Below are 57,671 nucleotides of genomic sequence, written 5' to 3'. Positions count from 1 at the left end.
AGTCATAGCGGAATATGTAGAAGATCGTCATTTAGGAGTAACATTCTCTGCTCCTCTGGACGTCGTCCTCTCCGACATTGACGTCGTTCAGCCGGATATCCTTTTCGTCTCCAACGAGAATGCCGGAATCATTACGGATAAAAATATTCAGGGAGCGCCGGACATGGTTATTGAAATTCTCTCTCCCTCTTCCGATTACAAAGATAAAGTACTAAAAAGCAAGCTATACGCCAAATTCGGCGTCAAGGAATATTGGCTTGTCGATCCCGGCGCCAAGCAGATTCAGGTTTTTACGCGCAAAGACGCCGCTCTGGCGCTATGGAACGCTTATCGCTTGGACGAAACTATGCATTCCGCGCTTTGGCCGGAGTTAATACTCGAATTGAAATCGATTTTTAGGTAGGTAAGATCATGGCTGGACCAACTCCCATTGCATCGTCTATTCAATTTACTTATGAAGACTATCTCCATTTCTCCGACGACAAGCGTTATGAAATCATCGAGGGAGAGGTATACATGGTTCCATCGCCCCTTACTTATCACCAAAGAATTGCTTTGAATTTATCGATGGCGACAAACGATTATGTTGTAAGAAATTGTTTTGGCGAGGTATTCATTTCCCCTCTCGATGTCGTCCTCTCCGATATCGACGTTGTCCAGCCGGATATATTTTTCATCTCCAACGAAAATTTAAGGATTATTACAGAGAAAAACATTCAGGGCGCGCCGGACTTAGTTGTCGAAATTCTCTCTCCCTCTTCGGATTACAAAGATAAAGTACTAAAAAGCAAGCTCTACGCCAAATACGGCGTCAAGGAATATTGGCTTGTCGATCCCGGCGCCAAGCAGATTCAGGTTTTTGCGCTCAAAGACGCCGCGTTGGCGCTATGGAACGCTTATCGTTTGGACGAAACCATGCATTCCGCGCTTTGGCCGGAGTTAAAACTCGAATTGAAATCGATTTTTAGGTAAGAAAGATCATGGCTGGATCTACTCCCATTGCATCGTCTATTCAATTTACTTATGAAGACTATCTCCATTTCTCCGACGACAAGCGTTATGAAATCATCGAGGGAGAGGTATACATGGTTCCATCGCCCCTTACTTATCACCAGAAAGTATCCATCCGACTTGAACGTTTCGTCGAGGATTATGTTATAGAGAGAGATTTAGGAGAAATTTACCATGCTCCTCTCGATGTCGTCCTCTCCGATATCGATGTCGTCCAGCCGGATATTCTTTTTATCTCTAATGACAACGACGGGATCATCACGGAAAAGAATATTCAGGGCGCGCCGGATTTGGTTATCGAAATTCTTTCTCCTTCCTCCGACCATAAGGATAAAGTGCTTAAAAAGAAACTCTACGCCAAATACGGCGTCAAGGAATATTGGCTTGTCGATCCCGGCGCAAAGGAGATTCAGGTTTTTACTCTGAAAGACGCCGCGCTGACGCTGTGGAACGCTTATCGCTTGGACGAGATTATGCAATCCGCGCTTTGGCCGGAGTTGAAACTCGAATTGAAATCGATTTTCAGATAGAGGCTCATGCAAAATTTAAAATGTATGTTACGCGCTATACGAAATTAAAGAAATCTTATGCTATCGTCGTTTGAATCACGAAGACGCGAAAGGAAAAAGAAAAGCACGAAAAAAGAAAAGAAAAACCGTTGATGTAAGGAATCGCGCTGAGCGGAAGAATTTTCCGTGAAATCCAAATGAATTCACAATATCCGTGATCCAAAAATTTCGTGGAATTCAAGTTATTTCGTGTTTTCGCGATACAAATACGCAACAGAAATATTGCCAATGCGCCGTTCTGGGACGGTTTCTCCAACTTATGGGCGAGACGCCCGCTCTCCCAGGCTCGTAACGTGGGTTATAAAGTTATAGTAACGAAAAGAAAGTTATCTCACAACAAAAACGTCAATAAATTCCGGCTCGTCTATTCCACAGAGCGGCGTAATTTCGTCTCCCTTCCCCGCAAAAAAAATTGAGCGAAAATAAAACGTGGATTAAATTTTTAAAAACCGGCGATACTCCCATTTTTCCGCCTACTCACCCTCAGCCGATAGATGGAGGTTTGAATCCAGAATGAATTCTTTACCTGAGCGATTGCAGCGGCTCGTGGAAGCGACTGGTCTTGGACTGAATGCGATCAAGACGAAATTGAAGGCGCAAAAAATCGAGACGCCTTCCTGGGGTTACGGCGATTCGGGAACCCGCTTCGGCGTTTTCAAACAGGCGGCCGCCGCGAAGACCTTGGAACATAAATTGGAAGACGCCGCGACGGTTCACCGCTATACTGGCATTGCTCCTTCCGTCGCTCTGCACATTCCTTGGGATAAAGTGGACGATTGGAACGCCTTAAGGCAAAAGGCTGATAGTTTGGGTATTAAGATCGGCGCCATCAATCCCAACGTTTTTCAAGACCAACAATATAAACTCGGCAGCATAACCAACGCCGATCCCGCCATTCGCCGCCAGGCCGTCGATCGCATGTTGGAATGCGTGGAGATTATGCGCCAGACCGGCTCGAATATCCTGAGCCTTTGGTTCGCCGATGGAACCAACTACCCCGGCCAGGGGCACTTCCGCCGGCGCAAGCAATGGGTGCAGGAATGCCTTCAAGAAGTCTATGCCGCTATGGAAGCGCCCATGCGGATGCTGCTGGAATACAAACTCTTCGAACCCGGCTTCTATCACACCGACATAGCGGATTGGGGCATGTCCTGCGCCATCTGCGATAAGCTGGGCGAGCGGGCGCAAGTGCTTGTCGATCTCGGCCACCATGCCCAAGGCGTCAACATCGAACACATCGTCGCCTTCCTATTGGATGAAGGCAAACTTGGCGGCTTCCATTTCAACAACCGCAAATCCGCCGACGACGATCTCACTGTTGGCTCCATCAATCCCTACGAACTCTTCCTTATCTACAATGAATTGACGGACGTCGAACTCGATCCTTCGATGAAATCCGATATTGCTTTCATGATCGATCAAAGCCACAATCTCAAGCCGAAAGTGGAGGCGATGATCCAATCGGTTCTCGCTTGCCAAAAAGCGTACGCCAAAGCCTTGCTGGTGGATCGCAAGGCATTGCGCGAGGCGCAAATGGCGGGAGATATCGTCGGGGCGGAAGAAATCCTCGTCGCCGCCTATGAAGCTGACGTGGAGCCGCTTTTGCAGGAAGTTCGCCAAGAAATGGGCGTCGACCCGCAACCACTGGCCGCCTATCGCCGCAGCGGTTACGAGCGCAAAGCCGCCGAAATCCGTTCCCGCATGGAGGGCGCGAAGACGCTTGGATAAACCGCATCGATCCATTCCAGCGCAGAAACTTTAACGAATCCGGATATTTCATATCCGAAATCGTAATTATTTTTTCATTGGACATTCTAGGAGAAAAATTCTCCACAACTATAGAATGAGGAACAAACTCGAAAGGAGAATAGCAAGACGATGGAAGTTATCATCAAGAGCAACTACGAGGAAATGAGCAAAGAGGGCGCGAAGATTATCGCGGAATTGGTCCGAAACAAACCGAATTGCGTTCTCGGCCTCGCCACCGGCAGCACTCCGATTGGCTTGTATAAAGAGCTGATTCGCATGCACAAGAACGAAGGATTGGATTTTTCTAAAGTAACCACCTTCAATCTGGACGAATATTACGGACTGCCTACGTCCCACGATCAGTCTTATCATTATTTCATGCACGACAATCTTTTCAATCATATCAATGTGCGCCCCGAAGCGATTCACGTGCCCAGCGGCACCGCTTCCGACATTGCGGCCTTCTGCGAATGGTATGAAGACGAAATCGAAGCGGCGGGCGGAATCGACATTCAGGTTCTGGGTATCGGCGGCGACGGCCATATCGCTTTCAACGAGCCGGGTTCTTCCCTCGCCTCCCGCACGCGCTTAACCACGCTTACTGAGGAGACCATCGTGGACAACGCCCGTTTCTTCGCCAAGAAGGAAGACGTTCCCCGTTACGCCGTGACGATGGGCGTCGGCACCATCATGGATGCGGGCCAATGCCTCTTGCTATGCAACGGCGAAAAGAAAGCGGGCGTCATCGCCGAAGCCATCGAAGGTCCCATCACCGCCAGCATCACGGCTTCCGCCTTGCAAATGCATCCCCATCCGACATTCATTTTGGACGAGCCGGCCGCCAAAAAACTGAAACGGTACGACTACTACAAATGGATATACAACAATAAACCGTGCGCGTAATCGCCGACGGGTAGAACGAGAATCTAGCGAGGGGGGCCGAATCCGTTGCGGTTTAGCCTCCCTCATCTACGGTAAGGAGATCGACTATGGCTCAGTTCATCATCTTGTTTGAAGACGAAGGGTTTGTTAATCTTCGTCCATTGACCTACAACCGGCCGGTTTACGATTTACGCTGCGGCGTGCGGCTGCTTCACGAAAAAGTCAAAGCGGCCTACCCGAAAGCGGAATTCGGCTATCATGTCCAAGAATGCCTTACGGAACTCGTCAAACAACAAAAAGGAACTAACAAAGTCAACGGCGGCTTCGGCGACAAAGCCTTGATGCTGAACGGCCGCGTTATCTGGGACAGCACGCTAACCAAATTGATCTCTCCGGAAGGGGAAGATCATGTATTTTACGAAGGCGACGCCGTCGTCGCCGCCCGCCTTTCCGGCGAGAATTTCGCCAATATCGACTGGTCGAAGCCTATCTCCGTAACTTCCTTCTTAGGCATCGCTTCCAGTAAGGTTAAAGCGAATATCGTTACGTATCCCTGGGATATGGTGCATCACAATCCCAAGCAGCTTGAGATCGATATGGCGTCGATGGGATGCAACGGCGCTAAAGACGGAAAAATTTATGATGGCGTTCATCTCTTGGCGCCGGAACGCATTACGGTGGCGCAAGGCGCTTCCATCAAACCCGGCGTTGTTCTTGACGCCGAAGGCGGCCCCATCTTCATCGACGAAGGGGCGAAAATATTCCCGCAAGCCGTCATTGAAGGCCCTTGCTACGTGGGCAAAAAATCCGCTATTAAGATTGCGGCCAAGATTTACGAAGGAACCAGCATCGGCGAAGTGTGCAAAGTCGGGGGCGAAGTGGAAGAGAGCATCATCCATTCCTACAGCAACAAGCAGCACGAAGGCTTTCTGGGACACGCCTATTTGGGAATGTGGGTGAACCTAGGCGCCGACACCAACAACAGCGATCTCAAAAACGACTATGGAACGGTAACCTGCTTCATCAACGGCGAACCGGTATCTACCGGCAGCCAGTTCGTTGGCTCCACCATCGGCGATCATTCGAAAACCGGCATCAATACCATGTTGAACACCGGCACCATCGTTGGCGTTTGTTGCAATATCTTCGGTTCCGATTTTCCTCCCAAATTCATTCCCTGTTTTTCGTGGGGAGGAGCAAACCGCATGGTGGAATACCAATTCGACAAGTGCATGCAGGTCGCCCGACGCGTGATGAAGCGGCGCAATATGGACCTGACCGACGTGGAAGAGAGCGTCTTCCGTAAAATTTACGAAGAAACTGCCCGCAAACGCAAGGATTTCTTCGTCCTTCACCAATAAGCCTAAAAGCAGCGATTCGTAACGAGTGACAAGTGATTAGTAAAAGAAATTCAGCGACTTACGTAATACGTTCCACACGCCTTTTGGGTGATTAGGAGGCTATTACGCATCATTATTAAAAATTAAGATTATTATTCTCAAACAAATTGCCAACTGCCGTTTTTAGGATAAACCAAGCCAATCCTTTCGCGTTCTAAAACCTTATTGGAACGTCCATCCAACTCAGTTATTCCACCTCGAAGGAAGGACGGATTTCCCCCGTCTTTCCTTCGAGAAATGGATTTCGGCCGACTAAAAAAATTTAACCAACGCTTAACTAAAGCCGCTCGCCAATAAAGATGAAGCATTGTTTTTTTTACTCGGATCTGTCAAAATGAATTACAATAAATAGAGACGGAAAGACAAGAATCGATGGTTGAATCTTAACTTATTGATATGAACGATTCATCCTTCTATCTCCATAAACGGCGGAAGCATATCCGGCCCATTCATCATTGGTGGGGATGGCTGGTCTTTCGTTATGCGGGCAGGAATATGTCATCGAAAAATTCCGCCCGATCGAGATTTTTTTACAATGTAATCGCGTGTCTCTACGATCGTCTTTACGCGGACCAGATATTCGCTTACCGGCGCGTAGTTCGGATGGTGGTCGACAGTTCGATTCGAACGGGCGACCGCGTCTTGGATTTAGGTTGCGGAACCGGCCTGCTAATGGATATGGCGGCGGAAAAAGCCAGATCCGTCTACGGTTTGGATATTTCCTTCAGTATGATTCGTGGAGCGCGGAAAAAAATGAAAAAACGCGCCCATACTCATCTCATCAACGGCGATTGCCGCCAACTTCCATTGGGCGGGAAATTCGATAAAATCCTATCCAGTTTCATGCTGGTCATTCTCGATCGCCCGGCGAGACGGGAAGTCATCCGCAGCCTTTATCCCCTTCTCGAAGAGGACGGCGAGTTGATTTTCATCACCTCGCGCGAGGAATTTTCTCCGCAATGGTTATCGCAGCGGGAATGGACGCAATATTGCTGCGACGCGGGCTTCCGTTTCGTGGAATTTGAAGAATGCTATGGCTATTACCGGGTTGTGAGGGCGCGAAAGAATCCCAAGGCGAAGGAAATATAGTTTTATCCTTTCAACGCCAGTATGGATTGGTTTGGATGTTCATCCAGGAATGGCGAGTAAAATTTCGCCGGTTCATCGGCGTGTATATAATTTTTTTTGAAACAGGGTTGAGGATGTTGCTCTCGCGTCAGGAGAATCGTAATCTTTTTATAAGCGAATCAACGTCCTATCGAGTTTGGGTAAAAGAGATCCGATATCCTGAAGGTGAGGTTATACGATGATGAAAGGGTTGATGGCATTAATTTTCGGAGTTGCGGGAATCGTCTTGATGCAGGGTTGCGCTTCGGCGCCCTGGCAAGCGAAACGCGATGTAGCCGTCATGGACGGGGTTGTCCACACAGCGCGCCAAGGAGAAACGCTTGACGCAATCGCCGAAGCCTATGAAATCTCTCCCCAATTACTCAGCCGGGTAAACGGAATATACGATCCCAATACGATCAAGCCGGGGACTCGTCTTTTCATCCCCGGCGCTACGGAACTGCGCTCCGTCGAACCGAAGGCGGTTAAGGAAGCCAAGAGGGATGGACTTTACCATTTGGTAGGGCCGGGGGAGACGCTTGCGGCCATCGCTCACGCTTATGACATCTCCACGGAAGAATTGCAGAGGGTTAATAATATCAAGGATATCTCTCTCATCAAAACCGGCGACCGGCTTTGGGTTCCTCGCGCCAAGGAAGTGCAAGACATCGAAGTACCCAAAGTTACTATTGTGACGGAAAAACCCGTCAAAAAAGAGGCGCAAGACCCCCGCATTACAGAAAAAATCGTTCCACCTCCCGCCGTTTCGCGTCTGGAGAAGACAGAAAGCGATAAACCTGTAGGCAAAACGGTGGAATTTCCCCGCGAAGTGACAACCATCGGCCCGGAGAAATTCCAATGGCCTATAAAAATTAACTTCCGCATCCTTCGCCCCTTCAGCGAATCCCCCGCCAATTTCAACTCTGGCGTCGATTTGGGCGTAGATAGTGGGACGCCTGTTTACGCTGCAGCGGACGGCGAGGTTCAGCTGGCGGGGGGCGTGACGGACGAACTCGGCAGCGGCTACGGCAACCACATCATCCTGTATCACGGCGAACGCAACAACAAAGGCATCCGCACGATTTATGCTCATAACAGCGAAAATCTCGTTAAAACCGGCCAAAAAGTCAAACGCGGGGACATGATCGCCCGCGCTGGAAATACGGGACAACCAGCAGTAGCGGATGGAGGCATTCTCCATTTCGAAATCCGAGAAGTAGGAAAAGCGCTCGATCCCATGAAGGTTCTTCCGCCCCTTAATTAATTAGCGAGAGAAACGATTTCGCTTTTATTCGAAACTTTTTTTTGAGGATAGGGATAGTTAAAAAAAAACTGAATCGTTTCTTTATTCCCTTCCCCTTCCGGGGATGGATTTGATACAATGGCTTAAAATTTTTAGCGCCGCCCATAGTGGAACGCACCGAAACCGTATTAAATAAGATGGTTTGCAACGTGAAATTACTGATGGTCTCATCTTTGAAATTCGTTAGAACGAGTGGTGATAAAAATGAGTGACGAACGGCGGATTTTCGAACGCGAGAATGTTCGCATCCCTTTCATTTACAGTTTGGACGAAGGCGCCTCTTTCAATGAAGGGGAATGGAAAGAAGCCGTGACGGTGGATATCGGCCCCGTCCTTGTCGGCGGCCTTGCCTTTTATACCGAGGACGATGTTGCGATCGACGATCCTATCCGAATTGCTCTTTTTATGGATCTTTCGCTAAAAAAAGTATGGCAAGAAGAATCAGACGAGTTTCCCGCCATTTACCACGGCAACATTTGCCGAATCGAAAAAGACGAAACGGGGAAAAAAGCCGCCGTCATCTTTCGAGGATTCGAGAAGCAATTTAACGAAACGCCGGAATAAATAGGTTGTGGAATATGTTGGACGCGGCTAAATCGGTTCGAGAATTCGCCGTGGGCCAAACAAATCCGGAAATATTGACCGAAAATAAATCTTTTTCCATGCTTCTTTTTGGGGTTCGTTTTCGAAAACATCAAGAGTCAAAAACAAAACCGGGGCGCGAAGTTTCGCGCCCCGGTTTTCGTTAGTCATGAATCCGTTTACCGTTTCAGGTTCACCACTTCCTGCAAGATTTGATCGCCAGTTGTAATCACCCGCGTATCGGCTTGGTAGGCCCGTTGCGCCACGATGAGATCGGTAAATTCGCGCGCCAGATCTACGTTGGAGAGTTCCAACGTCCCGGAATTGATGGTTCCTCCCGTTATGCCCGCCTGAAGGTTGGTATCGATGGGGCCGGAGTTGGGACCGGCGCTGAAATAGGAGGAGCCTTCTTGAATTAAGCCGCCCTCGTTGATAACGTCGCCCAACGCGATCTGCCCCATCGTCTGGACGTCGCCGTTGGTGAACGATCCCCAGATTTTTCCATCCACCCCAATGCTGACATTATCCAAGGTTCCCATGGCGCGTCCGTCCTGGCTGCTCAATTCAGCCGTACTGGAGCCGCTGTTCTGAGTAATATTGCTCATATCCAGAGTAAACATAATCTTATTGACTCCATAAAACTGCGGATCGCTGTTATCTGGATCGAAGGCGACGGTCGGCGTCGCTCCCGAATCGTAATGGGAAAAATCTCCCAAAGAATCGAAGATCAAACTTCCTGTCGTTCCTGTTGGCTCCGAACGGTAATCGTTGGGCGTTACGATTTGGTAATTCACCGTATTTTGCATTTGCTTTTCGATCTTGACGGCGTTGGTTTCAAAGGCGGGGGCGTCTTTCAGCGCAACGATGCCGTTTGGAATGGAACCGATCCGGTCCAAGCTATTGTCTCCGTCGGCGTCGGCGGCGATTCCATACCCTTTCTGATTGAATAGGGCGCGGAACGCGGTCGATTGGGCGGTGAAGGCTTCTTTGCCGCTGAATTTTTCTGTTGTCAATGTCGTCGTCGTGCCGAACTTCCCGGAGCTGAGCGCGATCAAACGAACGCCGGAATCGTCTACGCCTGTCGGCGTGGCGAGAGTGGGATCGCCCGTAACGGCCGTCGTACTATCAAAGTCCGTATTGCCGACGGTGAAGGCGATGCTATTGGCCGCGAAGAGGTCGGTTGCGAAAGGATCGGCGGTTTTCACGAAGCCGGATACCCCTCCGCCGTCCGTTACGTCGTCATCTACCTCGCCGTCTTTGAAAAGCGTGGTTCCGCCTCCGGCGGCCGTTTGCCTATCCACCGTGCTGATGCGAACGGAGCGCGTCTTTGCTGCGAGATCGAACATCAATCCCAATTTATCCGCTCCGCCTGCGTTGGTCGCCAAGTTGCTATTAATCGTCGCATCGGTGGAAGCGCTCGCTCCCAAACTGCCGCCGATCGCTTTGAAACTGATGCTGCCATCCTCGGCTATTTTGACTTCGATTTTGGGCGTTGTTGCGGGTACGGTAAAGCCAGTAGCGCTTGTGCCGATCGGCAGGGTTGTCGATCCGGCGTTGATTTTGTCGATATTATTGGCGACTTGGCTGATCGTTTTGTTTAATCTTTCTTCGATATTTTTCCGAATGTCTTCCAGCGTCGTCGTTTCTGAAAATCCCGAATTCCCCATCAAGCCGCCCAGGTTGGTTTCGCTGGGGACGTTCAGGTAACTGCTGTCCGTTACATCCAATCCGGCCTGCGTGACTTCAGCGCTAGCCGTCCCTTTGGGATCGACGAATTCATTCCCATTGATGGAAAGGAAGCCGTCGGACAACCGGATGGCGATCAAATTGGGATTCGTCTCTCCATCCAAGAAAGTAAAAACTCCTTGCGTGGCCACGATATTGCTGACCTGCGTGGCGGTATAAACGGCCGTATTCGTCTTGGGATCAAGGACGGGATCGCTGTATTCGATCTGCGCCGGAACGATGCCGCCGGGAATCAAAAATCTACCTTCGTTGTCTTTCAACTCGCTCAACAACGAATCGCCGTCCGCGCCGGGCTTTTCCGTATCGGCGGTTAATCCAACGGAGACGGTATGGGAATCGCCTTGCGAATCGTATACTTCGATGCTGGTGGTTACGTCCGCCTGGCGCAGGGTGTTCGTCGATACGCTTTCGTTCGCTTTGATATCCAACGTCTTGGTGAAATTGGGATCGCCCTGGTTGATGAAGAGTTCGCCCATGCGTTGGTTCGTCGTCTTTGGCGGTTCGGAGTCGTTGCCTCTCGCAGCCAGCCCCACTCTCATTCCCATAATCTCGTTGCTCCCCCGGTTGCTAAAGAGAAAATTTCCCGTATCGGCGTCGTAAGTGACTTCGATATCGCTTTCGGCGCCCGTTTTTCTATCGGCGACGGCCTGATCGAGATAGTTTTGAATGGCGCTCTTCAAATCGTCGATCGTCGTCGTCGACGTGACGGTCATAATGACGCCTTTTTTCCCTGAAAAGATTTCCGCTTGGGTCAAATCGATCGGGTCCGTATTGGTCGTCGGCGGATCGGCGAGTTTCAGAAAGCCGGTCTCGATTTTGATCTCATCCCCGTTAACGAGTCCGAAAGAATTTCCATCGGCGTCGAATAGACCCAACAGATTCGTCGTCTTAGAGGCTTTTAGAACATCGACGCCGCTGTCGGTTTCTCCGATGCGCGCGTCGAAGTTGCCTCCCGCCGTCACGTTTTCCGTCGCCTTCGCCTTGGACTCTTTGGCGTAATCGATAGAGAGATCGCTAGGACTCCCGCCCGTATTGAGAACGCCTTGACTGTTCGACGTCCATCCCTGCAGCCTGTAACCCGTTCCGGCATCGACGATCCGCCCTGTATTATCTAAGGAAAAATTTCCCGCCCGCGTCAAATATTGTTGATTCGAAGCGCTTTTAACAACGAAAAAGCCTTTTCCTTCGATGGCCAGATCCAGCAGGCGTCCGGTGGTCTGGGTAGAGCCTTGGGTGAAAATCGTATCCACGCTGCCTAATTTCACGCCTTTTCCGATTTGGCGGGGATTGATGCCGCCGCGGGTTCCCGTGTTCCCGGTTCCGTAAAACAGCGATTGGTAAAAAATATCGTCGAACGTCGCCCGCGACGCCCGGAATCCGGTAGTATTAACGTTGGCGATATTGTTGCCGATTACGTCGATGTCGTGCGACATGGCGTTGAGTCCGGACAATCCCACGTATAACGAATTTACCGTCATGATGAAATGACCTCCCTGTCCTTTCAATAATCTTGTTTTCTAGTTATAGATGGTTTCGACGGAAGCCAGAGAGATTGGCTGTCCATCGACGATCAACAACGGCGATCCGTCTTGGAACGTGACGCCTTCCACGGCGCCGAGTCTTACGATCGGCAATTCGCTGACGGTCCCGTCTTCTGCTGGAATTCCCGCTGCGATGGTATAACTTCCGGAAGCCAAGGAAGCGCTTCCGTCCAACGTATATGAGTATCGGCCCGCTTCCGCCGCCGTTACCGTATCGGTATAAACTGTTTCCCCCGCTTCGTTCGTCACTTTCACCGCCACCGTTCCCGCTCGATCGACGGCGATTTCGAAATTGACGTCGTTTCCTTTCTCGAATTGGAAATCGCTCTCCGCCATCGTCACGGTCTTTCCGATCAGAGAGAGAGCCTGCGTCGTGGAGTTAGAACTCTGTCCATCGACCAATTCTTGCAGCAAATCGGTATGATTAGTGAGTTGCTCCAGCGAGCTGAAAGTCGCCAATTCCGCCACGAATTCCTGATTCTCCATGGGATTGAGCGGATCCTGATTTTGCAATTGGGCTACGAGCAACTTCAAGAAGTCCTCGCGATTGACGATATCCGAACCCAACTTCGTCGTCGTCGAGGAATTCGTTGACGATGGCTGCGCACTGTTAATGGCTGATGCGACCATAGGTTTTATCTCCGCAATCTCGATTGAGTCGGACGCCTTCGAACCGGCGCCGATTTTCCGGTTTGTTTTCCCGCTATACGAAATACTCTTGGGAGGAATAGCGTCCGCCGCTCCAGGAAGACGTTCCTCGCCGCTGTTGCTTGGCTCCGCCGTTCCGTCCGCTGGTTTCGCCGCGCGGCCGGGAATGCGCTTCCTCCCGGTCGTTCTCTTGGCGTCCGTTGGCATCTTCTTTCGCCACGACTAAGCGCTCTACCTTAATACCCTGATCGTCGAAAGCGGAACGCAAGAAGGAAATATTTTGTTCCAGCATGGCCCGCGTTTCCGGCTTCATCGCCATGATATGAGCGGTCAACGCTCCACTTTCCATTTTCAATTGAATATGCACTCGCCCTAAAGATTCCGGTTCGAGCTGCATACGGATATGGCTTCGCTCCGATCCCAGCGATCCTTGCACGGCGCGTACGATCTGCTGCGCGGCGTTCTCCTGCATCTTGGCGATTTGTTCGGCGTATTCTTTCGCCATGCTCGGCGCGGCAGCTTCCGGCGATGAACTAGCGGCGTTCGCCGATGGAGTGGAGTGAGACGGTGCGGACTGCGCTGGCGGCGCATTGTTAGCGGCAGGCGCTTCCGGCGCCGAGGCGGATTTCGGAGGAGCGGCGGCCGTTTGGCTGTCGTTCCAGTTTTCCAGAATCACCCGTTCGAAATGCTGTTTGATCTGTTCTCGGGAGGTTTCCGCTTTCCGTTCGATAGGCTTTTCAGCGGCGTTTTCCGGATCGGCTTTTTTAATCGATTCGAAAAATCTCTCTTCCTTCTTTTCCGTTTCTTGACCCTTGCCGAGAATTTCCACCGCTTCCTCGATCTTTACCGAACCCATATCGGTTTCCATATCCCGTTTCAGGCTGATGGTTGCGGTTTGGTTGGAATCGTTCTCCGCTTGCCCGAATGAGTCTTCGCTATTGCTCGTCTCCGCGGCTAGCGTCACTTTTTCGCTCTTCCCGCCCGTCAGCGCCGACGCATCTTCCGCATCCACGGTAAAGAGAACGGCGCGGGGGCGTCCCAAATCCTCTTTGACGGGCGCGGCGTCTTGATGCAACGGCGCGGCATATGCGATGGCGTCTCTCTCCGCCGAAGTTTCCTGGGCGGGCGCCGCCGCCGTTTCGCGTTGGATTTCCACATCTTTCTTTATTTTATAGGGCGATTCCGTATTCTCCGATTCTTTAACGGCGCTCAGGGGCTCGGAATTGCGGTGAGATTTTACGGATTCTCTCGTTCCAATTTTCTCGACGGCCGCATCGTCCTTATCGTCTTCGGTGCGATTCGTTTTATCGCTGGCAGGGACGGAATCTTGGACGAGAAGACCGGCGGAGAGACTCTCTTTCGGGGAAGATGGCTTGGTTTTCTCTTCCGCCTTGCCTTCTGGCGCGGCGTTCTCGGTCTTGGCTTTCGAATCGGTCTGGGAAACAAGCCAATCTTTCCCCTTTATCTTTTTCGTTTCGATCTCATCCGCCGGGACTTCATCGTTCCGTTGGGATATTAAATTTTTCAGGAAGGAGGAATTCGATTCGGCGTTAATAGCGTTTGTCTTCTCGAAGAGATTGCCGGCAGGCTTCTCTTTATGGATTGATGTCGCCGTTTCTTCGGCATTAGCCGCTTCTTTATCTTCGATGTCATTCGGCTCGACGGCGTTCTTTGTCTTATTCGCACTAGTTTCTGCTAGATTGTTTTTATGATTCGCGCCGGATTCCACCGTCAATTTGGATTGAAACGCCGTTTTATGTTCCTTGGTTTCGGCGGCGATCTTATTTTCCCGTTTATCTTTCATCGGCTCGATTGCAGCTTCCTTTTTCCCACCTATTTCTTTCGATAACTCGAGGATAGCATCCTTTTTCCCCCCTATTTCTTTCGATAACTCGAGGACAGCTTCCTTTTTCCCCCCATTCTTTTTCGACAATTCGATGACAGTTTCCTTTTTTCCGGAATTCCCATTCAACCAATCGATAACGACTTCATCTTTTCCTGAATTTTCAGTTAACGGCGTTTCGCCGGATTCGTTTTTACGAAAATCTAAAATTTTATTTTCTAAAGCCGTTTTCTTGTTTTCGATAGGAAGATATTGGGGAACATGATCTTGAGATAATGGAATCGAGGGATTATCGGAATCGGTATTTTCTCGAATTTCGCCATTCGAAGAGGGGGCGGCCGTTATCTCTTCTTTTTCTTTCTTTGCTTGTTTTGTATTAACGCCGACGGTTGAGTCGTCTTTTTTATGCGTTTTTTCTCCGCCGACCTTTTCTAAAACCAACGCCTGTTGCGATTCGGAAGGTTCTTTTAAAGAACGAAGCGTTTCCGTGGAGGCGGAAATCAAGCCTTTTTCGATTTTCTGCGCGGGAGCCGCCGTATGATCTTCGATGGGGTGCAGGTTTTCTTCAGTGATATCCAGGCTTTTGAGTTGTTCTTTGATGGAATCCGGCAACTGGTCGAACGAAACTTTGATTTTTCCTTCCTCATCGAGTTGAACGCTGCCTTTGGGCAATTGAATGACGCGGACGAAAATCGGTTCTTCGTTCTCTTTTACGCTCTTCTCCATCCCCAACGCTTCGGCGATTTTCCCCTTAATCGCGCGTACGCCGCCCAGCGGATCCTTTATGGAAGCCGTCTCTTTCCTGGAAGCCGTGTCCTTCCTGGAAGTCGAATCGATCTTGGAAATTGATTCGATCTTGGAGATCGTTTCCCCTTCGTTGGTTTCTTCGGCGTTTTCTTTTTGGGGGAAAAGCAAGGCTTTTTGCAGGTGTTTTTCAAAAGAGACGGCGTTGGTTTTTGCGTTGGTTTTTCCGTTCTTAACGGCAAACTTGTCCGTTTTCTCGACGGAGAGAGAGAGGCGGTTGAGTAAAGTCAGCCCTTTTTCCATCATGCCATCCGTGGTCTCTATTATTGGCAGCTCCGGCCAATTGGGGCAATGCGTCAGGTTTGTTTTTCGCAAACCGGGCGCCAATCGTTCATTCATCTGCAGAGGAAAAAAAATTTCAAACAAAAACGAATGATTTTACTAAAGTAATCTATTTTCCCGCCGATAACCTCCGCCGTTTCTCTCACCCAACAGGAATTTCTTGCCGCCCTCTCTCCCGGCAAAAATGAACCTGTGCTTTCCGTCTTTTCCTTCTGATGCTATAAATAGAAAACGATAATTGGCAAGATAATCCTTGCCGATTTTTGTGATTATTCGCATAATATCTTTAATTTTATCGGTTGAGGCTCTTGCAAAATTAATGAAATCCGTCTTAAAATTCTCCCCCCAAGATTGGGGGGAGTTGGAGGGGGGTTGATTTTAATGGACTTACGTCAACCCCCTCCTAACCTCCCCCAAGCTTGGGGGAGGAATAAAGGAATTTTGCAAGAGGCTCGGTTTATATTCCAATCAATGACTGATAAGAAAACATCCGCATCCCAAAAAGCGCCAAAGAAATCCCCATCCGGCGATGGATTGGATACGCCTATTCAATTTTGTCCCGGCGTTGGACCGATGCGGGCGTCGATATTGGGAAGGCTGGGAGTTGAAACCGTAAGAGACCTGTTCTGGCATATTCCCCGCTATTATGAAGATTTTCATAACCTTTCCAAAATAAGCCAATTGCGTCCAGGACAGGTCGTTACCGTCCTCGGAAATGCCGTTTCCGTGCAAGAGCGAATCCCGCAAAATAGAAATAAAGTGCGCCATATTCTCCAAACCGTAATAGAGGATGAAACAGGGGCTATGCTGGCGGTTTGGTTCAATCAATCTTACCTAGCGGATAAGATTCGCGTTGGAACGCGCTTGCTTCTGCATGGCCGGACCGATTTATATGACCGCATGATGCAAATGTCTTCTCCCAAGCATCGCATCGTTGACGATGACGATGATTCAACTCAAGGCGTAGAGCCGATTTATCCTTTATCCGAAGGATTGACTCAAGGAGCGTTGCGTAAAATTTTGCGCAGCGCCCTTGATCGTTTTGGCGGCGCATGTCAGGAATTTCTCCCCGTTGGAATCCTTGAATTTCATCAATTTCCTCTCCGCCTGGAGGCTTTCCGCATCCTGCATTTTCCCAAACATGGCGAGGGAGCGCCCACGGATCGTTGCGAACAGGAAATGGAATTGCTTAAGGACGGGGAAGCTGGTTTTGCGCAGACGCTGGCGGCGGGAGACCCTCATTCCCTTTGGGAAAAAGCGCGCAAGAGGCTGGTTTTCGAAGAATTTTTCATCCACCAATTTCTTCTACGGCGCTATCACGGCCAGGTAAAAAAGCAAATCGGCGTTTCCCATCCTCACCCAGCCCCGGATCCTTGGGCGCAACGCATTGAAATTATTGAAGATGGACCGAGCGCATGGCCTGCGCTGTTTATCGAAAGTCTGCCCTTTCAACTCACGGCGGATCAAAAGAAAGTCTGCCGTGAAATCGAAGAGGATTTATTCTCCCCTGCCCCAATGAATCGTCTTTTGCAGGGCGACGTCGGATCGGGAAAGACGGTGGTTTCGCTCTATGCGATGACCATCGCCGCCGCGGGCGGCCGCCAGGCGGCGCTTATGGTTCCCACGGAAATACTTGCTCAGCAACATGCCGATACCATCCGCCGCCTGACCCATTGCCTGCCGGGCGTTCGCACGGTTCAATTAGCGGGATGCGCCGCCGCCGAAAGGCGCCAGGCGTTGGAGTCTATCGCCAACGGCTCGGCTCAGTTCGTCGTTGGAACCCACGCGCTTTTTCAGGAAAAAGTCGAATTCGCCCGTTTGGGTTTGGCCGTTGTCGACGAACAACATAAATTCGGCGTCGAACAACGGCAACGATTGATCGAAAAAGGGATACATCCAGACCTGTTAGTCGCCACCGCTACCCCCATTCCCCGCACTCTTTCCCTTACGCTCTTCGGCGACATGGATATATCCACTATCGTCTCCCTTCCTCCCAACCGCCCTTCATTGATTACCCGCTGGACTCAATGGGATAAAGAAGAAAAAGTTTGGGGGTTCGTCGATGGCGAGATCGCTAAAGGGCATCAAGTCTACGTCGTTTGCCCCATTATCGAACCCTCGGAAAATGCTCCGCATCTCCCGTCCACGGAAGAGGCGTTCGAACGTCTTTCCCAAACCTTTCTCCCCCATCGCCGGGTGGAGATTCTGCATGGACGGCATTCCGCCCAGGTCAAAGGCGATTTGATGGAGAGAATGCGGGCGGGCGCAGTGGATGTCGTCGTGGCCACCACCGTTATCGAAGTCGGAGTGGATCTGCCCAATGCGACCGTCATGGTCATCCTAGGCGCGGAACGCTTTGGACTGGCCCAATTGCACCAGCTTCGGGGCCGCGTCGGACGCGGATGCAGCAAATCCTATTGCGTTCTCGTTACTCCCTCCCGCATCCCTCCCTATGCCCAACAACGCATGAAAATCATGGAGAAAACCCGCGACGGCTTCGTCATCGCCGAAGAAGACCTGAAACTGCGCGGTCCCGGCGAACAATTCGGAATCCGCCAAAGCGGACATCTTAAGTTTCATCTCGCCGATCCTCTCCGCGATATCCACCTTTTGCGTGAGGCGCACGAAGCAGCGGCGAAACTCTATCAAGACGATCCTGGTCTCGATCGGCCGGGAAGCGAACGTTTAAAAGAAGAGATGCTAAACGTTCCTAGCCGCCTCGAATTTCGGCGTCCATCTTGATGGAGAATTCCTTCCCATATCTGCGGCTAGGATTTTTATTTTAATACTATTAAAATTGTGATAAGAACGGATGTTGGAAATCGTCGATCGCAGCTTTATATAAAAGTATATGCGAATTAATGCGGTTGGAAAACTAGGTTTTTTTCTGAAAACCGGTTTATGCAAAGCAAAATCGTTAATCCCTTTTACCTGAGCGTAAACCGAGAATTTAATATGGGGAAACTGGGCTGGCGCGATGAATACGCCGGATTTTTTGCTGGACAACCTTTCATTTCGCAAATCCATTGATGCAAAAGCGCGAATCCCAATCTTTACTTACCGATGGACTTATAAAGGATCGATTTTGCATAGTGAGGAAATGATTGTCCTTATGGCGTTCCAAATAAAATTTTTGTTTCGGTTCCAAGTCTTGATATACTGAATACAGAAACCTCCCGGATGCCGCGATGGAAGAAATCAAATTGTTCAACCAATTAAAAGAGGCCATACATTCGGGCGATCTGGCGGCGGCGCAATCGATTGTCGCCGCGATCGATTGCGAGGCGGTTCTTTCTCAGGCCGAAAACCGCGCCCAGGAACTAAAATCTCAGTACGATCAGTTGAAAGAAGCGGAGCAAATGCGAGTCGATTTTTTGGCCACAATATCCCACGAACTCCGCACTCCTCTTAATTCCATCATTGGCTATAACTCGCTGCTGGAAGAAGGCGTTTACGGCGAATTGAATGAAAAGCAAATCAAGGCGGTCGCCCGCATCGACCGCAACGCCACCCGGTTGCTGACTTTAATCAATCAACTATTAGAACTCTCCCGTCTGGAAGCGGGCGTGATTTCCGTATTCGAAGAGGAAGCGGATATCGTTAGTCTTATTAAAGACGTTCTGGAAGATTACCAGGCGGTAGCGGAGGAAAAGGGCTTGGAGTTGGATTTATCCCATCCCTACAAAGGCGTCCTTATCCGCACCGATGCTGGCAAGATGCGCGAAATCCTGCGGCAATTGATCTCCAACGCCGTCAAGTTCACCCAGCAAGGAACCGTAAAAATCGATGTCCGCAAGGAAATCGGCGCCGCCATCGTAACCGTATCGGACACGGGACCGGGCATCGAAGCGAGTAAACGCGAAATAATCTTCGAACTCTTCAAGCAAGGCGAGGAATACCTCACCCGCCGCCGCGACGGCTCCGGTTTAGGGCTGGCCATTGTCCGCAAGTTGGCCGAACTTCTCCATGTCAATATCCAACTGGAAAGCGAAGTCGGCAAAGGTTCCATTTTTAAGTTGACCTTTCCCATCGATTCATCCTCCTTCACGCCAACCGTATTGGAAGCGGAAAAACAATTCGTTCCGCGCGGCAACGGCGAATCCCTTCCGCCTCTTCAGGAATCCGCCGAAGCCGCTCCCTCGGTTTTAATTGTCGATGACGATCCCTTTATGGTGGAAATCCTCAGCCAATACCTGGAAAAACGAGGACAATTCCGCGTAACGAAAGCCTACAGCGGCATGCACGCCATGATCCATCTCGCCCAGAGCCGCCCCGATTATCTGTTAGTGGATTTGATTATGCCTCAAATCAACGGAGAGCGCGTCATTCAATACTGCCGCGAACTTTGGCGCGACGCCGTCCGCATCGTCGTCATCACGGGCAAGGACCTCAGCCCTAAGGAAATCCGCGAGTTCGAAAGCAAAGGCGCTACGGTCATTCTCAAAGGCGACGAACGGAATCAAGGCATCATCAAATCCCTCGACGCCGTCCTTTCTCTCCCCGCATCCCAAAAATCATAGAATCTTTTTCCTCTCTTGATCCCGCCGCGTCTCATGATAGGGTAGTCGCAGGGCTGGCATATTGCTAAGCAAGCTCTATCTTTTCGATTCATAACTCACATTACTCACGAGAAATAGTTAATAGGACGATTCAAAATGACGTTTGCATCGGGAAGAAGCGAAAGGAAAAAGAAACATCACCGATTTTCCTGAGACTTTTATCCCCAAATCATTTTCAAGGCTTCATGGGGCTGTTGATAAATAACTCCAATAAATCGAGGATGTTAAGCAAAATAGTAGTGAAAGAATTTTGGATTGACTTTTGGGTTAATACTTCCAGGTATCGTATTTTATTCCTCATTTAATTCATCCCCCCTTACTCGATAATCCTTTATATACCCCTATTTTAAGGGTTTTCATCATTTTATTATTCGGACTTGACTTATTTAGTGAAATACATATAATTGTTTCATGGTAATATTATACCAAAAATAATATCCCGTTGAGGCGCCCGATGGACGGATTCGACTATTTTTCCACCCCTTCCACGATCGCTCAAAAACACTACGAAGCCCTTCGCGCCTTTTACTACGAGAAACGGAGCGCTTTGTGGGCGCTTCGTCCACCTGAATTTTGGGCTAATTCATTCCCATGAAGATCGGTGCTTAATTGATGCAGGCGGCGGTTGCTATGTTTCTTCCTTTTTGTTTGGATTGATACAAGGCCTGATCCGCCGCCTGGATCAACCGATCAGGCGACTCTTCCGGTCTGGGAATCATAGAAGCGACTCCCAGGCTGATCGTAACGATGGGCGCCGCATTCGATTGATGATGGGGCATTGTCAATGATTCGACCTGAAGCCGAAGTTGCTCGGCGATTTGGTAGGCGATGGCGGGTTCCGCATCCGTCAAAACCATCATGAATTCCTCTCCGCCGTAACGCGCAACCAGATCGCCGGGACGATTCACAAAGCCGCGAATTGCCTCCGCAATTCTTTGCAAGCATTCGTCCCCGGCTTGATGTCCGTAAAAGTCGTTATAGGGTTTGAAAAAATCGACATCGATAAAGATCAAAGATATTGGCGTCCGGTTGCGCAAAGAACGCCTCCACTCCATCTCGATGTGCTCGTCGAAGCAGCGGCGGTTGGCGAGCTTCGTCAATCCATCCTGCTTCGAAAGCCGTTCCAACGCTCGGTTGGCTTCATTCAGCTCGCGAGTTCGCTTTTCAACTTCCATTTCCAAGAATATTCTCTGTTTCTCCAAAAAACGGACTCGATAGCGGTATCCCAGAAAGAGGGTCGCAAGGATGAATGCGGCGCTTCCAGTTTTAAACCACCAGGTTCTCCAATAGGGAGATTTTATGGAAATGGATAGGGAAATTCCTTTCTCGTTCCATTCGCCGTCGTTGTTGGAGCCTTTAGCTTGGAAAATGTAATCGCCCGGTTCCAGCGCCGTATATTGCGCGTAACGCCGGACGCCGGAAACGTTCCAGTCGGTTTCGAGCGGCGTTAAACGATACGCATATTGGTTTTTATGCGAGTGGGTATAATTCAGGGCGGCGAATTCGAATGACAAATAATTTTGGCGGTAATCGAGCCGAATGGGTTGTCCTGCGGAGAGAAACGGTTCGAAGGGATGAGATTTGCCCAGCACATTAAAGGCAATAAGCGCGATGGGAGGGATGTTCGCATTCTGAGTGATTCGATCGGGCCAGATGCAATTTACGCCGCCGATTCCTCCGAAATAAAACTCGCCGTTCAATCCTTTGGCGAAACAATTGGAGTTAAACGCCAATCCTTGCAAACCGTCGCTGCGGTCGAAATTCCGGATTTGCCGGGTTTCGGGATGGAAGCGGGACATTTTTCCGTTATCCATGCTGATCCAAAGAAATCCATAGTCGTCTTCCAGGATTCCTTTTACCACGCTGTCCGCCAAACCGTCGCTCATGGAAAAATTCGTAGATTGGGTGCGATCGGGGCTAAGACGGACGATGCCGTTTTCCGTACCCAGCCATAGAGCGTTTTGTCGATCCTCATAAATCGTCATTATATTGGCCGTGGATAAGCGGTTGAGATTGAGGGAAGCGTCGCGATATTCGACGAATCGATCCTGGCTGCGATCGTAGCGCAGCAAACCTGCGCTTTCGGTTCCCACCCACATGGTTTGGGAATGATCTTCATAAAAACAACGAATATTTCTATCGCGCAATCCTCTGGCTGAAGAGGTATCCTTTACGCAACGTTGAAAGGTTTCATTATTCGGATCGAAGATGCATATTCCGCTGCCGTCGCCGCCAATCCATATTTTCCCGAAGGAATCCCCCCGAAGAGCGCGGGCGGTGATGCAGTGCAATCCATCCGGATGCCCCGGATTGTGGGGATACCGGCGAAAGGTTTTTGTTTCCGGGAGAAAACGGCTGAACGCTCCTTCTTGAGTTTGCCAACAACCCACGTAGAGGGTTCCCTTGGAGTCCTCATACAATGAGATCACCGTATTACTGGCGAGACTATCGGCGCGAGAAGGATCGTTGACATAATGCGCAACCATCGAATTGGTTTTGGGATCGTATTGGTTCAGCCCGCCGCCGTCGGTTCCGATCCAGATGGTTCCATCCCGGCTGGCGCATATAGCGTATACGCGATTTTCGCTCAAACTGGTTGGATTTTTGGGATTGTTTTTAATACAGAGAAACTGCTCCCGATTGCTGTCGTAGCGGCAGACTCCGTCATTCATGGTTCCAAGCCATAAAATGCCGGCATTGTCTTGATAGATGCAGAAGATTGTCTCGATGACGGCGTTCGGATCGGTTTTCCATACGACTTTTATACGCTGGAATCGTCCGGTCTGGGGATCGAATCGGCAAAGCCCGCCTCCCCGCGTTCCGATCCAATACCTGCCTTTCCCGTCGGGAATAATACTATGCACGATATCGCCGGAGAGGCTGCGAGGATCGGAAGGATTGCAGCGGAAATTTTTGAAAGAGCCGTCGGCGGGATTCACCTGGAATAGTCCCCAGGCCCAAGAACCGAATAACACAGAACCGGAAGGATCGACGGCAAACGTTATAACGTCGGGATAGTTAGCAGGCTCAATGAGTAAGTTTTTATATCGTTGGATAACAAAGGAATCCGGATCGAATCGTTCTATGGATGCATTGCCTAGAGGGCCGAGCCAGAGTTTTCCCGACAGGTCTTCGGCGAGACGGTTGATATGCTCCATTCCCAACGAATCGGGATTGTTGGGATCGCGATGGAAAGATCGGAAAGTTTCGCGAACGGGATCGAATAGGTTGAGTCCGCAATGGGTCGCGATCCAATATCTTCCTTTTTTATCTTTCAGAATATGGGTAACAAAATTATCGTTAATGCTGGCCGGTTTGTTGGGATCATGGAAATAACGTTTGAATAGTCCGGTCTTGGGATCGAAGCGGTTAAATCCTTCCTTAGAGCCGATCCAAAGGATTCCATCGCCGTCTTCCAATATGGAAGTTAATTCATTATTGGATAGAGAGTTGTTGTCATTTGGATTGTACTGATAATTGATGGCTTCATATCCATCATATCTTATTAAACCCCTATCCGTAAGAAACCACATGAATCCGGATTGACTGCGATGAATGACTCGAATTTGGTTGCTGGCGAGGCCGTCGTCGGTCGTGAGCCTTTCCACGGACAAGAAGGAGGGAAAAGAATCGGCGGGCTGGGATTCGGAACGATTCGCCGAACTCCATATAAGTAAACATAGAACGATCGTTCCCTGATAGGGAAAAAAACGGATTCGATTTTTTGAGCGAGATGTTGTATTCGACAAAACCGTTTCCTCCCTTTCTCGAATAGGGTGAAATGCTTAAGTTGGAGTTTTCGTCTTCAAAATTTCTTGTTCCCGCATAAAAATTTCATTTCGTTTTTTCCAATATTCTACCTTCTCCTGTAAATTCAGATTCTTCAAACGTTCATAAATCTGTAGAGACGCCTTTCGTTTCATCTTAATGCAATCAAAGGGATTCATCTTCATAGCCGATTGCCTCGTCGTACACTCTTCCAAAATCAGATGAAACGAAATATTCGCGAATGCTCTTCCTCGGTTTCTTTCGTTTGCATCGTTCATGCTCCTCGATATAAGCGTACCACTAACAAGTCAGGATGAGTAGCTATTATGGTGGTGCTCGCTTCGCTCGACCCACCCTACTGTCCGACAAACTTTATCACTTCAACTCGATCGTCTTGCGGATCAGGCCGCCTTTTACGGAATCGGCGGTTATGGCGACCTCGCCTTTGCCTTTGACGACGAATTGCGCCCGTTCCGAATCGAGGCCGCCGATGGCGGGGATTTCTACGCGGTGGGGGCGCACTTCCACGGGATCGACGCGCTTGAAGTAGCGGTCGGTTACTCGTCCCCCGCTGAGAACGCGGACGTTTTTCCCTTCCAGGGAAATGACATCCGGCGTGGAGATCGAATGGTTGACGTCCTGGCCGGAGCGGGTGGGGATCATGCCTTCGTTGCGCACTTCCACCCATACTTTATAGAGATCGCCGCCGAGGGATTCGACGGAGACGTCTCCGAATTGAATCTTGGGCATCATCTCGGCATTATATAAAGTAAACGCCATGTTGCGGTGGCATTCCTCTTCCAGCAGGAAGGAGGGAGGCGTGCGGCTGAATTCCTTCGCGGTTCCGCCGATTTCGATTTTGCCATAGGTGGGATGATCGCAGGCTTGCCATTTCACAATGCCCTGCTCCATTGTCAAATAACGCAGGAAATCGGCGTCGTCCTCGTCCCGGCCGCCTCCATCCCGAAACATGTTTCGCGGCGTCCATAGTTCGTTGGTATAGCAATAAATGCCGCGAGCGCCATAGAACCAATCGAATTCGCCGCCCCACACGGGATACAATCCGCTCCAGCAGACCAGCGAGCGATAGAAGGGCAGCATCCTCTCGCCCTTGCGGCCGATTTCGGCCATGACGCGGTCGTCTTGCGGCGTCATGGCGCCGCCCTCGCGGCCGGGACTGCGCAGGATCATTCCCGCCGCGTTGTGGTAGGATTGGCCGCTGGCGATGTTGGGATGCGCGATGACGAAGCGAGCGACGGCTTGGGTGTTGGGCAGGGAGAAGGGAAATTCGATGGAACCGTATTGGACATAAGGCGGTTGCCAGTCGTAGGCCCAGTTGCGGTTGGAATCGTAGCCGCCGGGGCCGTCTTCGTTGACGCGGCCGTCGCCGTCGTTGTCGATTCCCTCATCGCCGAGCAGATCATATTCGCCCCGCTCGTCGGGCTTGGCGCGGATCATGAGAAATTCGGGATAATCGGGATGGGGCTTCCAACGTCCGTTGGAATCGCGGATGCGCATCATGGTGATGACGCCGTCGCCGTTGAGATCGTCATACCCATCTTCGTCGACAAGGCCGTCTCGGTCGTTGTCGAGGGGTTTCAAGCCGCTGCGGGAAGAATGTGCCGTATTGGCGTTGTGAAACCAATTGTCGCGCCCGTCGGGATTGATGGTGGGGATAAGATAGAAGACGCGATCGTCGAGGAGCTGGGTTACTTTTTCGACTTTGCCGTAACTCTCGCAGAGATACCAAGCGGTGTACATGACCACCTCGCCCGCCTGGACTTCGTTGCCGTGGATGTTGCCGTCGATATACATGCCCGCCTTGCGCGCGGGATCGCCTTTCTCTCGGTTGGTCAATTCAAGACACCAGATGGTTCGTCCTTCGTAAGACTCGCCGATGGAATAGAGTTTCGTCAATTGGGGATAGGCTTTTTGGATGCGCTTAAGAATATCTTCCAAGCCTTTCGTATCGTAAAAGCGGTTCCAAGCGACTTCCACCTTGCGTTCGGCGGGCGCGCCGAGAGCGGGAAAATAATTCTTGGTTGCTTCCGCTGAAAAGGAATTTTGCGTCGCCGCAAAAAGAATGGCGGCGAGGATGATAGGGCGAAGGGATTTGACGATCATTATTTTCCACCTCCAGTCAGTACAACAGTTCGCGCATCGCGTCCCGCTTGGGCGGAGATTAGGGTAAATTCCACCTTGGTTCCCGCAGGGGCTTTGACGATATAGCGGATTTCCTCTATCCCGCCGCTGCCATGCAGAGCGCCGACGCGGGCGCGGGGACTGCCAGCTAGAAATGCGCCGGCGGGAAGATTTGTTTCCAACCGCGTGGGAAAGATTTCGCCCGTCCGTTCGCCATGCGCGAGAATCGTAGGCAGGAATCCGGCGTTTTCCACTTTGACTTCGATCTCGAAAACATTTTGTTCCAAGGCCTTGATTTCGATATCCTGGATGCGGATGCGGGGTAACTTTTTTAGAAGTTGCATAAGAAATTCCGCATGTTTTTCCGCGAGTTGGGGCAGAAATTCCGCGGGAGGCAGCGTCTTGGCGTAAGGCGCGAAGCCGCCGATTTCCGCCTTTTGGTTGGGATAATCGGGATGCTTGACGGATTTCCAAGGAATGAAATAATCGGGAGCGTTTTCATCCAGCCATTTTAAATACTCTAATTCCGTCTTTCCCCGCTCGTCTTCTTTTTCCTTCTTCTTTTCTTCTTTTTTCTCTTCCTTTTTTTCTTGATCCTTCGGTTTTTCGCCGTTTGCTTCTTCTTTTTTTTCTTCCTTCTTCTCAGGCTCTTCTTTCTTCAAGGCTAACGCAAGGTCAGGACTCCAAGCGCTGGCGCAGAGGGAGAGAATTCCGCGATGGAAGTAAATCCAATCGGAGAAAGCGCCGGAAACGCTGGGCGAATCAATGGTTTTTTCGATTCCCAACTGCTCACGATAGAGTTCGCCTAATTTTTCGTAATATTTACTGTCTTCCGTCCGGATTTTTTCTTGCGGATCGCGGCCGAAGGAACGGTCGGCTGAGGGCGGCGTCTTTAACAGATTATCATTGCTCGCATAGGTGAAGACGGCGGCAATGTTGGGATGACCGAGAATGAATTCGGCGAGAGCGCGAGTTTCGTTTTCGCAGATTTGATAGACGCCCGCGTCCGGCGCGAACCAGGGATAATGGAAGGGAAAGTTGCGGTTGAAATTCACTTCGCCGAGTGGGTCTTCATTGATCTTCTTGTCGGCGTCATTGTCCTTGCCTTCCAAAAAGAGAAGGAAGCGCCCGCGTTCGTTTTTCGCGGGATCGGCTTCGATCAAGAGGCGTTCGTCGCCGGGATGGGGGATCAGCGTCCCTTTTGGGTCTTCTACGCGCAGCCAGGAAATCATACCGTCGCCGTCAAGATCGTCGGGGACGTCTTCGTCTACTAAGCCGTCATGATCGGCGTCGAAGGGCGCTGCATCGCCCGCCATCTCCATGCGCGGCTTCATAAAATAGCGTTCGGCGGCGTCGGGATTGAGGCGGGGAATGACGTAAACCACAACCGACTCCAGCAGCGATTGGATTTCCTTGGATTCTTTTTCTTTCTCGCAGAGACGGTTGAGAAAAGCCATCGCCATTTCGGTTCCCGCGAGATCGTTTCCCTCCACCCCCGCTACAACTAGCAAAGCGGGACGCAGGCGGCGATCTTTTTCATCGCCCCGGCCTAGTTCGGCCAACCATACTTCGCGGCCTTCCTTGGATTTTGCCAAAGCGTCCAAGCGGAAAAAGGAAGCGTGATCCCGCCGTAGCGCTTTCAAATCGGCGGCGAGGTTTTTTTCGTCGCGGCAAGAAGGCCAATGGTTGGAGGGCGCATCCGCCGCAACGGCGGCAGCAGCAAATCCCAGGTAGAAAAGAAGGCTCGCCGCCCATGATCGAAAAGGTTGGAGTTTCGTTTTTTTCGGCATAATTTTTTCCCAATGGATAAAGATTATCAAGTATGAAAATCGCGATTTCATAGAGTGAACCATCTATCGCTAATCGTAAAGGCGTAACGGGTGGGTGGGTGGCAAGGACAAGGTTTTTTCTGCCCTTGACTCCGCTTTTTTGTCAGAATCGGGATGGCCAGGATTTGCAGGATAAAAAAATCCTGGTCATCCTTTCATCCTGGAATTCCTGATTCTGACAAATATGAGGCGCGGGGGGATGTTGTCAGTTGCGTAGGGTAGGCTCAAAGCGAAGCGCAGTCCGCCAAATACGATAATCGATGGCTTCCATCGCCATCTTTCGAACCAACGTTATCATTTTGATGTAGAATTTTTGCTTGCTCAACCGATATTTTCTAGGTAACATTATTTTCGATATCGATCAAGGAAGAAAATCTCATGAACGAATTGACCGTCCATTTTACCGCTCATAACCATCCCATTGATCCCGAGTTCCTGGCCCGCCTCGGAACCGTGGCCGAGGAATACGGAGTATCCATCGATCCCCAAACCCGCCAGGCTATCGAAGAAGCCGCTCGCAAGCGAAAACGAAGCGTGAAAGAATTTATTCGTAAAGCCGATTGGAAACATCGCTTGGAAGATTTCCGCGAACAAGTTGGCCCTATTCAAAGCGATAGCGCTCTCGATATTCGCGAACTGCGGGACAGCCGATGAGCCTTTACGTGATCGATGCCAGCGTGGCGGTCAAATGGATTATTAAAGAAACCTAATACTATACGGCGGGCGTCAAGAACAAGGATTTTATTTTGCCCTTGTCGGCGCTTCCTCTTACGCCGCATCGATGTGGGTTTGCGAATCCATAGCCGATACGTCCAACTGAAACGCGCCGGATTTTCCTTCTTTGAAGGAAGGGAGGAAGATCGAGTCGTTATGGAAATAATAAAAAAAAGTGGAGGAGGATTCGAGGCCGGAGGTCAAATGCAGGCGCGTTTGCAGTTGCTCGTGGGCGTACGTGATTTCGCGCATTTTCACCCGGAATATTCGATCTTGGGGAAGCTGAGGCATGTCGTCGGCGCGAAAGCGGACGGTATCGCCGGGAGCGATCTTTTCGCCGTATCCGATGAGATCGACGTAATGTTCGTAGTTCGGCCTTCGCATTTGCTGTAGAATCGCGCGCCGCAAGGCGGCTACGGCGTCGAAACTGGCGAGGGGGCGCACATAAACGCGGGCGATTTCGGCTTCGGATGAATATAAGCGTCCGGGAAGAGCGATCCAATTCTCGTAAACCTCCCCATCGGCGAAGCCGCCATTCAAGCGGACATAGGCAAACGCGTCGTTTACGGTTTCCCACAGATTGACGACATAGGCGCCGGGAGCGAGAAAGAGGGGATGATCGGGGATGGACTGGCGCGGACGAAAGCGGAGCGCGGCGTCTTCTCCCACATCCCAAAGCCAGTTGCCCGCCAGTTTGGCGAGAAGATCGACGGCGGAAAAAAAGGGGTAATCGGAGAACTCGATCGCGCCGAACGCGTAAGCGTGACCATAAGCGCCGGCCCGTTTCAGCGGCGAATTCGCCATAAGAAGATCGAGAATGGCGTCCGTTGTCAGGTTTTCGAATCGGCCGTTCGCCGCTTGGTTGAATTCGCGTTCCGGGTCCCAGACGGCGTAAAGCGACAAACGATCGTCGATGGAATCGATGCGCCGTTCCGCCACTCGTCCCCGAAAGCAGCGGACGCCGTTGATCCAAACCTCCAGAACGCATCCCAGAGCGGCGGGAAAGCTTGCATCTTCGTTGAACAACTCGATCCAGCAACGCCTTTTCCCGGCGCCGAAAGCGGATTTGATGGTGATTTTTCGGGGAGATACGACGGAAGCGAGGGGAGTGAAGCCGTTGATGCGAAAAAGCTGGATGGATAGTTCTGGTTTTGGCGGCATGATTTTTCCCGAATATCGATTTGACGAAATCGCGATCCAACGATTCTATCAATGAGGGAAATGCCGCAGTTCGCGCCGATTAACAGGTATTAAGGATAGAAGAAACAAAAAAGGGATGCGAACGCATCCCGGGTTGGAACGATCCGTTATCGGCTTGAGCATGGAGCCTTGCCGTGATTGGCTTTTTTCTTACGCCAACGGAGTTTATGTGCTTTTTTGTTTTTACCTTTCGCCATTTTGCGCCTCCTGTCGAATGTGAAAATGTATGCTAGCCGATTTATTACTAAAGCCAAGCCCTGTGAATGATGAATGATGAATGATGAATGATGAAAAAGATTGACGGGGTGGCAAAGGCAAGACGAAGTCTGCCTTTGATCGATCCCTCAAGGGCAGGCTGACGCTTTCCCCTTGCCACCCCGTCGATTTATCGCTAAAGCCAAGCCTAGTGAATTAAGAAAGGCGGTGGGCTACGTTTTGCTTTGAGCCCACCCTACGCAATTACGCCGTCTCTTCGTCGGATGGGATTAAGCCGAGTTCTTCGGAGGCTTTTTGAAAGATATCCCAAATTTGCGAAAAAGTTTGCGGCCAGGCGATGCGCCGGTAATGCTGTTCGGCGTAAGCCCACATTTGTGTCGGTTGGGGAAAGAAGCGTTTAAATATTTCCTCATCGCTGCATTTGCGCCGCGATTGCACGAAGGCGTGTTTTTCTTTCCAATGGGGAAGCAGGCGGAAAAAATCCGCCAACGCCTCGCGCATGGCGAGGCCGTCGGAAGAATAACGGAAGGGTGAACCGGCGCCGCCGAGGGCGTGGGCGCGCAGTTCCGCCTCCCGCAGCGCCAACGGCATGGCGATGCAGAGGGATGCGTCCGATAGATTTTTGTATATTGTAGCCAGGCTGTTGCGCTCGTAAAAAACGGCTTTGCGGGAATAGGGTTCGTTCTTCAACGAGGCGTGTCCGCGATGCATCACCCACGCATCCGGCGCCAAATAAATTTTGTGGCCGAAAAGGCGCAGGCGCCAGCCGAGATCGACGTCTTCGTAAAGCATAAAATACTCGTCGTCGAATCCGCCCGCTTCCAGAAAAACGTCTCTCCGAATCAGCATGGCGCCGCCGCAGGGAAAGAAAATTTCGTAAGGTTCGCGCGAGAGGATATCGCTGCTTTCGAATCCCTTGCCGAAGAGATTGATCCATCCGCCCGCAAATTGGGTTTTCTTACCCGTCCAATCGAGAATATGGGAAGCGGCGCAGGGAGATTTCGTCTTCTCGGCGGCGAAGAGCAGATTGGGCAGCCAATCGGGATCCACCCAAACGTCGTTGTTGAGAAAGCATGCCCATTCCGAATCGTACGCCCGTACGGCTTGATTCAATGCCGGAGCGAATCCCTGATTGCGTTCGAAGCGATGTATCTTAACGAGGGGAAATTTTCGGCGAACCAGGTCCACCGATCCATCCGCCGAACCATTATCCACCAGAATGAATTCCGCCTGATCGCTGGATAATCCCATATTCAAAAGAGAAGAAAAAAGGGGGATCAGGTGTTTCCGATTGGAATGATGGGGGATGAAGACGTTGATTTGCGGCATGATATTTAAAATCCCCAAAGCCGCCGCCACCAGCTTTTGCCTTGGGGGCGAGTGCGTATCACGGCCTTAGGCGCGCGGGGAATGGTTAAATCCAACTCGTTCCCATGTTCGGGAAAAGCCCAGGAATGCCAAAGAACATCGACCTGGTTGAAGAGTTGGCCGTTGCGCACGTCCCGTTCGGCGTTGTCGGAGGCTTTCACGGGATGCTCCGCCCATCGCAGCAAGGGCTGAACGCTTTCTTCGAAAGAAAAATAGGAATAAGCGAAACGTTTGGCTCGCAAGGCTATCGATTTAATCTCGCTGGGATTTTGCGCCGCCTCCAAAATTTTCGCGGAGAGCTGCTTCGATTCGCGAGGGGGAACCACCAGGCCGATTCGATTGTCCGAAACGACGCGGGAGAGTTCCGTCGTTACAGTGGTTAGTATCGGAAGGCCGCACTGCATCCAGAAAAGCAACCGGTTGCGGCTGCCCAGCAGGGATTCGTAAATGGGAAGGTCGACGTTCAATCCCAAATCGCATTCCAAGGTGATTTGCGCCATTTTTTCCGTAGGAACCCATCCCAGAAGGTGGAAACGGGTTTCGTAAGGGCTTTTGGAAATAAGACTGCGAAAACGGTTATAACCGCTCTCGTGGTGTCCCGTAATCGCGCCGCCCGTCACGACGCAATGGATGCGGCGGTTCTTTTCCATCGCTCCTTCGATGCCCTCGAAAAGGGTTTCCACATCCGTCCAAGTGTTAAAGCCGCCGCTGCATAAAAGAATAAAATCCGACGAACCGGTTTCTACGCCGCGAAAGATGGAATCGCGCTTGACGGGGGAAATTTCGCCGTCCATCGCGCAGGGAATCGTCCATACCAATTCTTCTCCCAGCGTGTAGCGGTTCAACCGTCCCATCAAGCCCAGTTGGCCGATAGCGGCGCCCCGCTGCATCTCCGAAACCGTCGAAAAGCGGTCGCCGCGCAATAATACCCGCGAGAGCGTTTGATGGAAGAATTTCAATTCCTCCCCTTCGTTAGTGAAGGGACTCTTCGCCTGCACTTCCGCGAAGAGGTCGCCGAACATATCCAGCCAGAGGGGCAGTTCGGATCTGAGCGAAGCAGCCAGGTTGGTGGAAATGGTGGAACCCGCCGCGATGATGGCGTTAGGGCGGTGCGTTTTGATGATGTCCTCGATGCGCGTTAACAATACGTTGACGTTGCGGGGATTCGGTTCCGGCAGCGCCGTATGTTCGAGATGGCCGAAAATTGCGGGATCGTTGTGATACTTGATATGGATAGCGCTTTCTCTGGACGCGCCGAATTCGCAGGTTACTAGAGTAATGCGATGCCCGGCGGCCAATAGCGGCCTTGCGAATTGCCAAGTGCGAATGCCGAATCCATACAGATGATTCGATTCGTAAAAGGGGAGGGGACCCACGCCCAAAAGAAGAAAGTGCTTCACAGCGGCCTCAACATTCAAATCAAATAGAGATGATCCAGTTTACTTATGGTTGCGAAATCGCCCAAGGGTGGATCGTGAAAATGAATTCGATTCCGCGCAATTGCTCTCGCTGGCTGCGAGCCATGAAAGGGATAGCGATTCTTTTGCAATCGTCGTTTGAATCGCGAAAACACGAAATAAAAAAATGAAAACACGAAAAAAAAGAAAATTACGTTGACGCAAAGGATAGCGCTGTGAGAATAATTTCTCAGTGGAATCCAAAAAAATCCGCGTTATCCGCAATTCATAAAACTCGTGGTATTCACCGTTTTTTCGCGATTTCGCAATTAAAAAACAAAAAAAATGATCCTCCCTCGGTCGCCCACAGGAGGCGCCCCAGCGTACTTGAATCGAGAAAACCTGAGAATACTCGCTATCTATGAATTTTTCGAATCGCGGAATTCAAGGTCGATTTTGGTTGAATTCGCCTTTAAAACTTTTGCCATTCGCGCACTTCGACGGGCTTGCTGTCTCCGGTAACCTCGACATTATCGATGGCCCAGAAGGATAAGGTATCGTTAATTCGAATAACAAAACGAAATTGTACTTCTGGTTTGCCGATTGCGGCGGGAATGGGAACGATATGCTGCGTATAGCATGGCATATTGTCGCTTCTTCGGCCAATCCCTTGATACGTCCAGACTTCCGACCAGGTTTGTCCGCCGTCCAACGTCATATCCACGACTTTTTTGTCATTGGGCCGACGGGAGATGGTATCGATTCGCGCTTCCGAATCGAAATGCAGATACGCCATTTCTTTCGCGCGCGAACAATCGATCTTAGGAGTGAGCAGGTAATCTTCTTTTTCGTCGAAGTATTTAATATTCTCTTGGGGATACGTACCGTTGCACACGAAATGTTCGTCCAAACGGTTCACGTACAGAGGATCGACCTCGCCGACGTCATTGGCTGAGGTGCGGTGAAAGAGCGGTTCGGCTTCCCAGGGATGAAGTTTGTTGTTATCGACAGCGCTCCAACCGATAGGCAGAGTACTGCCGGAAGCGGAATCGAACGTTTCTTTGGGAAATAGCACCACATCGCCTTTTCCGTATTCCACGTCATCGATCAATATTTCGTCAATAATCACATTATAGTCATAGATGGAGCCGCGGTGCATGAAGCGAAGACCGACGTTCTTCTTCCCCTGCAAACCGAGTTTGGAAATATCCAAATCAACGACGCCGAAAAGGCCGGTGGCGTTGTCGGGAGTGGCGAACGGTTCGGTTCGATTGCGGGAAGCCAGACGGGCGGTGGCGATGCGTTGCATGGCCAGCGTCCACGTCGCCGGATTCGAGTTGTCGGGATTGATCCAGAGTTCGTAAAGAGCGGTGCCGTTATCGTCGTTGAGAACGATCTGGGCTTGAAAATGAAGCCAAAGAGGGCTTCCGGGCGCGACGCTGGAGAGATCAATGGCTTTATCGGGGGAGTTGATATAGTATCCTTCTTCGTATTTGCCCGCCCCTCTTGGCTTATCGGGCGGACGCGTTGGATCGTGCGCATCCGACCAGTCCGAATCGCTGTTGATATACCTATCGTCGCCTGCGCCGGCAACGCCCGCTAATTTGCGCAGATAATGCGTCAGCCCGTTGCGATCGGGCGCTCCTTTGCGAAATCGCTCCGTAGGGCTGCTGGCCCAATTGCCGAGATTCAAATCTCCAATAGGCGCAGCCCCCGGCTCGTTATACACCTCTCCGTCCTCCGCCCATAACATCCAATAAGCCGCTTCCAGTTGAGGTTCGCCCGGATGGGCGTTGGGATCCCCCGCTGGAAGTTGCGAAAGATCGCCGGATTTCCAGGCCGCCCATAGCGCTTGCGTATCCGCATAGCTGTTGAAATCTTCGTGGTAGTACACGGTCGCCTGCGCAGAGATTCCTCCCATGATCGTTACAAAAAGGAATAACCCCAATACTCTCATTCTAGTCGCGGTTTTCATGGATATTCTCCTATAAAAGATAGAATAAATTAACTGGTATTTTTGTTGTTCTCCAATTGATCAACTCCCTTTTTATTAGCAATGAAGTGAGTTTATCGTATATATATACATCATTTGAAGGGAAGATGATGGAAAAATGCCGGTAATTTCTAGGCTCGAAATGCTGATGAGATTAAACTCATACGAATGTCGAGGGAATTCGGCGCCGCTTATATTTGCTGGAAAATCCCCCAAACGCTGATGGGGCGTAAAATCTGCGCAGCCGCTTCTAGGAAAAATAAACAAATTTAGATATTATTGAAACGGAAGTTCAATAACAAATCGAAAGATTGGAATCCAACGTTCTATGGAAAAAGATTACGCCTATCCCCCCGTCATCGAAACGGAAGAGGAACTGGAAGAGATTCTTTCCCGTCCCGATGCGGGCGTCATCGATGCGCTGAGCCGTTTGGACGGCGATTTGATCTTGCTTGGCGCCGGTGGGAAAATGGGGCCGACGCTGGCGCTCATGGCCAGGCGGGCGTTCGTTGCAGCGGGAACGGATAAGCGCGTCATCGGCGTTTCCCGCTTTTCCGAGCCGGGCTTAAGAGAGCGCTTGGAACGGAACGGCGTCGAAACTATCGCCGGAGATTTGCTGGACCGGGAATTTCTCGGCCAATTGCCCGAAGCGAGAAACGTTATCTTCATGGCGGGAAGAAAATTCGGCTCAACGGGCCAGGAATGGCTCACATGGGCTATGAACGTTTATCTTCCCGGTCTCGCCGCCGAACGCTTCCGCCATTCGCGCATCGCGGCTTTTTCCACGGGAAACGTCTATCCTCTGGTCGCTCCGGCTTCCGGCGGATCGGTGGAAACGGATGTTCCCGCTCCCATCGGCGAATACGCCCAATCCTGCCTGGGGCGCGAGAGAATCTTTCAGCATTTTTCCCAACTTCACAAAACGCCGGGCGTTTTGCTGCGCCTCAATTACGCCGTCGAAATGCGTTACGGCGCGCTTATGGACATCGCCAAAAAAGTCTATGAGCAAACGCCGATTCCGCTGGCGATGGGTTATGTCAACGTCATCTGGCAAGGAGACGCCAATCGCTGGGCGTTGCGCTCGCTGAGCCTTTGCGAAACGCCTTTCCGCATTTTGAATATCGCCGGTCCGGAAATTGTCTCCATCCGCTGGCTCGCCCAGCGTTTTGGTGATAAATTCGCCAAGAATCCCATTTTTCATGGCGAAGAAGCGGAAACCGCTCTGCTCAATAATCCCGCTCAAGCCGTGAATCTCTTCGGGACGCCTTCAGTTTCTATCGAAAGAATAATCGGCTGGGCGGCGCATTGGATTCTCTCGAACGGACCCATGTACGATAAACCGACCCATTATGAACAACGGGATGGGAAGTTTTAAAGCGGCATTATCTCTTCGTTCCAATTGACCGGCGCCAAAGGAGTTTATATAATTCTCTTCTTGCAATAAGTTGAGATTTAAGAGAAAAGACCTTTTCCTTTCATTTATTTGGATGAATCGGTCTTAACGTTCTTATCGAACATTTGCACAGAGGATTTGGTATCTACCGATGAAAAAAGGCATCCATCCCAATTATTACCTAGCTACCGTCAGCTGCGCCTGCGGAAACACATTTCAAACCGGTTCCACCGTGGAAACAATCAAGGTTGAAATCTGCTCCGCCTGCCATCCGTTCTTTACGGGGAAACAAAAATTCATCGATACGGCGGGGCGCGTCGAACGCTTTAAACGGAAATATAAACTGAAATAATATCGCCGCCGTATCCCAGCCATTCGCATCGGCGGATGGATTTATTTCGCGCATTAATTTACGACGATGGAATAACCAGATGAATCGCGCGGGTAAACGCAATTGTTTACCCGCCGTTTGCTGTTTATCCATTGGAAAGTTGTCGATAAGCAGGAATCGGTTAGCCGCAAATTGTCTTTGTGGGAGATTGGGGCATGGATTTTTCCAAACTCAAGCGCTATTCTATCTTTTCGCGGAAAAGTTTGGTCAAAGCCCGAACGATCCCATCCCCTCCCCCTACGCCTGCCTATTTTCTTGATTTTTGGAATGCTCTGCCGGATTATCTCAAAGCCCGCGATTTGAAAATCCTCGTTCAAGCCATCGTGGAAGCGAAAAAACGAAATAAACCCATTCTGCTCATGATGGGCGCTCATTCCATCAAGGTCGGGCTGAACCGGTGGATCGTCCGCGCCCTGGAAAAGGATTTCGTCACCGCTATCGCCATGAACGGCGCGGGAGTGATTCACGATTTCGAATTAGCGCTGGCGGGCAGCACTTCCGAAGATGTAGCCGAAGCATTAGTAGATGGGAGTTTCGGTATGACCGAGGAGACTGGCGTCATCCTCAATCGATGGATCGGCGAAGCGGCCGCCGCCGGGCGCGGGCTTGGCGAAACCATCGGCGAGCGCATCGCCGAATCGGATTTTGCTTACAAAGACTTAAGCCTGCTCGCCGCCGCGCATCGCCTTTCCGCGCCTCTTACTGTTCATATCGCCATCGGAACCGACGTCATTCACCATCACCCGGAAGCGTCCGGCGAAGCGTTAGGTAAAACCAGCCTTTTGGATTTTCGTCGCTTATGCGAGATCGTAGCGCAAATCGGCGACGGCGGCGTAATCATGAATGTGGGGTCTAATGTTATTCTTCCTGAAGTCTTTCTCAAAGCTCTCACGACCGCTCGCAATCTGACCGGTCCCATCCATAACTTCACCGCCGCCAATTTCGATATGATCCAACATTACCGGCCCAATCAAAACGTCGTCTTGAGGCCCATGATCGGCGGCGGGACCGGCTTATCCTTCACCGGTCATCACGAGATCATGCTTCCCCTCCTCTTCATGGCGTTGTTCGAATCGAAGTAATTCCATACGCTCATCCAGAAATAACAATTTTTTTTAAAAAATTCCCTTTTCTATTTTGATTTATAAACTTTATTATTTATAATATATATAAATACGATAGTCCATAAAAAAAGGAGAAGAAGAATGCCGCACGTTTTACCACCCTTGCCTTACGAATACAACGCTTTAGAACCGCATATCGACGAACAAACCATGAAGCTGCATCATGACATCCATCATCAAGCGTACGTGAATGGTCTTAATACAGCGGAAAACAAATTGGAAGAAGCGCGAAAAAACGGCGATTTCGCCGCCGTGAAGCATTGGAGCCGCGAATTGGCGTTTCATGGATCGGGACATTTTCTGCATTCCATCTTTTGGGAGAATATGAGTCCCAAAGGCGGAGGAAAACCTTCTGGAGAACTGGCCGCCGCAATCGACAAATCCTTCGGAAGTTACGAATCCTTCGCCGCGCAATTCAAAGCTGCCGCCAACGCCGTGGAAGGATCCGGCTGGGGCATTTTGGCTTACCAGCCGCAATCGGATAACCTGGTCATTCTGCAAGCAGAAAAACATCAAAACCTTACGCAATGGGGAGTCGTTCCCTTGCTGGTTCTCGATGTTTGGGAACATGCTTATTACCTGAAATACCAGAATAAGCGTCCCGCCTATACGGATGCGTTTTTCCAGGTAATCAATTGGAGCGATGCGGCGAAACGTTATGCCGCCGCCAAGAAATAATCGTTACAAGGCATCGGCTGGATATATCGAGCCAAGGCCCGGAATTCAAAAAAGGAGTCTGGGCCTTGGCCTTTGATGAGAATATTTTTTATTTTATCGTATTCCAGTAGGAATATATAAATTGTGGATTTCAAAAATAATTCAATTTTGTTAAATCTCAATTTGTTTACTTCGCATTTTCATGATAGAATCTTATTTCAAGATTTTAGTAAAGGAGAGAAACTTTTATTTTTGGTTACCATTATGGCTATCTGGCACGAGCAGAAAAACAATTGCCTTGTTATTCATATCGATGAAAGCGAATTGACCGAAGAAATCCTCGATCGAATGCGGCAAGTTCTTACGGTAGCTTTTCTCAATCGTCTTTATAACCTCGTATTCGATTTAAGCGCCTGCACCATGATCGACTCTTATTTCATTGGTCTGGTGATCAGCACCTTTCGCGAGGTAAAGGAATTGGGAGGGAATTTGAAATGCGCCGGCGTGACGGGGCAGGTTGCTCATGCTTTTGAAGTGATCCGGCTCAATAAAGTCGTCGATCTTCATGAAACCGTCGATGACGCCATCCGGCAATTCGAATGGGAAGCCTTGAATAAGGCAAAATAAAGGCATCTTCATTTCGCAGAATGCCGTCCCGCCGATTCTTCCGCCGTATTCAAAACGCGATAGAGAGCGATTTTGGGGCGCGTTCCCTCCAGAACATGCAATAGTTCAAGCCCTTCCCGTTTTTCCCCGGCGTTGAGCAAAGGGGCGTACTGGGGCATGAACGCCTTAGTCATCCTTTCGTCCACCACCAGATATTCGATATCCAACTCGCGGCATTTTCGAATCAACTCATCGGGCGTGGAGAGATATGGCGTCCGCTTATGGCACCCCTCCGCATAAAAACTGATCCAGGGATTGCGATGGGAGATTTTCGTCGCCGGGGTAATGGAAAGGTTCTCTTTCATCCAAAGTCCCATTTGTTTATGTTCGAGAGGCAGGCTGCTTTGGGGCGAAAAAACCTTATTTATCTTGGCGAAAACTCGTTGGCCATACGGCGGTCCTAGAGCTGCGCCGGCAAGAAAAACCAACGCCATGGCGCATATCAGTAAAAGACGCGATCTTTTTTCGTTCCACGCCGAATGTCCCCAAATCCAAACCTGCTCCAGGGCGCGGGCGGCGCCGAATCCGATAAAAGGAAGGAACGCCAACAAAAAACGCGCATCGATATAAAGCAATAAAAACAAGAAAATCGGAACCAGATGTAATACAACAAACAACGATTTATAACTGGCGATACTCCGCCCCAATCCCACCCAGAGAATCAACAAAAGGGGAATATCCATCCAGCCGAAGGCGATGCCATTTTGTTTGAGTAAATACTTCGTCCAATGCCCAACTCGTCGAACCGCTTCTCCCGGATGGCCGAAAAGAAAGGATGAAAACGTTTCCTGGGATCGGTCGATGGCGAACGTCTTGCCGTCCTCGGAAAGAGTGGAAGTGCGTTTTGTCTCCTCCAAACCGCCGGTTCCTTTCATCGCTCCCAGCGAATATTCCAAAAGGATCGAGGTTTTCACGGAGAGCATCCATTGCCCCTTTTCCTGCCGCATCAACAATAAATACGGTCCCATGACGAAAAGAAGAACCGCCGCCGCCAACAGAAATCTCCCTGGAAGGTTCCGCCATGCGTTTCGTTGCCGAACGAAAATAAATATGCCCTGCAATGGCGCATAAAGAAGGCCGTCGGCGCGGATCAAATAAGCGTATCCAAGCCATCCTCCCCACAAAGCCCATAAACCCCAAGAGGCGTTTCTACGCTCGGCTAATATCCAACAGCACAGGGAACTAGCCAATATGGCGCAGACAAATAACGATTCGCTGAGAACGGAACTGGCGTGAAGAACGAGTTGCGGATGAAAAACCGCCATCGCCGCCGCCAGGCAAACGTAAACAGGAGAGGGACGAATTCGCCAGGCCAGGGCAGCTGTCAATGCGATCGACGCGAGATAAGCGGTATAGGAAACCAGATGCCCCGCCAATTCCGCATCGCGCAGCGCCAGATAGTAAAGAGAGATCGCCAATGGATAGCCTGGAGGATAGAAAAGATGCGTCCCGCCGCAATAAGTTAATCCTTTTCCATCGGCCAGATTCTTGCCTGCGGCGGCGTAAATGGCGCCGTCCGTAAAAATGAAATATCGGCTCCATAAGGACAATCCGCCCAGGATCATGCCAAGAAAGAACAAAACTCCTATAGCCTTTTTCAAGGAATCCGGCACTGGCCTGAAGCGGTCTGATTCGGGGGGCGTCAGCGGCTCCATATCATTTGGATTCGACTTCCTGATGCTGCACGTCGGATAGATTGTATATGGGGGCGAAATGCACCCACCATTTGCCTCTCGGCAGTCTCAGCCGAACTTGTCTATTTACCATAATGGGAGAATCGGGCGTTGGACTACCCTCCGGCGTCTCGTTGACGGAAAAATAAAATAGCTCTTCATTCCGCGGCACTTTCGCCGCCGCCTGCTTGCCGTACCAATAGCAGGTCCATTCGTAATTCACCATATCGATCGTCGCGACATTGGAATATTGAAAAGGACATCCCACTTCCTCCACCAGCATCAAGGAAGTCTGGAAAGGAATATAGTCGAGCAGATGGAAGCGAAAGCAGTTCGTTGAGCTTTGTTTCTCTGCAAATTGCTTGGAGAGGCATCCGTGCGTGGGCGTAAAGAAGTAGTTGACGTTTGCGAAGTGCTGGCTGCTGTTGAAATAATTGTCCAGGCCTGTTCCGCTCCAGGCGGGTTCGTTTTCTCCATCTACGTAGAAATACTCGTCGCCCTCCAAATAAAAGTAGGGAGGATCGGTGGGCGACGAAAGCGCTTGGATGTTCATGCCGACGAAGTTGCCAACGCCTTCGACTTCAAGAAAGGGATACAAATATCCCATTATCAAATCGCGGCGATGGGTGCGAACGAAAAGATAAAGAGGGTCGTCCGGCGTCTTTTCGGGATCGATATGATAGGAAAACGAGACGGTAGCTTCCTGCTCCGTATTATTCTCTAAAAAAAACTGCGCCTTTTGTTTGAATGGCATATAAAACTGGCAGAAGCATTTGCCCTCGCTTTTGAAAATGCCCAAGAAGAGAGAATTCCATCCATCCAGATTCAGACCGCCATGACAAAAGAAATCGTAAAGGCTGCATTCGATGGCAGGCTCCAAAATATCGTCCCAATAAACTTTCATTTGCAGTCCCCGCAGCATCTCATCCGTAAAGGGAGACAAATGCAGAAGAAAATAATCCAAGGCCGCCGGTCCCGGTAAATTAATGAGCATCTTTCTATTCTTTGGAGGAATCTTTAGGGATGGCATTTCACTGAGGGGCTTGCCAGCGAAATGGCTGAAAGCGAATTGCTCCATGAATTTGTCGAGATTGGCTAAAGCATTCCGGGCGGATGAATCGAGTTCGTTCGTAAAAGTAACCGTTTTTACACTACTGTCCAACTTGAGAACGTTGATTTGATAACGAAAATTGGAATCTTGGCTGTCCGTAAAAATCGCGCATTGTTTTTCGAAAGGCAGGGGAAAATACGAAATATAGCCGTACGGAGTAACTTCCGGATCGAAGACCAGCATTTTTTTGAAATGCTCTTTATATTTGCCCGCAAAGAAATCCGAAATCGGCGCTTCGATGCTCGGTTTGGCTTCGTTGTCGAAATAGATGCGCAAGCGTCCTTTCACATGGCTCGGCAGCCATAAGCGGGTGATGCATCCCGGACCTTTTTCGTCCAGGAGCGCTTTCCATTCCACGCCGTCGCCATCCAATTTATACGCGCCCAGAAAAACATCGGCGTCATCGGGGCCGTTTTGCGAGTTATGGCTGGAACGCAGAATCATTTTTTCATTAGGATGAGGACGGGCGAACTCGCGTAAATCGCCCATGCGTTTCAAAAAATAAGCGGTATCGTATTGCTTCGATGCGGCGATCTTGGGCGTAGGAGTATTCGAAGGCGCCGAGGAAACGGAGGATTGGGGGGGAGGAGGAGGGCCGCAAGAGATGGCGGCGAAAAAGAGAATAGCAAAAAATTTCCCTTTTCCCATCGATCTAAGGGCGGATTTCGAGAGTAACATAATTGGTTGGATCTTGAACATTGGCTTCCTGGAATCCTTTTCTTCGCAGTAAACAACTATCGCACGCCCCGCAATGCCGTCCCCGATCGTCCGGATCGTAACAACTCAACGTCAGCGAATAATCCACGCCCAATGCAACGCCGCGCTGGATGATTTCCGCTTTGGTCATGGAGATCAATGGCGTATGTATATAAAAAGAACCGCCTTCCGCGCCCGCCTTGGTTCCCGCTTTCGCCATCTCCTGGAACTTTTCTATAAACGAAGGGCGGCAATCAGGGTAACCGCTGTAATCCAAAGCGTTCACTCCGATGAAGATATCCCGGCAATCGGAAACTTCTGCCAGCGCCAGCGCAAAAGACAAAAAGATAGTATTACGCGCCGGAACATAGGTGACGGGTATTTCGCTGCACATCTTCTCCAGCGGGCGGTTTTTGGGAACGTCGATATTATCCGTGAGCGCCGATCGCCCGAATTGGCGCAGATCGAACTTTACGATCCGGTGTTCGCTTGCTCCCAAGGCGGCGGCGACGCGCCGGGCCGACTGCAATTCGATCTCATGCCGCTGCCCATAATCGAAACTGAGCGCGATACATTCGAATCCCTCGTCTATGGCGATAGCTAGCGCTGTCGCCGAGTCCAATCCGCCGCTCAACAAAACGACGGCGCGAGGCGGTAAAACCGTTTCCTTCGTCATAATTTCATCTTATTTCAAATCCTATTAAAAAGTAACAAAAAAATCCCTCGCCCTCTGGGAGAGGATTAGGGTGAGGGATTTTAAGTACAGTCAATCAACCCTCACCTAACCTCTCCCAATCTTGGGAGAGGGATTTTAAAGCGACTAATTCATAGGTGAATGGCATTGTACCGATCGTTCCTTACTAGATTCGTCATCGCGTCTATCATAGCGGTTTCGCCGCTAAAGGCTATATTCGAAGACAAACGTTCAAACGCCGCGAGCGTCCTTTCCCCATATATATTTGTGTTGTTGCAGGTGAAGGCGGACGGGGATTTTTTCTGCGAGAATCCACGCCGCCAGTTGGTCCGGCGGCAAGAGATCGAACGCCGGAGAAAATAAGATCGTAAATGCGCCGTACAATCCGCGTTCTGAGCAAACCTTCGCCGCCCAAGCGAAATCATCGCGGTTGGTTAATACGAACTTGATTTCGTCTTGAGGCGAGAGGCGCAATAGATTTTCCCAATCGTTGCGTTGCGCCATGCCGCTGCCGGGTGTTTTGATATCCAGGATTTTTACCGCTTCCGCTGGCAGCGCGTCGATTCGATAAGCGCCGCCGGTTTCAATTAAAACCTTAGCCCCTTTTTCGATCAGCCTGGCGCATAATTCCGGCGTCTCTTTCTGTTCCAGCGGTTCGCCTCCGGTGATCTCCACCAAATCCAATCCCAAACGTTCCGCTTCAGCTAGAATGTCGTCCAGATTCCTATCCGAACCCGACTGACGGGGCAGAGCGTATTCCGTATCGCAATAAGTACAGCGCAATGAACACCCCGCCGTTCGTATGAACGTGCAGGGAAGTCCCGCATAAGTCGACTCGCCTTGAATACTGCGATAAATTTCGTAGATTCTCATATTTCTTTCTTCGTATGGGGAGCGACAAAAGCAAGGTCTTTTCCGCCTTTGAATAATCCCCTTGACATGCGGGCGAAGATTTACTCTCTAGTAAGAAGAGAAGGGAAAATACGCCAGGAAATCCTCGGATGAATTTACGGAACATACTCGTAAACATTCATGGTCATCGATTTGACGGGTTGTGCGTTTCCATGAATCATTTGGCGAATTTTTTCCGTTGTTTCTCGGCTGAATATAGACTCGCCGCAACGAACGCAAATTATCGCGGGTATGTTTTCAACCAAAATCGGATGTCCTTCAATCATGAGAATTTCTTGCGCCGTCCCATCGCGATATTCCGTCGAACCGCAAATATGACACTGAAACATGATTACTTTCTCCGCAAGGAATTATCCCAATGATTCTCGTCAGGCTCATAGAAAGTGATGATTTTTACGAGCGTCTCGTCCGTACTCGTCACCTGCAAGTGAAGCGGCCGATTTCGTTGCGTAAATCCAAGCAATAATAGGCTGGGAGAATATTTATCTTCAGGATATTCTTCGATAATTATAGCATTTTCCCCCGCTTCCATAATTTCCAAATCGCTTATATTGCGTTCGATCGCTCGTTTAAAGGCGTGTCGGCTAAACTCGAATCTCCCTGAAGCAAGTTGATTGCGTATATCGAAAAGAGATATCAACTATCGTCCTCGTAAAAATAAAGATCGATGGCGCTAAAATTTCTTTCTTCCGGTATTTCCTAATCTTTTGGCAATCTATATTAAGATTATAGATGATATTCAAAAAAAATCGTGTTCGTTATACAATGATCCGTTTGAGCCGCAGGAAAATTTCTTTCGCCAAAACCCAATCTTATTCCTTGGACGCTGCTTTCCTCCTACTTAGAATGTCTTAACGGCTTTTTGCGGTAAAAACGTTCTCCAAGACTTAATCGCAACGGAATCATGGACCGGATCGAACTGCTCGGCGTACAAATCGATAACCTGTCGTGGGAGGAAGCCCTCGAACGCATCCACGCTATGATTCTCAGCGGTGAGCCTCACCATATCGTTACGCCCGCCATCGAACAGGTGGTGCGGGCGCGCCGCGATCCGGAATTCTATCGAGTTTATAACGCCGCCGACTTGGTGGTGGCGGACGGTATGCAGATTGTATTCGCTTCCCGTTGGCACAAAACCCCCTTGAAAGACCGGATCACAGGCGTGGATTTGATACCCGCGATTTGCCGCCTTGCTGCCCGCGAAGGCTATTCCGTCTATTTCTTGGGCGGGAAAGAGGGCGTGGCCGCTGAAGCGGCCCAGCGATTGCAAAATGAGATTCCCAGCTTACGCGTGGCGGGAGTTCTAAGCCCTCCTTTCGGCTTCGACGCCGATCCCGCCGCCGAAGCGGAAGCCATAAAAGCCGTGCGCCAAGCCCGCCCCGACGTTCTTTTCGTCGCCATGAGAAGTCCGCGCATGGAGACTTGGATCGATAGACGAAAACAGGAACTGGGCGTTCCCGTCATGATCGGCATAGGCGGCGCTTTCGATTTCATTACAGGCCGCGAAAAAAGAGCTCCTCAATGGATGCAGCGGCTGGGAATGGAAGGATTGCATCGCTTTCTTCATCGGCCCAGGGACATCGGCAAGCGGCTGCTGGCTCATGCCCCCTATTTTTTCTTCCTGCTCGCCGATCGATTTACCTACCGCACGCAGAAGCGCGCCGCTTCCTGCATCCGGCCCGCCATGTTGGCGTTAGGGGACGCCGCGCTGGGTCCTCTGTGTTTTCTCTTCTCCTATTGGCTCTATTTTCGCAGCGGAATTTTCCCTAACGCCGCCGATCCTTTCCCGGAACGAGCGCTATTGGACATGCCCGCCTACAGCGACTTGTTGATTTTCGTTTCCATCCTCGGAGTTCTCTCGATGGGAATCAACCGGTTGTATCGGCGAGATAAATATGCAGCGCCCGCCGCGCTGGCTTTGCGATTGCTTAAAGTCTCTTTTATGACGGTTTTTCTTTTAATCGGCTTCCAGTTCGTTTTCAAAGATATTTTTAAGCCCTATAATTTTCGCGGTTTTTCCCGCGTCGTTTTCGGATTCTTCGCATTGTCCTATTTTTCGGCGTTATTTCTTTGGAGAGAGGCTTTTCGGCGGTTCGAATTTTTTCTTCATAAAAGTGGATTCAATCTGGATCGGATCATCGTCGTAGGAACCAACCGATCCGCCTGCGAAATCGCGGAAGCGATGACGCAACGGCCCGAATGGGGGAACCTTCCGTTGGGATTTTTATCCACGGCGGAATCGCCTGAAAATCCCAACGTCCAGGCGCCCATTATAGGAGAGATTCGCGATTTGCAACGCTTGCTTCCCGCGCGCAAGGTGGATGAGGTCTTGATCGCCGATAACGCCATCCCTATGAGCGGCTTATTGGAAATCGTAGAAATATGCCGCAAAAATCGCGTAACGTTGAGCATTATTCCCACCATCCACGAGTTGCTGGGCGTCTCCTCCGAAATCAAACGCATCGGCGATTATCGCGTGATCACCGTTACGCCTAGCCGGGAAATTGCGGGAATGCTCTCTCGCGGCGGGAAAACGCCATGACTCTGAAGATTGAGGAATGCGCCGCCATACCGGACGAACGCCCGCTCGCCATCTGGGAAAACATTCTTAGCGCTCAAGCCATGCACCCCTTCTTTCATACTCCCCAATGGCCGGATTTATTATGTAAAGTCATTCCCGGCGCCCGGCCTTGTCATCGTTGGCTGAAATTTACCGATAGCAAGGAAGCGATATTTCCTTTGATTTCCATGCCGAAAAAATTCTGTTTGCGAAAATTGGAATCGCTGCCGTGGGGAACGTACGGCGGATTGATCGGCGGCGGATTGACGGACGAGCATCTGCGCGCCGCCGCTTCCAGCGTCTTATCCTGGCGCGAACCGGTCTGCGAAATCGCCCTTCCGCCCTCGCTGGAAGAACAAACCGGCGCTGAATCTTCAATTGATTGGCGGGAATCGTTCACGCATACGTTGGATTTATCTTGCGGCTTCGAGGAAATATGGCGCGAACGGTTTCAACCGCGCACCCGGACGGCTATCCGGCGCGCCCAGGAGAACGGAGTCGCCATCCGATGGTCCAACAACGAATCCGCCGTCCGCGTCATGCGCGATTTGTATCGCCAGGCGCGTCAACGGTGGGAAGGAGTAGAAACGCTGCCGGACGCCTTTTTCGAGGCGCTGACGGATTATCCCGGCGAATGGATACGAATTTGGCTGGCGGAAAAAAACGGGGAGCCGCTGGCGGCGAACGTAATTTTCTATGGAAAAGGAGAGGTTCAATATTTTGCTGGCGCCAGCGATCTCCGGTTTTCGAACGATCAGGGAAGTAAAATTCTGACAAGCGAAATCATCCGCGACGCTTGCGAAAGAGGATGCGCCTTGTTCAATTTCGGAGCCAGCGGCGGATTGCCCGGAGTGGAGCAATTCAAGCGCCTATTCGGGGGAGGGATGGCGATTTATCGGCGGATGCGTTTCCTGCATCCTTGGTTGAATATTATCCGCTAACGACCAAAGATTCCGCTTCGCTGGTTTTTACTGCTTCTTGAGAAGTAATCCAATCGGGATGATAAGTTTTCGTGCGGATGCTATAAACCAGATCGATGAATCGGCATTTGGATTGAAGGGAGGCGTTGCTCGCCAAAACGCGGGTAATTTCGAGGGAAGCCATTTCGTCGAATATGCGCGGCGAGTACAGAATATTGACCGGTTCTTCCATTGAATAACGCTTCACCATATAGGCGAATGTACCTTCCGACTCGGGATCGAGGTCGAGCGTTTTCATCTCCGACTCGAAGGTTTTATATTTTTTCCAGCGCTTGAAACGATATACGCCAATCACGACGATCAATATGATCGACGTCATTACTCCTAAAACCGGAAGGAGAATTTCCGGACTGGCGCCTGCGTTTTTAAAAGCTTGAAAGGGAAGGACGCTATCTTGCGCAACGACTAAAGGGAAATTGGAGGAGAGACCGTCAATCCAAGTATTCATTGTAATCCCCTCGTTGAAGTACAACTAATTTGCATTACTTTATTATTCTATTATATACGATTTTTCCATTTTTTCCAATTCCATCAAAGAAAAAAAATCCGCTTCAAGCATCATCCGAATCCGCAAGATTATGCATCGGATTCGGACGATTCGATATTCAGAATTTTCGTCTCCGCCACTGGCATCTCTCGCATTTTCCTTCGATTACGCCAATAAACAAAGATAATGACGCCCAGAATCAGCAATAACAAGATCGCAAGTATTATCGCGCCCAATATGTAGATAAAGATTTCTGGTTGAGGTCCTGCGTTCTTAAAGGCATGGAAGGGCAGCGTATCGCCTTGCGATAAAATAGAAGGAAGAGTCGATAGAATTAATTTCATTCCTCGGATCATAACCGCCTCTATTTTAGAAATTAACGAACCAATCTTGCAATAAAAACAATTACTAAATTATAGTAACATAGTCTTCTATTTGATTCAATAGAATTTTACTCAATTCCCAAAGTTTGTTTTTGCGCCGTTACGATCCGTTTGATTCCCGCATCGGCGGCTTCCAGCATAAGAATGAGTTGGTTTTGATCGAACGTCTTATTTTCCGCCGCGCCTTGAATTTCCACGAACTCGCCCGATCCCGTCTTAACGACGTTGAAATCCACATCGGCGGCTCTGTCTTCGCTATAATCCAAATCGAGAAGAATTTTCCCATCTACGAGACCTACGCTGATTGCGGCGACCAGGTCGCGCAACGGCCATTCTTTAATAAGACCGATACTCATTAAGAATTTCATCGCGTCGTAAAGCGCCACGGCGGCGCCCGTTATCGAAGCCGTCCGCGTTCCGCCGTCCGCCTGGATCACGTCGCAGTCGATATAGATGGTTCTCTCGCCCAATTTATCCAAACGCGTAACGCAGCGCAGAGAACGTCCGATCAAGCGTTGGATCTCCTGCGCCCTCCCGCTTCTTGCCTTATCGCGGGGGATCCGCTGCTTGGAGGATTTGGGGAGCATGTTGTATTCCGCCGTCACCCATCCCTGGCCCGAACCGGTCAGGAACGGCGGCACGCGGTCATCGATGGAGGCGGCGCAGACGACGCGAGTGCGTCCGATCGTCACCAGGCAGGAACCTTCGGCAAAATCCAAATAATTCCGTTGAAATTCGATCGCTCGCAACTCGTTGATAGAACGGCCGCCGACACGGCGCAATTCGCTTTCCTTCATCGCACTTCTCCCTTATTGGATTCATTCCATGACAAGATTTCTTCAAGGATAAAACATAATAAACTTGGTTATGCGTTCCGACAGAGAGAAAAACCACTAATTCATAATTGTTTTTTTCTCTGTTGGGCGTTTTGAATATCCCAGATAATGGTGTCCGCGCTGAAATCCTGTTCATGCGGCCATGCAATTCCATGATGTGCAGGGCGCACCATGCGAAAATACGACTCATTCCAAAGCTCTTTGAATGCACTTCCTCCTAAGTAGGGTTTGACATCAAAGATGCCAGAAATACCACTACTCGCCTGAATCTCAATCCGATAGTCTTCAAGAGGGATGGCTTTGACGATCTTGTCCATAAAACCTCCTATCGCAATGGATCAATTTTGAACACTGGCTCCCCCGAAACTGCCAACTTCCAGTCCGCCATCAAGTCGTCCCGGTGTATTTCGATCCATGCCTGCACCAACTTCATCTTGGCTGGCGGCAGATTGCCGCCGAGAACAGAACCATCCTCAATGGCGATAGTTGCTTCGTATTCTCCATACTCTGCGTGAAAATGAGGGACGTTATGCTTCTTGTTGTCGTAGAAATACATCAAGATCAGAATCCCATAGAACATCGAAATCGTAGGCACTATGGACTCCTTCGTTTGTTTTCCCAACGGTTGAATCAGCCGCCGAGGAACGAGGTCGGCTGCATCCAAGAGTTATGTGGTTCACATGCAGGACGGTTCATACAAGAGATTCTAGCCGTCCATTCAGGCGGAGATTTTTTCCAGGACGGCGCCGCGCAGAATTTTTTTGAGAAATTGTCCTGTATACGAATTGTTATTTTCCGCGATCTCTTCCGGAGCGCCAGAATCGACAATTCTTCCCCCGCCGCTTCCGCCGTCCGGCCCCAAATCGATGATATAATCCGCCGATTTGATGACGTCTAGATTATGTTCGATCACGACGACCGTATTACCCCGATCTACTAATTCGTTAAGGACGCGCAACAGTTTCTTGATGTCGGCGAAATGGAGGCCGGTCGTCGGCTCGTCGAGGATATAGAGCGTATTTCCCGTATCCCGCCGCGACAGTTCTTTCGCCAGTTTCACCCGCTGCGCCTCGCCGCCGGAAAGGGTGGGCGCCGATTGCCCCAGGTGGATGTAATCCAACCCCACATGAACCAGCGTTTCCAGGATGCGCACTATCCGAGGTTGATGGCTGAAGAGTTCCATCGCTTCTTTGACGCTGAGATCGAGAACGTCGGCGATGGAATGCCCCTTGAATTTCACTTGCAGAGTTTCGCGATTGAAGCGCTTGCCGCCGCAGACCTCGCAGGTTACGTATACGTCGGGCAGAAAGTGCATTTCGATGCACTTCGCCCCGCCGCCTTCGCATCCCTCGCAGCGTCCGCCTCTCACATTGAAAGAAAATCGGCCCGCGGGATAGCCGCGCATCTTGGCGTCTGGCAGTTGGGCGAATAGTTGCCGAATGGGATCAAAGACTTTGACGTAGGTGGCGGGATTGGAGCGCGGCGTGCGGCCAATGGGATTTTGGTCGATTTCGATGACTTTGTCGATATGATGGATTCCCCGGATTTCCTTATGCGCGCCGGGGACGACTTGGGCGCGATGCAACTCCCGATCCAGCGATTTGAACAATATTTCCGTAATTAACGTGCTTTTTCCCGAACCAGATACGCCGGTCACGCAGGTCATTGTTCCTAAAGGAATATTCACATCGATGTTTTGCAGGTTATTTTCCGCCGCTCCGACGATTTCGATGAATTTACCATTGCCCGGACGGCGGTGGATCGGGATTTCGATTCGCTTCTTGCCGGAGAGATAGGCTCCCGTCAGCGAATCGGGGTGATTGCGTACATTTTCCGGCGTATCCGCCACAACCACCTCTCCGCCATCTTTTCCGGCGCCAGGACCGAAATCGACGAGAAAATCAGCCGATTCCATCATCTCCTGATCGTGTTCGACGACGAGAACCGTATTGCCCAAGTCGCGCAGACGCAGCAGCGTATCGATAAGTTTGCGGTTATCCCGCTGATGCAGCCCGATGCTGGGTTCGTCGAGCACGTAAAGCACTCCCACCAGGGCGCTGCCGATCTGGCTCGCCAGACGGATGCGCTGGGCCTCGCCGCCGGAAAGGCTGGGGGCGGAACGGCTCATGTTGAGATAGCCCAAACCGACGTCTTCGAGAAAACGCAGCCGTTCGCGGATTTCCTTCAATATCTCGCTCGCGATGGCCATTCGTTTGGGGCTGAGATCGACTTCGTCCTGAAAAAAGCGGCGCGCGGAAATAATATCCATATCGGTGATTTCGTAGATTTTTTTCCCCGAAAACCGGACGGCGAGATACTCTGGACGCAAGCGCCCGCCCTCACAGGTTTCACAAGGAACCCGGTGCATGAACGTTTCCAGCAAGTAACTGCGGAAGCCTTCCGACGTGGTGTTGGAAAACCACCGCTCCATTTCGGTAATGATGCCCTGATAACCGTCTCTCCGAAATAATCGCCGGTCGTCAGCGCCCGCATCCGCCGACGTTACGGTAATGATGCCCTGATAACCGTCTCTCCGGCTTTTATCGCCGTAGAGGAGCAATTGCTGCGCTTTTTTGGATAGTTTGTTCCACGGTTTAGCCAGATCGATTCCGCGTTTTTGGGCAAACGTCTCCAACCGCTTTCGGGCGTGATTTGCCCATTGGGAATCATTGCCGTTTTGGAAAATATTCTTCCACGGGACGATGGCGCCATCGATCACCGCCCGAGTTGGATCGGGAACGACCAGATCGGGATCGAGTTCCAATTTTCTTCCTAACCCGCCGCATTCGGGACACATGCCCAAAGGGTGGTTGAAGGAAAAATGCTGGGGATTGAGCTCGCCGATGGAGAAACCGCAGCGCAGGCACGCATTTTTGGAGCTAAACATGCGGTCTTCCATTTCGGGAATGGAAAGAAACAGCGCGCCGTCGCCCTGATTGAGCGCCAACTCCACGGAATCGGACAATCGCGAACGTACATCGGATTTCATGACCAGCCGGTCTACGACGATTTCCACCGAATGGGCCAGTTTTTTGTCCAACGCGATTTTTTCATCCAGTTCCATGACCCGGCCATCGACGCGGATGCGCGCGAAGCCGTCCTTCTTAGCTCTGTCGAAGATGTCCTTGTATTCTCCTTTTCTCTCCCGAACTTTCGGAGCGAGGAGCAGAAAGCGCGTCCGTTCGGGCAATTCCATGATCCGATCCACAATCTCATCTACAGTTTGGGATTCCAGAGGGAGGTCGTCGTGGGGACAATACGGCGTCCCGCAGCGGGCGAAAAGGACGCGCAGATAATCGTAAATTTCGGTCACGGTGCCGACGGTGGAACGCGGATTTTTGCTTGTGCTTTTCTGTTCGATGGAGATGGCGGGCGACAACCCTCCGATGAAATCCACTTTCGGCTTCTCCATCTGTCCTAAAAACTGACGGGCGTAGGCGGAAAGCGACTCCACATAGCGCCGCTGGCCTTCGGCGTATATCGTATCAAAGGCAAGAGAAGATTTTCCCGAACCGCTGACGCCGGTAAATACGACTAACCGGTCGCGGGGAATTTCCAAATCGATGTTTTTGAGGTTATGTTCTTTGGCGCCGCGTAAAATAATCTTTTTCATATTTTTATAAAATAATTGGGCGTGAATGTTACAAATAATGATCTCGATTGTTACTATTTAATGTAAAATGAATATAATGAATTCGCTTCCGAAAACCAACGCCGCTTGAATCAGCGAAGGAAATAGATAGTTTATTTTATCCTGGATACAGCCGAAAAGAATTGCCGTTGCGTATCCAATAACATGAAATCAATTATTTGAATATGAATCCAACAGAAATTTCCGGCATTGCCAGCATAGTATACTCGATATTCGTCGTTTTGATCGGGTACGTAATTGGACGAATCTTCTTTAAAATCGAAGATCGTTCTCTCTCCATTGCGTGCCTCTTTGTTTTCGCCCCCGCTTTTTTATTTCGCCAAGCGTTGGGACAGCATCTATCCGCCCATCTTTTCACCCTGATTTTCTTTTATTTATTTTTTCATACCGGGATCATGCTTCTAGCGGCGCGCGGCCTATTCCGGCTATTGAATATTCCCCGCGCGATGGGGCATCTTTATCTGGTGAATATTTTGATCGTCAGCATTCTTGGCCTGCGTTGGTTTCAAACCGTGCTCGGCGCTCCCGATCAGGCGGTGGAAACGATCAATACTTTCATCTTCTTTCATTTGGCTCTATGCGCCACCCTGGGCGTATATATGGGTTCGGGAAACGATCGCTTCATCGACAGCGCTTTCGAGATGCTTAAAACCCCTCTCGTTTACGCCATTGGATTGGGACTTCCCCTGGCGGCCATCGGGATTCCATTGCATTTCGATATCTTGGATGGCGTGGATTCTTTGCTTAACGCTATGCTTCCCGTTGGGCTTTTAGTAGTGGGAATCATATGGGGACGCTATATCTTTTTCGGACAGGCGAAGGAGTATGCGGCCTTTTTGCCGGGGATTGTTCTTTGCGTCATTATGAAAATGATCGTCTCACCCGCCGCCGCGCTTTTAATCTCAAAAATCATGGGAATTCACGACGCGACGATCCAACGCGCTTTCATCTTATCTTCGGCTGCGCCAACCGGCGTCTTCGCCGCATTATTAGTCAGTTTTTACGGAAAAGCCAACGAGAAGCGCTTTACGGTTTTCTGCATCGTCCTGACGACGGCGGTCGCATTTATCACGATCCCCTTATTGCGAATATTGCTTGATCGCTTGTATCCCCTATCGTAAAAGCGGAGTTATGGCAAAGCGGAAAGATCCCACAAGCGTATGGTTCCATCGTTAACGCCAGCCAATAAGCGCTTTTTGTCCCTCGAAAAAACGGCGTAATGAATATCCGCATTTCCTGGATTCAATCTTTTGATTAACGCGCCGGTCTTCGCGTCCCATAAACTTGCATCTGTCAACAGCCATTGTCCGTCGTTGGAAAACTGGACAGGATAGGGAGAGCCGGGATGCGATAGAGTCAGGAGAATCGTTCCGGTTGCCGTATCGATTAGGTAAATATGTTTCCCGCAAACGCATAAGGCGCCGTCGCCGGGTGAAAAATCGCCAATCTCAATTCGTTCCTCTTTCTGGTAGACCGGCGAATTTTCCTTTCCCGCTTTCAGATCGTACAACTGAAACCACGACTTGACGGATCCGTCTCTATTTTCAATCGTGTAAATCGCCAACGCCTTTTGACTGTTGTGAGAAAACTGAATTTTCGAAAAGCGGCCTATGTTTTTGTTGACATCTTCTTGCGCGATTCGAAACGAGTGGCGCGTCTTTCCCGATGCCGCTTCGAATATCGTAACCATTCCTGTACGGTCCCCCAGAACCAACCAACGGCTGTCGGGCGAAAACACTGGCGTCGAATCCACAAGAAAGGAATCCCCCAGATTTCCGATATGTTTCCGCGAAGGCCAATTTGCCAGTTCAACGCTTATTCTTGGCCGCGGCATATCGGTTGGTGATTCGTTTACCGCCGCTTCGGCGGTCGGAGATTCGTTTACATGCAATAATGCGTATTCTTGATTCGGCGATTTCTGGATTAATCCCGGTTCGCGAATTTCTTTCGTTGCTGCTGTCGGCGCCGAAGATTCATGGAGCATTTCGCCGGTTTTGAAATTCCAACAATCGATGGAACCATCTCGAAAGTAAATCTGCGCCTTGGATTCATCTTCGGAAAAAGAGACTTTCTCCAAAAGCCGATAATCTCCGCCTCCGATCGTACGCCATTCACACGATTCCCGATTCCAGACTCCCGTCAAACGGTTTTGTCTTCCCTGAATCAATAATTCTTTCCAATTCGCTGAAACGCCGATCGCGCGCAATTCTGACCGGTCGATATAATACCGTAATGAGAAAGCTGGAGGGGGAATATATCCTTGATCCGGCATGAAAATATCGGATTTTTTCCCGCTGCGCAAATCCCAGATTTCGCCTTTTATTTGTTCCGCCGCCCGCAAAGGCGCAATGCGCAAGAACCTTTCTCCATCCGCTGAGAATGCCGTAAACGCTGTAAATGGCGGCTCGAAAGGAAAATAGGAAGAAAGGCGCGTATTGGCAGAATTGGTGCGGTAACTATATACAGCCGTCAGCGGTGCGGGAATCGGACTCTGGATCATAGTCTTATCTTCAATATCGATGCGCTGGATAATGGCGCCAGAATTTTTATCCAAAACCGCCAGGCATCGATTCCCTCCCGCAAGAATCCTCCTTCCATCGGGAGTAAAAGCGGCGCAAAGGCTAATATCTTCCTTGATGTCGAACTGCCGGATCGATTTACCGTCCGTCATGCTCCATAATGTGAAACGGGTTGATTGTGAATCGCTCTGCGATGGAGCTGGCCATCGTTGGTTATCGAATGCGGAAACGGCCAATAATTCCTTGCTGTCGTGAGAAAAAACGAAACCAATCGCTCGATAGGGCGAAAACCGGAATACTTGAAGGCATAGTCCCGTTTTTACTTCCCAAACCCTTATTTTTGTTCCCGCTTCGCAAATCGCAAAATAATTCCCGTCGGGTGAAAAAGCCGTTTTATAAGGCGAATTGGCATAGTAGCCATAAGGATAATGCGCCCGGTTATTTGCGCTTTTCTCCCAAGGATTCATCGAAAAGGAATGAAGCGTCCTACCGCTTTCCACATTGAGAAGATGAACGTTTCCCCATCGGTCAATCGTCAATAATTTCTCGCCGGCGGGAGAAAAATTCAGATTGACTACAGGTTCCGTATAACCCTCGAAACATCGATATGGAATATGATTCTCTTCGTTCCAAACAAAAACGCCCGTAAATGCCGCCGCCGCCAGCATTTTTCCGTCAGGCGAAATATCAGCGCAATGGATATATCCCGCACTCGAAATCAACTCTCCATCTTCCCCGCGCAACGGAAAGGAAACCGGCGTCCCTTTAACGCTATATTCCGCTTCAACGTATTCCTTCGCCAATTCGTCCGCCGTTTTCATCTCTAGCTTCACAATTGGCTTGTTCTTGGAACTCTTAAATGCGGCGTAAATGAAAAGAACCGCGAACATTACGAGGAAGCATCCAACCAGGAAATATCCCAAGAAGGCGTTGGTTTTCATCCTGCGGAACAAGAGATTCTTTTTTCTTCGCCGAACCATCAAGGAATACCCGCCTTTTTTAAGTTCAATATAAATTATTATTGCAATAAGAGGGAAATATTTAAATTACCATCTTTAAGATATAAATATAACAATGGCGTCTCCGTTCGTCAAAATACGTTTCTCCGCCGCGAGTTTTTTTTCCACAATTCAATCATAAAAAATTTGGTTTGATAAATGTGAACGGTATAATTAAATAGGAAATATTTTTACATATCTTCTTGTATTTGTATCTTTGTAACGGATTCGATTACTCGATGTAATCTTCCGGGTTACATTGCAGGGCGATTGGGTCTCTTAACTTCGATTTTACGAACTCCAGCAACGATGATTGTCAACGATCTTCAACGGCGCCGGTCAAAATTGTGAATCGATTGTTTTTTTATTCCAAAAGGTTACAAAAAAGTCAAAATCGAATAGGACTTATCCCTCCCAAATACGATTTACGGCGGAAAGGCAATGAAACTCTAAAAAATGGCGGAGATGTTACCTGCGTGAAATAGAATCGTTAATAAAACGTTAATAAAAAGGGGAAAGATTAAAAAAAGTTGAGACAATAGATAAGGGCGCCGTCTCAATATGGAACACTTAAAATCTACGGCGTTGCAGAGAAATGAAGGATTTAGGGCTTGAATAGGATCGATTTATTCCATTTTTACTAAAGGATGAATATATGGCATAACGATTGCTCTTAAATTTAAGGAAAGCAGCAAAAGCGAATCTCTTCCAAAGCGGGAAGAGTAGAAGAGAGGATGATCATGTATACGACTCAAATGCCGGAGTTGCATGATGAGCCGGAAGCGATCGACTTGCTGATGGAGGATGCCGAGGATTCTTCCTTCTTGCCTGACGATTTGGAACTCGACGATGCGGACGAAAAAAAGAAATCGTCCAAAACCAAACGCGCGAAATCCGTCCGCTCGGTAGGCCGGTCGTCGAACAATCCGGTCAAGGACTATCTCCGCGAAATCAGCAACTACTCCCTTTTAACCCGCGAAGAAGAAGGTGCCATTTATAAAAAGATCGACAGCGGCCGCCGCCGGCTCTGCGAAGGTCTTTCCAACTCGCGCATTGCCATTCGCGAACTGGAAAGCCTGATCGGAGACCTGAAAACGGGAAAGCGGTCGCCGCATACCATGTTTCGCAATCCGGACGCCGGACGCACGCGCCGCAAAACCGAACTGGATAAAGCCATCAAGGAAATGGCGCGCCACATTCAAACGATCCGGAAAGGCTTCCGCGAAGAAGACAGCGATCATCTTTCAGAACGCCAACTGATCAATCGTCAAAAAAAGTGGGTGGAT

At 50.2% G+C, this 57,671-nt stretch carries 43 protein-coding genes (2 of these 43 only partly in view); 21 read left to right on the top strand and 22 right to left on the bottom strand.

The window, feature by feature from the left end; all coding sequences use genetic code 11:
• The 9 genes from AB1656_23445 to AB1656_23405 form a co-directional block, all read left to right on the top strand.
• On the top strand, window positions 1-403 hold the 3' portion of the coding sequence (locus AB1656_23445) for a Uma2 family endonuclease (protein MEW6238351.1). The gene continues 158 nt to the left of window position 1, outside the view; the window shows 403 of its 561 coding nt (coding positions 159-561); its start codon lies off the left edge, out of view; it ends in the stop codon at window positions 401-403.
• 8 nt (window positions 404-411) lie between these two features.
• Window positions 412-972, top strand: coding sequence for a Uma2 family endonuclease (locus tag AB1656_23440; GenBank protein MEW6238350.1), 561 nt, complete (start codon window positions 412-414; stop codon window positions 970-972).
• 8 nt (window positions 973-980) lie between these two features.
• The gene (locus AB1656_23435; GenBank protein MEW6238349.1) at window positions 981-1,541 is read left to right on the top strand and encodes a Uma2 family endonuclease; all 561 of its coding nucleotides are present in this window, start codon (window positions 981-983) and stop codon (window positions 1,539-1,541) included.
• A gap of 552 nt (window positions 1,542-2,093) precedes the next feature.
• Window positions 2,094-3,308 (top strand): L-rhamnose isomerase, encoded by a 1,215-nt coding sequence (gene rhaI, locus AB1656_23430; protein MEW6238348.1) that lies wholly within the window; start codon window positions 2,094-2,096, stop codon window positions 3,306-3,308.
• A 150-nt stretch (window positions 3,309-3,458) separates the two neighbouring features.
• On the top strand, window positions 3,459-4,232 hold the full coding sequence (gene nagB, locus AB1656_23425; GenBank protein ID MEW6238347.1) for a glucosamine-6-phosphate deaminase: 774 nt from the start codon (window positions 3,459-3,461) through the stop codon (window positions 4,230-4,232).
• 86 nt (window positions 4,233-4,318) lie between these two features.
• Window positions 4,319-5,572: a putative sugar nucleotidyl transferase gene (locus AB1656_23420; protein MEW6238346.1), complete on the top strand. Its 1,254-nt coding sequence runs from the start codon at window positions 4,319-4,321 to the stop codon at window positions 5,570-5,572.
• A 435-nt stretch (window positions 5,573-6,007) separates the two neighbouring features.
• On the top strand, window positions 6,008-6,700 hold the full coding sequence (locus tag AB1656_23415; protein ID MEW6238345.1) for a class I SAM-dependent methyltransferase: 693 nt from the start codon (window positions 6,008-6,010) through the stop codon (window positions 6,698-6,700).
• 217 nt (window positions 6,701-6,917) lie between these two features.
• Window positions 6,918-7,982, top strand: a complete 1,065-nt coding sequence (locus AB1656_23410; GenBank protein MEW6238344.1) for a LysM peptidoglycan-binding domain-containing M23 family metallopeptidase — start codon at window positions 6,918-6,920, stop codon at window positions 7,980-7,982.
• 243 nt (window positions 7,983-8,225) lie between these two features.
• Complete coding sequence (locus AB1656_23405) at window positions 8,226-8,585, top strand: hypothetical protein (protein MEW6238343.1); 360 nt, start codon at window positions 8,226-8,228, stop codon at window positions 8,583-8,585.
• A gap of 197 nt (window positions 8,586-8,782) precedes the next feature.
• Here the strand turns inward: AB1656_23405 and AB1656_23400 are convergent, their stop codons facing one another.
• The 3 genes from AB1656_23400 to AB1656_23390 form a co-directional block, all read right to left on the bottom strand.
• Complete coding sequence (locus tag AB1656_23400; protein MEW6238342.1) at window positions 8,783-11,827, bottom strand: flagellar hook-basal body complex protein; 3,045 nt, start codon at window positions 11,825-11,827, stop codon at window positions 8,783-8,785.
• 39 nt (window positions 11,828-11,866) lie between these two features.
• Window positions 11,867-12,520 (bottom strand): flagellar hook assembly protein FlgD, encoded by a 654-nt coding sequence (locus AB1656_23395; protein MEW6238341.1) that lies wholly within the window; start codon window positions 12,518-12,520, stop codon window positions 11,867-11,869.
• Between the two features lie 73 nt (window positions 12,521-12,593).
• Entirely contained in the window at window positions 12,594-15,500 is a 2,907-nt protein-coding gene (locus AB1656_23390; GenBank protein ID MEW6238340.1) for a flagellar hook-length control protein FliK, read from the bottom strand.
• Window positions 15,501-15,938: 438 nt separating this feature from the next.
• Here AB1656_23390 and recG point away from each other — a divergent pair, with 438 nt between their 5' ends.
• Window positions 15,939-18,209, top strand: a complete 2,271-nt coding sequence (gene recG / locus AB1656_23385) for an ATP-dependent DNA helicase RecG (protein MEW6238339.1) — start codon at window positions 15,939-15,941, stop codon at window positions 18,207-18,209.
• A 446-nt stretch (window positions 18,210-18,655) separates the two neighbouring features.
• Window positions 18,656-19,987 (top strand): hybrid sensor histidine kinase/response regulator, encoded by a 1,332-nt coding sequence (locus AB1656_23380; GenBank protein MEW6238338.1) that lies wholly within the window; start codon window positions 18,656-18,658, stop codon window positions 19,985-19,987.
• Between the two features lie 644 nt (window positions 19,988-20,631).
• Here the strand turns inward: AB1656_23380 and AB1656_23375 are convergent.
• From AB1656_23375 to AB1656_23365, 3 genes are all read right to left on the bottom strand, one after another.
• Window positions 20,632-23,775, bottom strand: coding sequence for a diguanylate cyclase (locus AB1656_23375; GenBank protein ID MEW6238337.1), 3,144 nt, complete (start codon window positions 23,773-23,775; stop codon window positions 20,632-20,634).
• 394 nt (window positions 23,776-24,169) lie between these two features.
• Window positions 24,170-25,918, bottom strand: coding sequence for a M14 family metallopeptidase (locus tag AB1656_23370; GenBank protein ID MEW6238336.1), 1,749 nt, complete (start codon window positions 25,916-25,918; stop codon window positions 24,170-24,172).
• Window positions 25,918-27,726 carry a M14 family metallopeptidase gene (locus AB1656_23365; GenBank protein MEW6238335.1) on the bottom strand — a complete coding sequence of 603 codons (1,809 nt, stop codon included), beginning with the start codon at window positions 27,724-27,726 and terminating at the stop codon, window positions 25,918-25,920. Before AB1656_23365 ends, AB1656_23370 begins: the two co-directional genes overlap by 1 nt.
• Window positions 27,727-28,143: 417 nt before the next feature.
• Here AB1656_23365 and AB1656_23360 point away from each other — a divergent pair, with 417 nt between their 5' ends.
• Window positions 28,144-28,419, top strand: a complete 276-nt coding sequence (locus tag AB1656_23360) for a hypothetical protein (GenBank protein MEW6238334.1) — start codon at window positions 28,144-28,146, stop codon at window positions 28,417-28,419.
• Between the two features lie 114 nt (window positions 28,420-28,533).
• Here AB1656_23360 and AB1656_23355 read toward each other — a convergent pair whose 3' ends face one another.
• The 4 genes from AB1656_23355 to AB1656_23340 form a co-directional block, all read right to left on the bottom strand.
• Window positions 28,534-29,640: a hypothetical protein gene (locus tag AB1656_23355; protein MEW6238333.1), complete on the bottom strand. Its 1,107-nt coding sequence runs from the start codon at window positions 29,638-29,640 to the stop codon at window positions 28,534-28,536.
• A gap of 498 nt (window positions 29,641-30,138) precedes the next feature.
• Window positions 30,139-31,224, bottom strand: coding sequence for a glycosyltransferase family 2 protein (locus AB1656_23350; protein MEW6238332.1), 1,086 nt, complete (start codon window positions 31,222-31,224; stop codon window positions 30,139-30,141).
• Window positions 31,225-31,229: 5 nt separating this feature from the next.
• Complete coding sequence (locus tag AB1656_23345; GenBank protein ID MEW6238331.1) at window positions 31,230-32,663, bottom strand: glycosyltransferase; 1,434 nt, start codon at window positions 32,661-32,663, stop codon at window positions 31,230-31,232.
• Between the two features lie 469 nt (window positions 32,664-33,132).
• Complete coding sequence (locus tag AB1656_23340) at window positions 33,133-34,635, bottom strand: hypothetical protein (protein ID MEW6238330.1); 1,503 nt, start codon at window positions 34,633-34,635, stop codon at window positions 33,133-33,135.
• A 346-nt stretch (window positions 34,636-34,981) separates the two neighbouring features.
• Between AB1656_23340 and AB1656_23335 the strand changes: the two genes are divergently transcribed.
• The 5 genes from AB1656_23335 to AB1656_23315 all read left to right on the top strand — a co-directional run bounded on the left by AB1656_23335 (window position 34,982) and on the right by AB1656_23315 (window position 38,845).
• Window positions 34,982-36,028, top strand: coding sequence for an epimerase (locus AB1656_23335; protein ID MEW6238329.1), 1,047 nt, complete (start codon window positions 34,982-34,984; stop codon window positions 36,026-36,028).
• Between the two features lie 169 nt (window positions 36,029-36,197).
• On the top strand, window positions 36,198-36,398 hold the full coding sequence (gene rpmE, locus AB1656_23330) for a 50S ribosomal protein L31 (GenBank protein MEW6238328.1): 201 nt from the start codon (window positions 36,198-36,200) through the stop codon (window positions 36,396-36,398).
• 194 nt (window positions 36,399-36,592) lie between these two features.
• On the top strand, window positions 36,593-37,519 hold the full coding sequence (locus AB1656_23325; GenBank protein MEW6238327.1) for a hypothetical protein: 927 nt from the start codon (window positions 36,593-36,595) through the stop codon (window positions 37,517-37,519).
• A gap of 123 nt (window positions 37,520-37,642) precedes the next feature.
• The gene (locus AB1656_23320; protein ID MEW6238326.1) at window positions 37,643-38,239 is read left to right on the top strand and encodes a superoxide dismutase; all 597 of its coding nucleotides are present in this window, start codon (window positions 37,643-37,645) and stop codon (window positions 38,237-38,239) included.
• A 231-nt stretch (window positions 38,240-38,470) separates the two neighbouring features.
• Entirely contained in the window at window positions 38,471-38,845 is a 375-nt protein-coding gene (locus AB1656_23315; GenBank protein ID MEW6238325.1) for an STAS domain-containing protein, read from the top strand.
• 8 nt (window positions 38,846-38,853) lie between these two features.
• Here the strand turns inward: AB1656_23315 and AB1656_23310 are convergent, their stop codons facing one another.
• The 6 genes from AB1656_23310 to AB1656_23285 form a co-directional block, all read right to left on the bottom strand.
• Window positions 38,854-40,539 (bottom strand): hypothetical protein, encoded by a 1,686-nt coding sequence (locus AB1656_23310; GenBank protein MEW6238324.1) that lies wholly within the window; start codon window positions 40,537-40,539, stop codon window positions 38,854-38,856.
• Window position 40,540: 1 nt separating this feature from the next.
• Window positions 40,541-42,346: a DUF2961 domain-containing protein gene (locus tag AB1656_23305; GenBank protein ID MEW6238323.1), complete on the bottom strand. Its 1,806-nt coding sequence runs from the start codon at window positions 42,344-42,346 to the stop codon at window positions 40,541-40,543.
• Window positions 42,321-43,040 (bottom strand): 7-cyano-7-deazaguanine synthase QueC, encoded by a 720-nt coding sequence (queC, locus tag AB1656_23300; GenBank protein ID MEW6238322.1) that lies wholly within the window; start codon window positions 43,038-43,040, stop codon window positions 42,321-42,323. Before queC ends, AB1656_23305 begins: the two co-directional genes overlap by 26 nt.
• A 249-nt stretch (window positions 43,041-43,289) precedes the next feature.
• A complete protein-coding gene (locus tag AB1656_23295; GenBank protein MEW6238321.1) occupies window positions 43,290-43,931 on the bottom strand; it encodes a radical SAM protein in 642 nt (213 codons plus the stop codon).
• A 134-nt stretch (window positions 43,932-44,065) separates the two neighbouring features.
• The gene (locus AB1656_23290; GenBank protein ID MEW6238320.1) at window positions 44,066-44,299 is read right to left on the bottom strand and encodes a YgiT-type zinc finger protein; all 234 of its coding nucleotides are present in this window, start codon (window positions 44,297-44,299) and stop codon (window positions 44,066-44,068) included.
• 2 nt (window positions 44,300-44,301) lie between these two features.
• The gene (locus AB1656_23285) at window positions 44,302-44,610 is read right to left on the bottom strand and encodes a DUF4258 domain-containing protein (GenBank protein MEW6238319.1); all 309 of its coding nucleotides are present in this window, start codon (window positions 44,608-44,610) and stop codon (window positions 44,302-44,304) included.
• Between the two features lie 264 nt (window positions 44,611-44,874).
• Between AB1656_23285 and AB1656_23280 the strand changes: the two genes are divergently transcribed.
• Window positions 44,875-46,512: a WecB/TagA/CpsF family glycosyltransferase gene (locus AB1656_23280; protein MEW6238318.1), complete on the top strand. Its 1,638-nt coding sequence runs from the start codon at window positions 44,875-44,877 to the stop codon at window positions 46,510-46,512.
• The gene (locus tag AB1656_23275; GenBank protein MEW6238317.1) at window positions 46,509-47,471 is read left to right on the top strand and encodes a GNAT family N-acetyltransferase; all 963 of its coding nucleotides are present in this window, start codon (window positions 46,509-46,511) and stop codon (window positions 47,469-47,471) included. The genes AB1656_23280 and AB1656_23275 overlap by 4 nt, the downstream gene beginning before the upstream one ends.
• Here AB1656_23275 and AB1656_23270 read toward each other — a convergent pair.
• The 5 genes from AB1656_23270 to uvrA form a co-directional block, all read right to left on the bottom strand.
• Window positions 47,461-47,958, bottom strand: coding sequence for a hypothetical protein (locus AB1656_23270; protein MEW6238316.1), 498 nt, complete (start codon window positions 47,956-47,958; stop codon window positions 47,461-47,463). The two genes, AB1656_23275 and AB1656_23270, sit on opposite strands and share 11 nt — an antisense overlap.
• Window positions 47,959-48,448: 490 nt before the next feature.
• Complete coding sequence (rph, locus tag AB1656_23265; protein MEW6238315.1) at window positions 48,449-49,177, bottom strand: ribonuclease PH; 729 nt, start codon at window positions 49,175-49,177, stop codon at window positions 48,449-48,451.
• A 101-nt stretch (window positions 49,178-49,278) separates the two neighbouring features.
• Complete coding sequence (locus AB1656_23260; GenBank protein ID MEW6238314.1) at window positions 49,279-49,533, bottom strand: DUF2442 domain-containing protein; 255 nt, start codon at window positions 49,531-49,533, stop codon at window positions 49,279-49,281.
• Between the two features lie 8 nt (window positions 49,534-49,541).
• The gene (locus AB1656_23255; GenBank protein ID MEW6238313.1) at window positions 49,542-49,811 is read right to left on the bottom strand and encodes a DUF4160 domain-containing protein; all 270 of its coding nucleotides are present in this window, start codon (window positions 49,809-49,811) and stop codon (window positions 49,542-49,544) included.
• Between the two features lie 123 nt (window positions 49,812-49,934).
• Complete coding sequence (uvrA, locus tag AB1656_23250) at window positions 49,935-52,829, bottom strand: excinuclease ABC subunit UvrA (GenBank protein ID MEW6238312.1); 2,895 nt, start codon at window positions 52,827-52,829, stop codon at window positions 49,935-49,937.
• Window positions 52,830-53,032: 203 nt separating this feature from the next.
• Here uvrA and AB1656_23245 point away from each other — a divergent pair, with 203 nt between their 5' ends.
• Complete coding sequence (locus AB1656_23245; protein ID MEW6238311.1) at window positions 53,033-53,989, top strand: AEC family transporter; 957 nt, start codon at window positions 53,033-53,035, stop codon at window positions 53,987-53,989.
• 8 nt (window positions 53,990-53,997) lie between these two features.
• On the opposite strand, the gene AB1656_23240 is transcribed toward AB1656_23245, so the two are convergent.
• Window positions 53,998-56,367: a WD40 repeat domain-containing protein gene (locus tag AB1656_23240; GenBank protein MEW6238310.1), complete on the bottom strand. Its 2,370-nt coding sequence runs from the start codon at window positions 56,365-56,367 to the stop codon at window positions 53,998-54,000.
• 758 nt (window positions 56,368-57,125) lie between these two features.
• On the opposite strand from AB1656_23240, the gene AB1656_23235 reads away from it, so the two are divergent.
• On the top strand, window positions 57,126-57,671 hold the start of the coding sequence (locus AB1656_23235) for a sigma-70 family RNA polymerase sigma factor (GenBank protein ID MEW6238309.1). It continues 909 nt past the right edge of the window; only the first 546 of its 1,455 coding nucleotides appear in the window; its start codon is at window positions 57,126-57,128; the stop codon falls past the right edge of the window.

Source organism: Candidatus Omnitrophota bacterium (assembly GCA_040755155.1).
Lineage (GTDB): Bacteria > Hinthialibacterota > Hinthialibacteria > Hinthialibacterales > Hinthialibacteraceae > JBFMBP01.
This window is presented reverse-complemented; position numbering and strand designations above follow the sequence as displayed.

Coding starts and splice junctions, on each gene's coding strand:
- AB1656_23440 (MEW6238350.1), top strand. CDS start 412: ATGGCTGGACCAACTCCCATTGCATCGTCTATTCAATTTACTTATGAA.
- AB1656_23435 (MEW6238349.1), top strand. CDS start 981: ATGGCTGGATCTACTCCCATTGCATCGTCTATTCAATTTACTTATGAA.
- rhaI (MEW6238348.1), top strand. CDS start 2,094: ATGAATTCTTTACCTGAGCGATTGCAGCGGCTCGTGGAAGCGACTGGT.
- nagB (MEW6238347.1), top strand. CDS start 3,459: ATGGAAGTTATCATCAAGAGCAACTACGAGGAAATGAGCAAAGAGGGC.
- AB1656_23420 (MEW6238346.1), top strand. CDS start 4,319: ATGGCTCAGTTCATCATCTTGTTTGAAGACGAAGGGTTTGTTAATCTT.
- AB1656_23415 (MEW6238345.1), top strand. CDS start 6,008: ATGAACGATTCATCCTTCTATCTCCATAAACGGCGGAAGCATATCCGG.
- AB1656_23410 (MEW6238344.1), top strand. CDS start 6,918: ATGATGAAAGGGTTGATGGCATTAATTTTCGGAGTTGCGGGAATCGTC.
- AB1656_23405 (MEW6238343.1), top strand. CDS start 8,226: ATGAGTGACGAACGGCGGATTTTCGAACGCGAGAATGTTCGCATCCCT.
- AB1656_23400 (MEW6238342.1), bottom strand. CDS start 11,827: ATGACGGTAAATTCGTTATACGTGGGATTGTCCGGACTCAACGCCATG.
- AB1656_23395 (MEW6238341.1), bottom strand. CDS start 12,520: ATGGTCGCATCAGCCATTAACAGTGCGCAGCCATCGTCAACGAATTCC.
- recG (MEW6238339.1), top strand. CDS start 15,939: ATGACTGATAAGAAAACATCCGCATCCCAAAAAGCGCCAAAGAAATCC.
- AB1656_23380 (MEW6238338.1), top strand. CDS start 18,656: ATGGAAGAAATCAAATTGTTCAACCAATTAAAAGAGGCCATACATTCG.
- AB1656_23370 (MEW6238336.1), bottom strand. CDS start 25,918: ATGATCGTCAAATCCCTTCGCCCTATCATCCTCGCCGCCATTCTTTTT.
- AB1656_23365 (MEW6238335.1), bottom strand. CDS start 27,726: ATGCCGAAAAAAACGAAACTCCAACCTTTTCGATCATGGGCGGCGAGC.
- AB1656_23360 (MEW6238334.1), top strand. CDS start 28,144: ATGAACGAATTGACCGTCCATTTTACCGCTCATAACCATCCCATTGAT.
- AB1656_23355 (MEW6238333.1), bottom strand. CDS start 29,640: ATGCCGCCAAAACCAGAACTATCCATCCAGCTTTTTCGCATCAACGGC.
- AB1656_23350 (MEW6238332.1), bottom strand. CDS start 31,224: ATGCCGCAAATCAACGTCTTCATCCCCCATCATTCCAATCGGAAACAC.
- AB1656_23340 (MEW6238330.1), bottom strand. CDS start 34,635: ATGAAAACCGCGACTAGAATGAGAGTATTGGGGTTATTCCTTTTTGTA.
- AB1656_23335 (MEW6238329.1), top strand. CDS start 34,982: ATGGAAAAAGATTACGCCTATCCCCCCGTCATCGAAACGGAAGAGGAA.
- rpmE (MEW6238328.1), top strand. CDS start 36,198: ATGAAAAAAGGCATCCATCCCAATTATTACCTAGCTACCGTCAGCTGC.
- AB1656_23325 (MEW6238327.1), top strand. CDS start 36,593: ATGGATTTTTCCAAACTCAAGCGCTATTCTATCTTTTCGCGGAAAAGT.
- AB1656_23320 (MEW6238326.1), top strand. CDS start 37,643: ATGCCGCACGTTTTACCACCCTTGCCTTACGAATACAACGCTTTAGAA.
- AB1656_23310 (MEW6238324.1), bottom strand. CDS start 40,539: ATGGAGCCGCTGACGCCCCCCGAATCAGACCGCTTCAGGCCAGTGCCG.
- AB1656_23305 (MEW6238323.1), bottom strand. CDS start 42,346: ATGTTACTCTCGAAATCCGCCCTTAGATCGATGGGAAAAGGGAAATTT.
- queC (MEW6238322.1), bottom strand. CDS start 43,040: ATGACGAAGGAAACGGTTTTACCGCCTCGCGCCGTCGTTTTGTTGAGC.
- AB1656_23295 (MEW6238321.1), bottom strand. CDS start 43,931: ATGAGAATCTACGAAATTTATCGCAGTATTCAAGGCGAGTCGACTTAT.
- AB1656_23290 (MEW6238320.1), bottom strand. CDS start 44,299: ATGTTTCAGTGTCATATTTGCGGTTCGACGGAATATCGCGATGGGACG.
- AB1656_23280 (MEW6238318.1), top strand. CDS start 44,875: ATGGACCGGATCGAACTGCTCGGCGTACAAATCGATAACCTGTCGTGG.
- AB1656_23275 (MEW6238317.1), top strand. CDS start 46,509: ATGACTCTGAAGATTGAGGAATGCGCCGCCATACCGGACGAACGCCCG.
- AB1656_23270 (MEW6238316.1), bottom strand. CDS start 47,958: ATGAATACTTGGATTGACGGTCTCTCCTCCAATTTCCCTTTAGTCGTT.
- rph (MEW6238315.1), bottom strand. CDS start 49,177: ATGAAGGAAAGCGAATTGCGCCGTGTCGGCGGCCGTTCTATCAACGAG.
- AB1656_23260 (MEW6238314.1), bottom strand. CDS start 49,533: ATGGACAAGATCGTCAAAGCCATCCCTCTTGAAGACTATCGGATTGAG.
- uvrA (MEW6238312.1), bottom strand. CDS start 52,829: ATGAAAAAGATTATTTTACGCGGCGCCAAAGAACATAACCTCAAAAAC.
- AB1656_23245 (MEW6238311.1), top strand. CDS start 53,033: ATGAATCCAACAGAAATTTCCGGCATTGCCAGCATAGTATACTCGATA.
- AB1656_23240 (MEW6238310.1), bottom strand. CDS start 56,367: ATGGTTCGGCGAAGAAAAAAGAATCTCTTGTTCCGCAGGATGAAAACC.